The organism is Streptomyces sp. NPDC002911 (assembly GCF_053591835.1).
Window position 1 is genome coordinate 1 of sequence record NZ_JBSFUO010000032.1, and the last position, 56,983, is coordinate 56,983.

At 70.6% G+C, this 56,983-nt stretch carries 52 protein-coding genes and 2 pseudogenes (1 of these 54 cut by a window edge); 38 read left to right on the forward strand and 16 right to left on the reverse strand.

The genetic code is table 11. From position 1 onward, the window contains the following. The 11 genes from ACWD04_RS29425 to pcaB form a co-directional block, all read left to right on the forward strand. Positions 1–270 (forward strand): adenosylhomocysteinase (locus ACWD04_RS29425; RefSeq protein WP_451136780.1); only part of this gene is annotated, 270 nt, incomplete at its 5' end. A gap of 210 nt (positions 271–480) precedes the next feature. Then, on the forward strand, positions 481–1,707 hold the full coding sequence (locus tag ACWD04_RS29430; RefSeq protein WP_451136781.1) for an acyltransferase family protein: 1,227 nt from the start codon (positions 481–483) through the stop codon (positions 1,705–1,707). A gap of 21 nt (positions 1,708–1,728) precedes the next feature. After that, the gene (mvk, locus tag ACWD04_RS29435) at positions 1,729–2,736 is read left to right on the forward strand and encodes a mevalonate kinase (protein WP_451136782.1); all 1,008 of its coding nucleotides are present in this window, start codon (positions 1,729–1,731) and stop codon (positions 2,734–2,736) included. Next, positions 2,726–3,781 carry a diphosphomevalonate decarboxylase gene (gene mvaD, locus ACWD04_RS29440; RefSeq protein ID WP_451136783.1) on the forward strand — a complete coding sequence of 352 codons (1,056 nt, stop codon included), beginning with the start codon at positions 2,726–2,728 and terminating at the stop codon, positions 3,779–3,781. The genes mvk and mvaD overlap by 11 nt, the downstream gene beginning before the upstream one ends. Beyond that, positions 3,778–4,860 carry a phosphomevalonate kinase gene (locus ACWD04_RS29445; protein ID WP_451136784.1) on the forward strand — a complete coding sequence of 361 codons (1,083 nt, stop codon included), beginning with the start codon at positions 3,778–3,780 and terminating at the stop codon, positions 4,858–4,860. Before mvaD ends, ACWD04_RS29445 begins: the two co-directional genes overlap by 4 nt. After that, entirely contained in the window at positions 4,838–5,926 is a 1,089-nt protein-coding gene (fni, locus tag ACWD04_RS29450; protein WP_451136834.1) for a type 2 isopentenyl-diphosphate Delta-isomerase, read from the forward strand. The genes ACWD04_RS29445 and fni overlap by 23 nt, the downstream gene beginning before the upstream one ends. Further along, complete coding sequence (locus ACWD04_RS29455) at positions 5,923–6,984, forward strand: hydroxymethylglutaryl-CoA reductase (protein ID WP_451136785.1); 1,062 nt, start codon at positions 5,923–5,925, stop codon at positions 6,982–6,984. Before fni ends, ACWD04_RS29455 begins: the two co-directional genes overlap by 4 nt. A 3-nt stretch (positions 6,985–6,987) precedes the next feature. Then, entirely contained in the window at positions 6,988–8,163 is a 1,176-nt protein-coding gene (locus ACWD04_RS29460) for a hydroxymethylglutaryl-CoA synthase (protein WP_451136786.1), read from the forward strand. A 6-nt stretch (positions 8,164–8,169) separates the two neighbouring features. Continuing rightward, entirely contained in the window at positions 8,170–9,147 is a 978-nt protein-coding gene (locus tag ACWD04_RS29465) for a 3-oxoacyl-ACP synthase III family protein (RefSeq protein WP_451136787.1), read from the forward strand. A gap of 76 nt (positions 9,148–9,223) precedes the next feature. Further along, the gene (locus ACWD04_RS29470) at positions 9,224–11,182 is read left to right on the forward strand and encodes an FAD/NAD(P)-binding protein (protein WP_451136788.1); all 1,959 of its coding nucleotides are present in this window, start codon (positions 9,224–9,226) and stop codon (positions 11,180–11,182) included. Further along, complete coding sequence (gene pcaB, locus ACWD04_RS29475; protein WP_451136789.1) at positions 11,172–12,605, forward strand: 3-carboxy-cis,cis-muconate cycloisomerase; 1,434 nt, start codon at positions 11,172–11,174, stop codon at positions 12,603–12,605. The genes ACWD04_RS29470 and pcaB overlap by 11 nt, the downstream gene beginning before the upstream one ends. On the opposite strand, the gene ACWD04_RS29480 is transcribed toward pcaB, so the two are convergent. Next, the gene (locus ACWD04_RS29480; protein WP_451136790.1) at positions 12,574–12,756 is read right to left on the reverse strand and encodes a hypothetical protein; all 183 of its coding nucleotides are present in this window, start codon (positions 12,754–12,756) and stop codon (positions 12,574–12,576) included. The genes pcaB and ACWD04_RS29480 overlap by 32 nt on opposite strands. Then, positions 12,753–13,202: a hypothetical protein gene (locus tag ACWD04_RS29485; RefSeq protein ID WP_451136791.1), complete on the reverse strand. Its 450-nt coding sequence runs from the start codon at positions 13,200–13,202 to the stop codon at positions 12,753–12,755. The genes ACWD04_RS29480 and ACWD04_RS29485 overlap by 4 nt, the downstream gene beginning before the upstream one ends. 776 nt (positions 13,203–13,978) lie before the next feature. Between ACWD04_RS29485 and ACWD04_RS29490 the strand changes: the two genes are divergently transcribed. From ACWD04_RS29490 to phzG, 6 genes are all read left to right on the forward strand, one after another. Next, positions 13,979–14,176: a hypothetical protein gene (locus ACWD04_RS29490; RefSeq protein WP_451136792.1), complete on the forward strand. Its 198-nt coding sequence runs from the start codon at positions 13,979–13,981 to the stop codon at positions 14,174–14,176. Next, positions 14,173–14,679, forward strand: coding sequence for a sigma factor-like helix-turn-helix DNA-binding protein (locus tag ACWD04_RS29495; protein WP_451136793.1), 507 nt, complete (start codon positions 14,173–14,175; stop codon positions 14,677–14,679). Before ACWD04_RS29490 ends, ACWD04_RS29495 begins: the two co-directional genes overlap by 4 nt. 526 nt (positions 14,680–15,205) lie before the next feature. Next, on the forward strand, positions 15,206–15,829 hold the full coding sequence (locus ACWD04_RS29500) for an isochorismatase family protein (protein ID WP_451136794.1): 624 nt from the start codon (positions 15,206–15,208) through the stop codon (positions 15,827–15,829). Then, on the forward strand, positions 15,826–17,733 hold the full coding sequence (locus tag ACWD04_RS29505) for an anthranilate synthase family protein (protein ID WP_451136795.1): 1,908 nt from the start codon (positions 15,826–15,828) through the stop codon (positions 17,731–17,733). The genes ACWD04_RS29500 and ACWD04_RS29505 overlap by 4 nt, the downstream gene beginning before the upstream one ends. A 46-nt stretch (positions 17,734–17,779) precedes the next feature. Continuing rightward, positions 17,780–18,619 (forward strand): PhzF family phenazine biosynthesis isomerase, encoded by an 840-nt coding sequence (locus ACWD04_RS29510; protein ID WP_451136796.1) that lies wholly within the window; start codon positions 17,780–17,782, stop codon positions 18,617–18,619. Next, positions 18,612–19,274, forward strand: coding sequence for a phenazine biosynthesis FMN-dependent oxidase PhzG (gene phzG, locus ACWD04_RS29515; RefSeq protein ID WP_451136797.1), 663 nt, complete (start codon positions 18,612–18,614; stop codon positions 19,272–19,274). Before ACWD04_RS29510 ends, phzG begins: the two co-directional genes overlap by 8 nt. Positions 19,275–19,374: 100 nt before the next feature. On the opposite strand, the gene ACWD04_RS29520 is transcribed toward phzG, so the two are convergent. After that, a complete protein-coding gene (locus ACWD04_RS29520; protein ID WP_451136798.1) occupies positions 19,375–20,424 on the reverse strand; it encodes a methyltransferase in 1,050 nt (349 codons plus the stop codon). Positions 20,425–20,640: 216 nt separating this feature from the next. Here ACWD04_RS29520 and ACWD04_RS29525 point away from each other — a divergent pair, with 216 nt between their 5' ends. Further along, on the forward strand, positions 20,641–21,129 hold the full coding sequence (locus ACWD04_RS29525; protein ID WP_451136799.1) for a PhzA/PhzB family protein: 489 nt from the start codon (positions 20,641–20,643) through the stop codon (positions 21,127–21,129). 51 nt (positions 21,130–21,180) lie between these two features. On the opposite strand, the gene ACWD04_RS29530 is transcribed toward ACWD04_RS29525, so the two are convergent. The 5 genes from ACWD04_RS29530 to ACWD04_RS29550 all read right to left on the reverse strand — a co-directional run bounded on the left by ACWD04_RS29530 (position 21,181) and on the right by ACWD04_RS29550 (position 25,981). After that, positions 21,181–21,648 carry a TetR/AcrR family transcriptional regulator gene (locus tag ACWD04_RS29530; protein ID WP_451136800.1) on the reverse strand — a complete coding sequence of 156 codons (468 nt, stop codon included), beginning with the start codon at positions 21,646–21,648 and terminating at the stop codon, positions 21,181–21,183. Positions 21,649–21,672: 24 nt separating this feature from the next. Beyond that, complete coding sequence (locus tag ACWD04_RS29535; protein ID WP_451136801.1) at positions 21,673–22,743, reverse strand: methyltransferase; 1,071 nt, start codon at positions 22,741–22,743, stop codon at positions 21,673–21,675. A gap of 130 nt (positions 22,744–22,873) precedes the next feature. Beyond that, on the reverse strand, positions 22,874–24,352 hold the full coding sequence (locus tag ACWD04_RS29540) for an FAD-dependent monooxygenase (protein ID WP_451136802.1): 1,479 nt from the start codon (positions 24,350–24,352) through the stop codon (positions 22,874–22,876). A gap of 120 nt (positions 24,353–24,472) precedes the next feature. Next, positions 24,473–24,949 (reverse strand): carboxymuconolactone decarboxylase family protein, encoded by a 477-nt coding sequence (locus ACWD04_RS29545; RefSeq protein ID WP_451136803.1) that lies wholly within the window; start codon positions 24,947–24,949, stop codon positions 24,473–24,475. A 117-nt stretch (positions 24,950–25,066) separates the two neighbouring features. Beyond that, a complete protein-coding gene (locus tag ACWD04_RS29550) occupies positions 25,067–25,981 on the reverse strand; it encodes an aromatic prenyltransferase (RefSeq protein WP_451136804.1) in 915 nt (304 codons plus the stop codon). A 306-nt stretch (positions 25,982–26,287) separates the two neighbouring features. On the opposite strand from ACWD04_RS29550, the gene ACWD04_RS29555 reads away from it, so the two are divergent. Continuing rightward, complete coding sequence (locus ACWD04_RS29555) at positions 26,288–26,845, forward strand: carboxymuconolactone decarboxylase family protein (RefSeq protein ID WP_451136805.1); 558 nt, start codon at positions 26,288–26,290, stop codon at positions 26,843–26,845. A 72-nt stretch (positions 26,846–26,917) separates the two neighbouring features. Here the strand turns inward: ACWD04_RS29555 and ACWD04_RS29560 are convergent, their stop codons facing one another. The 4 genes and pseudogenes from ACWD04_RS29560 to ACWD04_RS29575 form a co-directional block, all read right to left on the reverse strand. Further along, on the reverse strand, positions 26,918–27,994 hold the full coding sequence (locus ACWD04_RS29560) for a ScyD/ScyE family protein (RefSeq protein ID WP_451136806.1): 1,077 nt from the start codon (positions 27,992–27,994) through the stop codon (positions 26,918–26,920). Positions 27,995–28,523: 529 nt separating this feature from the next. Beyond that, positions 28,524–28,652, reverse strand: a pseudogene (locus ACWD04_RS29565) (sugar phosphate isomerase/epimerase); the annotation flags it as partial. 307 nt (positions 28,653–28,959) lie between these two features. Beyond that, on the reverse strand, positions 28,960–30,114 hold the full coding sequence (locus tag ACWD04_RS29570) for an inositol-3-phosphate synthase (protein WP_451136807.1): 1,155 nt from the start codon (positions 30,112–30,114) through the stop codon (positions 28,960–28,962). A gap of 118 nt (positions 30,115–30,232) precedes the next feature. Then, a complete protein-coding gene (locus ACWD04_RS29575; protein WP_451136808.1) occupies positions 30,233–31,276 on the reverse strand; it encodes a hypothetical protein in 1,044 nt (347 codons plus the stop codon). A 630-nt stretch (positions 31,277–31,906) separates the two neighbouring features. On the opposite strand from ACWD04_RS29575, the gene ACWD04_RS29580 reads away from it, so the two are divergent. Both ACWD04_RS29580 and ACWD04_RS29585 read left to right on the forward strand, forming a co-directional pair. Then, positions 31,907–32,608, forward strand: coding sequence for a ScbR family autoregulator-binding transcription factor (locus ACWD04_RS29580; RefSeq protein WP_451136809.1), 702 nt, complete (start codon positions 31,907–31,909; stop codon positions 32,606–32,608). Positions 32,609–32,699: 91 nt separating this feature from the next. Further along, positions 32,700–33,467: an SDR family NAD(P)-dependent oxidoreductase gene (locus ACWD04_RS29585; protein ID WP_451136810.1), complete on the forward strand. Its 768-nt coding sequence runs from the start codon at positions 32,700–32,702 to the stop codon at positions 33,465–33,467. Positions 33,468–33,533: 66 nt separating this feature from the next. Here ACWD04_RS29585 and ACWD04_RS29590 read toward each other — a convergent pair whose 3' ends face one another. Beyond that, positions 33,534–34,220: a ScbR family autoregulator-binding transcription factor gene (locus ACWD04_RS29590; protein WP_451136811.1), complete on the reverse strand. Its 687-nt coding sequence runs from the start codon at positions 34,218–34,220 to the stop codon at positions 33,534–33,536. A gap of 191 nt (positions 34,221–34,411) precedes the next feature. Continuing rightward, on the reverse strand, positions 34,412–34,624 hold the full coding sequence (locus tag ACWD04_RS29595; RefSeq protein WP_451136812.1) for a hypothetical protein: 213 nt from the start codon (positions 34,622–34,624) through the stop codon (positions 34,412–34,414). A gap of 164 nt (positions 34,625–34,788) precedes the next feature. Between ACWD04_RS29595 and ACWD04_RS29600 the strand changes: the two genes are divergently transcribed. The 3 genes from ACWD04_RS29600 (at position 34,789) to ACWD04_RS29610 (ending at position 37,170) form a co-directional block, all read left to right on the forward strand. Further along, positions 34,789–35,214, forward strand: a complete 426-nt coding sequence (locus ACWD04_RS29600; RefSeq protein ID WP_451136813.1) for a nuclear transport factor 2 family protein — start codon at positions 34,789–34,791, stop codon at positions 35,212–35,214. Between the two features lie 192 nt (positions 35,215–35,406). Then, positions 35,407–36,111 carry an HAD family hydrolase gene (locus ACWD04_RS29605; protein ID WP_451136814.1) on the forward strand — a complete coding sequence of 235 codons (705 nt, stop codon included), beginning with the start codon at positions 35,407–35,409 and terminating at the stop codon, positions 36,109–36,111. Between the two features lie 237 nt (positions 36,112–36,348). Continuing rightward, positions 36,349–37,170, forward strand: a complete 822-nt coding sequence (locus tag ACWD04_RS29610) for an AfsR/SARP family transcriptional regulator (RefSeq protein ID WP_451136815.1) — start codon at positions 36,349–36,351, stop codon at positions 37,168–37,170. Positions 37,171–38,216: 1,046 nt separating this feature from the next. On the opposite strand, the gene ACWD04_RS29615 is transcribed toward ACWD04_RS29610, so the two are convergent. After that, positions 38,217–39,692 (reverse strand): MFS transporter, encoded by a 1,476-nt coding sequence (locus ACWD04_RS29615; RefSeq protein WP_451136816.1) that lies wholly within the window; start codon positions 39,690–39,692, stop codon positions 38,217–38,219. A gap of 1,061 nt (positions 39,693–40,753) precedes the next feature. On the opposite strand from ACWD04_RS29615, the gene ACWD04_RS29620 reads away from it, so the two are divergent. Together ACWD04_RS29620 and ACWD04_RS29625 are read left to right on the forward strand one after the other, a co-directional pair. Further along, positions 40,754–41,488: a ScbR family autoregulator-binding transcription factor gene (locus tag ACWD04_RS29620; RefSeq protein WP_451136817.1), complete on the forward strand. Its 735-nt coding sequence runs from the start codon at positions 40,754–40,756 to the stop codon at positions 41,486–41,488. A 328-nt stretch (positions 41,489–41,816) separates the two neighbouring features. Further along, on the forward strand, positions 41,817–43,472 hold the full coding sequence (locus tag ACWD04_RS29625; protein WP_451136818.1) for an MDR family MFS transporter: 1,656 nt from the start codon (positions 41,817–41,819) through the stop codon (positions 43,470–43,472). A gap of 146 nt (positions 43,473–43,618) precedes the next feature. Here ACWD04_RS29625 and ACWD04_RS29630 read toward each other — a convergent pair whose 3' ends face one another. Then, positions 43,619–44,266 (reverse strand): ScbR family autoregulator-binding transcription factor, encoded by a 648-nt coding sequence (locus tag ACWD04_RS29630; protein ID WP_451136819.1) that lies wholly within the window; start codon positions 44,264–44,266, stop codon positions 43,619–43,621. 272 nt (positions 44,267–44,538) lie between these two features. On the opposite strand from ACWD04_RS29630, the gene ACWD04_RS29635 reads away from it, so the two are divergent. The 12 genes and pseudogenes from ACWD04_RS29635 to ACWD04_RS29690 form a co-directional block, all read left to right on the forward strand. Further along, positions 44,539–45,270: a response regulator transcription factor gene (locus ACWD04_RS29635; RefSeq protein WP_451136820.1), complete on the forward strand. Its 732-nt coding sequence runs from the start codon at positions 44,539–44,541 to the stop codon at positions 45,268–45,270. Positions 45,271–45,933: 663 nt separating this feature from the next. After that, positions 45,934–46,269: pseudogene (locus ACWD04_RS29640) on the forward strand (hypothetical protein); the annotation flags it as partial. 211 nt (positions 46,270–46,480) lie between these two features. Next, positions 46,481–47,749 carry a beta-ketoacyl-[acyl-carrier-protein] synthase family protein gene (locus tag ACWD04_RS29645; RefSeq protein WP_451136821.1) on the forward strand — a complete coding sequence of 423 codons (1,269 nt, stop codon included), beginning with the start codon at positions 46,481–46,483 and terminating at the stop codon, positions 47,747–47,749. Continuing rightward, positions 47,746–48,963, forward strand: coding sequence for a ketosynthase chain-length factor (locus tag ACWD04_RS29650; protein WP_451136822.1), 1,218 nt, complete (start codon positions 47,746–47,748; stop codon positions 48,961–48,963). Before ACWD04_RS29645 ends, ACWD04_RS29650 begins: the two co-directional genes overlap by 4 nt. Positions 48,964–49,060: 97 nt before the next feature. Then, positions 49,061–49,345 carry an acyl carrier protein gene (locus ACWD04_RS29655; RefSeq protein ID WP_451136823.1) on the forward strand — a complete coding sequence of 95 codons (285 nt, stop codon included), beginning with the start codon at positions 49,061–49,063 and terminating at the stop codon, positions 49,343–49,345. A 99-nt stretch (positions 49,346–49,444) separates the two neighbouring features. Further along, positions 49,445–50,506, forward strand: coding sequence for a 4'-phosphopantetheinyl transferase family protein (locus ACWD04_RS29660; protein WP_451136824.1), 1,062 nt, complete (start codon positions 49,445–49,447; stop codon positions 50,504–50,506). A 120-nt stretch (positions 50,507–50,626) separates the two neighbouring features. Further along, positions 50,627–51,634: a dTDP-glucose 4,6-dehydratase gene (gene rfbB / locus ACWD04_RS29665; protein WP_451136825.1), complete on the forward strand. Its 1,008-nt coding sequence runs from the start codon at positions 50,627–50,629 to the stop codon at positions 51,632–51,634. After that, the gene (gene rfbH, locus ACWD04_RS29670; protein ID WP_451136826.1) at positions 51,631–52,935 is read left to right on the forward strand and encodes a lipopolysaccharide biosynthesis protein RfbH; all 1,305 of its coding nucleotides are present in this window, start codon (positions 51,631–51,633) and stop codon (positions 52,933–52,935) included. The genes rfbB and rfbH overlap by 4 nt, the downstream gene beginning before the upstream one ends. Beyond that, the gene (locus tag ACWD04_RS29675) at positions 52,932–54,377 is read left to right on the forward strand and encodes an NDP-hexose 2,3-dehydratase family protein (RefSeq protein WP_451136827.1); all 1,446 of its coding nucleotides are present in this window, start codon (positions 52,932–52,934) and stop codon (positions 54,375–54,377) included. The genes rfbH and ACWD04_RS29675 overlap by 4 nt, the downstream gene beginning before the upstream one ends. Further along, positions 54,377–55,342 carry a Gfo/Idh/MocA family protein gene (locus ACWD04_RS29680; protein WP_451136828.1) on the forward strand — a complete coding sequence of 322 codons (966 nt, stop codon included), beginning with the start codon at positions 54,377–54,379 and terminating at the stop codon, positions 55,340–55,342. The genes ACWD04_RS29675 and ACWD04_RS29680 overlap by 1 nt, the downstream gene beginning before the upstream one ends. Positions 55,343–55,398: 56 nt before the next feature. Then, positions 55,399–56,328 carry an alpha/beta hydrolase gene (locus ACWD04_RS29685; RefSeq protein ID WP_451136829.1) on the forward strand — a complete coding sequence of 310 codons (930 nt, stop codon included), beginning with the start codon at positions 55,399–55,401 and terminating at the stop codon, positions 56,326–56,328. A gap of 345 nt (positions 56,329–56,673) precedes the next feature. Further along, positions 56,674–56,983 carry the beginning of an AfsR/SARP family transcriptional regulator gene (locus ACWD04_RS29690; protein ID WP_451136830.1) on the forward strand. The gene runs 518 nt beyond the window's last position, so 310 of the gene's 828 nt are visible here — the first part of the coding sequence; its start codon is at positions 56,674–56,676; its stop codon lies off the right edge, out of view.

The window sequence follows — 56,983 nt, forward strand, 5'->3', positions numbered from 1 at the left end:
CTGCTGAACCTCGGCAACGCCACCGGTCACCCCTCGTTCGTCATGTCCAACAGCTTCGCGGACCAGACCCTGGCCCAGATCGAGCTGTTCACGAAGCCCGAGGCGTACCCGACCGATGTCTACGTGCTGCCGAAGCACCTGGACGAGAAGGTCGCCCGGCTCCACCTCGACGCGCTCGGCGTGAAGCTCACGACCCTGCGCCAGGAGCAGGCCGACTACATCGGCGTCCCGGTCGAAGGCCCGTACAAGTCCGACCTCTACCGCTACTGACCGCAGAGTGACCCACGTCACTCCGAAAGCGCTTGGTGTGCGCATGACAATATGTCACTATTCCCGTACGTCACCCCTGCCCGAAATCTGCTCGGGCGTGCGGCACAGCGACGTCAACACAGCCAACTTCCGTTCCGAAGAACGGAAGTTGGCTTTTTTCTGCCTCGGCATCGTCGGCGGGCCGCTTCTCCGATCGAAAGGCAGTGCGCAATGGCAGTCCCACCAGCCCTAGCGGCGACCACCAGCGCCCCCTCGCAGCGCCGACCCACGCTGCCCTCGCTGACCGGCATCCGGTTCCTCGCGGCCCTGCTCGTATTCCTCGCCCACAGCACGATGCTCTTCAACCCCCTTGACCCGAAGGCGCCGTTCACCCTCTTCCACGACCCCAACGTCGCGAAGCCGCTGGCCGGCTTCTTCGACTCCGCCGGGAACATCGGAGTCTCCTTCTTCTTCGTGCTCAGCGGCTTCGTGCTGACCTGGTCCTCGACGCCGGGGGACCGGTTCACCCGGTTCTGGCGGCGCCGCGCGCTGAAGGTCTACCCGAACCACATCGTGACCTGGGCGCTGGCGATGTGGCTGTTCGCCTCCGCCACCCCGCTCCACGCCTGGCTGCCCAACCTGTTCCTGGTCCACACCTTCAGCAACCGGGTCGACACCGTGCAGAGCGTCAACTTCCCCTCCTGGTCGCTCTGTGCGGAAGTCCTCTTCTACGCCCTCTTCCCGCTGTTCATCGCTCTGGTACGGCGGATCGCGGAGAACAGGCTGTGGCTGTGGGCCGGCGGGATGGTCGCCGGCGTGGCGGGCGTGACCGTCCTGACGCGGTACATCCCCGGCGACGCCCGCCTCCCCGGGCTCGAACTGGCCATCAACCAGCAATGGTTCAGCTACGCGTTCCCGCCGCCACGCCTGTTCGAGTTCGTCCTGGGCATGATGCTCGCCCGCATCGTCATCGCGGGCCTGTGGCCGCGCATCGGCCTGCTGCCCTCGGCGGCCCTCTTCGCCGTCGGGTACTACGGCGCGATCGCCGCCCCCGCCCCGTACAGCTTCAGCCTCACCACCATCGTCCCGACCGGCATGATCATCTGCGCCGCGGCCGCCAGGGACGTACAGGGCGAGGGCGGCTGGCTGGCCGGCCGGACCATGGTGTGGCTGGGCAAAGTCTCCTTCGCCTTCTACATGGCCCAGGTTCTGGTGCTCTTCTACGGGCGCCCCGAGCTGCTCGACGGACGCACCTTCACCACCGGCACGGCCCTGATTCTCCTGGCCGGCCTGTTCCTGGCGAACCTGCTGGCCGCCTGGCTGCTGCACAGCCTGGTGGAGGCACCGGTGATGCGCCGCTGGAGCCACAGCAGGAAGCGGCCCGCACCGCCCTCACCGCCCACGCCGCAGAGCGCGCCCCGCAACACGGAGCACGTTCCGACCGGCGAAACCGTATGACCTCCCAGGGAGCTGAACGCGTTGACTCCACCGACCTCGCCAGAGGGCGCACCAGAGAAGTACCGGACGCGTTCCATCGGCACCGGACGCGCCCACGCCAAGGCGATTCTGCTCGGTGAACACGCGGTCGTGTACGGAGCCCCGGCGCTCGCCCTGCCGGTTCCGCAGCTGACGGTCATGGCAAGCGCGGGCTGGTCGCCCCACACCACGGACGACCAGTACGACGTGCTCTTCACGATGACCGGTTCCGCATCGCCGCCACTGGTCACCGAGGCCTCCAGCAGCCTGCAGAGGCTCGTCACCGAGGTCAGGACATTCCTGGGCGTCCTCGAAAGCCCGCACCTCGACGTGATCGTCGACTGCGCGGTCCCACCCGGCCGGGGACTCGGCTCCAGCGCGGCCTGCGCGCGTGCGATCGTCTTCGCCCTCGCCGACCTCTTCGGCCGCGAGATGCCGGAGAGCGCCGCCTACGACCTGGTGCAAAGGGCCGAGAGCGTGGCGCACGGCCGGGCCAGCGGCGTCGACGCCAGGACCGTCGGCGCGAGCGCCCCACTGCTGTTCCAGCACGGTGAGGTCCACGAACTGCCCGTCAACGTGGACGGGTTGTTCATCATCGCTGACAGCGGCGACATGGGCCGGACCAAGGACGCGGTCCAGCTCCTGCGCGCCGCATTCCGGAAACAGGCGGGCGCACAGGAGAAATTCGTGCGCCGCGCCTCGGAACTGACCGACCAGGCCCGGCGGGCCCTCGCCGAGGGCAGGCCCGAGGAACTCGGCAACTGCCTCACGGACAACCACGAACTGCTGCGCACGGCCGGCCTCAGCACCGGCCGGATCGACGCGCTGGTCGACGCGGCACTCGCCGCGGGCAGCCTCGGCGCCAAGATCACCGGAGGCGGTCTGGGGGGCTGCGCGATCGTCCTGACCCGGATGGAACAGGCCCGGGAGGTCACCCGGCGGCTGCACGAAGCCGGCGCCGCGCAGACCTGGGCCCTCCCGCTGAAGGGACCTTCCCACCATGCGAGCTGACCAAGAAGCCGCCCAGGCCCGGGCCCAGGAACGGTACACCGCCCAACGTGCCACGGCCGTCGCATACCCGAACATCGCCCTGATCAAGTACTGGGGCAAGCGCGACGAGCGGCTCGTCCTGCCGCACACCAGCAGCCTCTCCATGACCCTGGACATCTTCCCGACGATCACCCAGGTCCGCCTCGGCACCGAGGCCGGGCACGACACGGTGACGCTCGACGGCCGACCGGTGACGGGCGAAGCGCTGCGGCGTGTCACCGCGTTCCTGGACCTGGTGCGGGAGCGGGCCCGCTCCTCGAGGAGTGCCGTCGTGGACACCGAGAACACCGTCCCCACCGGGGCGGGTCTCGCGTCCTCGGCGAGCGGCTTCGCCGCGCTCACCGTCGCCGCCGCCCGCGCCTACGGACTCGACCTCGACGCCAGGGCGCTGTCGCGGCTTGCCCGGCGCGGCTCCGGATCGGCTTCCCGCTCGCTGTTCGGCGGCTTCGCCCAGTGGCACGCGGGGCCGCCCGACGCACCGGCAGAAGACGCCGACCTCGCCTCCTACGCCGAACCGGTGCCCGTGGACAAACTCGACCCGGCCCTGGTCATAGCCGTCGTCGACGCGGGCCCCAAGGCCGTGTCAAGCCGTGCGGCCATGCGGCGGACCGTCGCCACATCGCCGCTGTACGAGCCGTGGGCCCGCTCCAGCACCGACGACCTGACCGGCATGCGGACGGCGCTGCGGAGCGGCGATCTCGACGCGGTGGGGGAGATCGCCGAGCGCAACGCACTCGGCATGCACGCGACCATGCTCGCGGCGCGCCCGGCGGTCCGCTATCTGGCGCCGGCCACGCTCAGCGTGCTCGACACCGTACTCCGGCTCCGACAGGACGGAACTCCGGCCTACGCGACCATGGACGCCGGACCCAACGTCAAGGTGCTCTGCCACCGGGCGGACGCCGAGCGGGTCGCCGACGCCGTGCGCGGCGCCGCCCCGGGCGCCGCGGTGCACCTCGCAGGGCCGGGCCCCGCCGCCCGTCTCCTCGCCCGGGACGGACGATGACCTCCCGGCGCACGGTGGTGCGCAGCGCGCCGGGCAAACTGTTCGTCGCGGGCGAGTACGCGGTGGTGGAACCCGGCACCCCCGCGATCCTGGTGGCCGTGGACCGGGAGATCACGGTCACCGTGTCCGACGCCGCCACGACCCACGGGGTGATCTCCTGCGACCTCGGCCCGCGGACCAGGCCGGCCCACGTGGTGGCCGCGAAAGCGACCGTGAGCCGTCTGCTGGCCGAACACGGCATGCCCATGCCCACGCTGGACGTCTCCACCCACAGCCAACTGCACGAGAGAGGCCGCAAGTTCGGACTCGGATCGAGCGGCGCGGTCACGGTGGCGACCGTCCGTGCCGTCGCGGCGTTCTGCGGCCTGGAGCTCTCCCACGACCACCTGTTCCGGCTCGCCCTCCTCGCCACCGCCCGGATCGACCCCAAGGGCTCCGGCGGTGATCTCGCCGCCAGCACCTGGGGCGGCTGGATCGCCTACCGGGCGCCCGACCGCGACCTCGTCCTCGACCTGGCCCGCCGCCGCGGCGTCGCCGAAGCACTGCACACACCCTGGCCCGGCTACGACGTACGCCGGCTTCCGCCGCCCCGCGGGCTCGCCCTGGAGGTCGGCTGGACCGGACGGCCCGCCTCCACCACGTCCCTCGTGGCCGCCCTGCACAGGCGGACCTGGCGGGGCAGCGCCGCGCACCGGACGTTCGTCAAGACCTCCACCGACTTCGTACACGCCGCGGCCGCAGCCCTGGAAACCGGCGACCGAACCGGCCTCCTACGCCAGATCCGGCGCGCCCGGCACGAACTCGCACGCCTCGACGAGGACGCCGACCTCGGCATCTTCACGACCGAACTGACGGCGCTGTGCGACGCCGCCGAATCCGTCGGCGGCGCGGCCAAACCCTCAGGGGCAGGGGGCGGCGACTGCGGCATCGCCCTGCTGGACGCCGACGCGTCCCCGGACATCGCCCACGTACGCGAACGGTGGGCCGCGGCGGGGGTGCGGCCCCTGCGGATCCGTCCCGCGAAGGAAAGACACGAGGAGGACCGGCATGACCGGCATGATCGGGCAACGCAAGGATGACCACGTCCGGCTCGCTGCCGAGCAGCAGCGCGCGCACAGCGGACGCAACCAGTTCGACGAGGTGTCGTTCGTCCACCACGCCCTGGCCGGCATCGACCGGCCGGACGTCTCGCTGGCCACGACCTTCGCCGGCATCTCCTGGCAGGTGCCGCTGTACGTCAACGCGATGACCGGCGGCTCCGTCAAGACCGGCATCATCAACCGCGACCTGGCCGTCGCCGCCCGCGAGACCGGGGTACCCCTCGCGTCGGGATCCATGAGCGCCTACTTCAAGGACCCCGCCTGTGCGGACACCTTCAGTGTGCTGCGCACCCACAACCCGGACGGGTTCGTGCTGGCCAACGTCAACGCGAACGCCTCCAGCGAACAGGCGCGGCGCGCCGTCGGCCTGCTGCGGGCCGACGCACTGCAGATCCACGTCAACACCGTGCAGGAAACGGTGATGCCGGAGGGCGACCGGTCCTTCTCCGCCTGGGTCCCGCAGATCCGGAAGATCGCGGCGGCCGTCGACATCCCCGTCATCGTCAAGGAGGTCGGATTCGGCCTGAGCCGCGAGAGCGTCCTGACACTACGGGACCTCGGCGTCTCGGTGGCGGACACCGGCGGCCGGGGCGGCACCGACTTCGCCCGCATCGAGAACGGCCGGCGCGAACTCGCCGACTACGCCTACCTCCACGACTGGGGCCTGTCCACCGCCGCCTGTCTCCTGGACACGCAAGGCGCCGGCCTTCCCGTCCTCGCCTCCGGCGGCGTCCGCCACCCGCTCGACGTCGCCCGCGCCCTGGCGCTCGGCGCCTCGGGCGTCGGCGTGTCCGGAGGATTCCTCCGCACACTCCTGGACGGCGGTGTGTCCGCGCTCATCGAGCAGATCTCGACATGGCTCGACCAGCTGGCGGCGCTGCAGACCATGCTCGGCGCACGCACCCCCGCCGACCTGGCCCACTGCGATCTGACGATCCGCGGCGACCTCCGCTCCTTCTGCACCGACCGGGGCATCGACACGCGGCCGCTCGCCCAGCGGACCCGTGCCGTCGACGCCCACGAGCTGACGGGAAGTACACGATGACTGACGCACACGCGATAGCCGGCGTCCCGATGAAGTGGGTGGGGCCCCTTCGCATTTCGGGGAACGTCGCCACCACCCAGACCCCGGTCCCGCTCGCCACCTACGAGACGCCGCTGTGGCCCTCCGTAGGCCGCGGGGCCAAGGTCTCCATGCTGGCCGAACACGGCATCGTCGCCACCCTCGTCGACGAACGGATGACCCGGTCGGTACTCGTCGAGGCGGTGGACGCCGGGACCGCGTACACCGCCGCGCAAACCATCAAGGCGCGGACCGACGAACTGCGCGACGTGGTACGCGGCTGCAGCCGGTTCGCCGAACTCATCGGCATCCGGCACGAGATCACGGCCAATCTGCTGTTCATCCGGTTCGAGTTCTCCACCGGTGACGCCTCCGGGCACAACATGGCGACGCTCGCCTCCGACGCACTCCTGAAGCACCTTCTGCAGACGGTCCCGGGTATCTCCTACGGCTCGATCTCCGGAAATTACTGCACGGACAAGAAAGCAACGGCGGTCAACGGAATCCTGGGCCGCGGCAAGAACGTGATCACCGAACTGCTCGTGCCCCGCGACGTCGTCGAGAACGTCCTGCACACATCGGCGGCGAAGATCGTCGAGCTGAACCTCCGCAAGAACCTGCTCGGCACCCTGCTGGCCGGCGGAATCCGCTCAGCCAACGCCCACTTCGCGAACATGCTGCTCGGGTTCTACCTCGCGACGGGCCAGGACGCGGCCAACATCGTCGAGGGCTCCCAGGGCATCACCATGGCGGAGGACCGCGGCGGCGACCTCTACTTCTCCTGCACCCTGCCCAACCTGATCGTGGGCACCGTGGGCAACGGAAAGGGCCTCGGCTTCGTCGAGACCAACCTGGCCCGGCTCGGCTGCCGGGCCGAGCGCGCCCCCGGCGAGAACGCCCGCCGCCTCGCGGTCATCGCGGCGGCGACCGTCCTCTGCGGTGAACTCTCGCTCCTCGCCGCCCAGACGAACCCCGGCGAACTCATGCGCGCACACCTCCTGTTGGAACGCGACAACCAGACAGCAAAGGTCGGTGCCTAGAACATGGCCGGTGAATCCGCGATCGGAATACACGATCTGTCGTTCGCGACGACCGAGTTCGTCCTGCCGCACACGGAACTCGCCGCGCACAACGGCACCGAAATCGGCAAATACCACGTGGGCATCGGCCAGCAGTCGATGAGCGTGCCCGCCGCCGACGAGGACATCGTCACCCTGGGCGCAGCCGCCGCCGAACCCCTCATCGCCCGGCACGGCACCGACCGTATCCGTACGGTCCTCTTCGCGACGGAGTCATCGATCGACCAGGCCAAGTCGGCCGGAGTGTACGTCCATTCGCTGCTCGGGCTGCCCTCGGCCACCCGCGTCGTCGAACTCAAGCAGGCATGCTACGGGGCGACGGCCGGCTTGCAGTTCGCCCTCGGTCTCGTCCACCGCGACCCCGAGCAGCAGGTCCTGGTGATCGCGAGCGACATCTCCAAGTACGAGCTCGACAGCCCGGGGGAGGCGACGCAGGGCGCGGCCGCCGTGGCCATGCTCGTCGGCAGAGACCCCGCCCTGGTGCGCATCAAGGGCCCCTCGGGCCTGTTCACCGCCGACGTCATGGACTTCTGGCGGCCCAACTACCGGGAAGCCGCACTGGTCGACGGCCAGGAGTCCATCACCGCGTATCTCCAGGCGGTCGAGGGCACCTGGAAGGACTACACGGAGCAGGGCGGCCACGCCCTGCACGAGTTCAGCGCCTTCTGCTACCACCAGCCGTTCACGAAGATGGCCCACAAGGCACACCGCCACCTGCTCAACACCAGCGGGCACGACACCGACGAGACCGACATCAAGCGGGCCATCGCGCTGACCACGGCCTACAACGCGGTCGTCGGCAACAGCTACACCGCGTCCGTGTACCTCGGCCTCGCCGCGCTGCTCGACCAGGCCGACGACCTCACCGGCAGCTCCATCGGCTTCCTCAGCTACGGCTCCGGCAGCGTCGCCGAGTTCTTCGCCGGACAGGTCATGCCCGGCTACCGGGACCACCTGCGCACCAAGGAGCACCGCGAGGCGATCGAGCGGCGCACACCGCTCGACTACGCCGCCTACCGCGAGCTGCACGGACGGTCCTTCCCGGCCGACGGGGGAGACCACCCCACCCAGGCGCAGACCACCGGGGCCTTCCGGCTCGCGGCCCTGCGCGGACACAAGCGCATCTACGAAAGGCGCTAGAGACACATGGCCGACATCGCGATCCTCGGCACGGGCGCCTATGTACCGGACCGCATCGTCTCCAACGACGAAGTCAGCACGGCCGCGGGCGTCGACGACGCCTGGATCGTCCGCAAGACGGACATCCGGGAACGGCGCTGGGCCGCCCCCGGCCAGGCCACCTCGGACCTGGCCACGGCCGCCGGACGGGCCGCCCTCGCGTCGGCCGGCATCACCGCCGACCAGCTCACCGCGATCGTGGTCGCCACCTCCACACCGGACCGGCCGCAGCCGCCCACCGCAGCGTACGTGCAGCACAACCTCGGCGCGGTGGGAGCGGCGGCGTTCGACATCAACGCCGTGTGCTCCGGAGAAGTCTTCGCACTCGGCGCCGTCGAGGGCATGCTCGCGCGGCGCGGCGGCCACGCGCTGGTCATCGGCGCCGACCTGTACTCCCGCATCCTGAACCCCGCCGACCGCAGAACCGTCGTGCTGTTCGGCGACGGCGCCGGGGCGATGGTCCTGGGCCCAGGCGGTGCGGGAGCACGCGTACGGCACCTCTCACTGCACACCTTCGGCGAACTGACGGACCTGATCCGGGTGCCCGCGGGCGGCAGCCGGCAACCCCTCGACCCGGCCGGAATCGACGCAGGCCAGCAGTACTTCGCCATGGACGGACGCGGGGTGCGCAGCTTCGTCGAGGAACAACTCCCTCCCCTGGTGAAGCAGTTCCTGCACGACGCCGGCACCGCCCCCGGCGACATCCGCCACTTCGTCCCGCACCAGGCCAACGGTGTCCTGCTCAACGCGGTCTTCGCGGACCTGGGCCTGCCGCAGGCATCCCTGCACCTCACCCTCACCCGCTACGGCAACACCGGCGCCGCGTCCATCCCGATCACCCTGGACGCGGCGGCCCGCGCCGGAGCCCTGCGGCCCGGCGACCTCATCCTCCTCGCCGGCTTCGGCGGCGGCATGGCGGCAGGACTCGCCCTGGTCGAGTGGTGAACAGGCCCCTGGGGCCGGCACCCCGAGGCCCTGCCGCTTTCGCCCCGTTGTCCCAGCACCGGCAGAAACGGTAAACATGACAGGCAGACCCCACACGGTGTGCGTGATAGGTGCCGGACCGCGCGGACTCTCCGTGCTCGAGCGCCTGTGCGCCAACGCCCGTGCCCTCCCCGAGGACAGCACCCTCCACATCCACGTGGTCGACCCCTACCCGCCGGGCCCCGGCAAGGTGTGGCGGACCGACCAGTCGCGGCACCTGCTCATGAACACCGTGGCCGGCCAGATCTCCCTGTTCACCGACGCCACCGTCGACCTGCGCGGTCCACTGGAACCAGGGCCGAGCCTGCACCAGTGGGCGGTGGCACTCGCGGCGGGCGAGGTGGACGGCGACCCCCCGGCACACATCCTGCGCGAGGCCCGCGAACTGGGCCCCGACACCTACCCGACGCGCGCGTTCCACGGCCACTACCTGCGGTGGGTCTACCAGCACACCGTCGAAGGCGCACCCCCGAACATCACGGTCACCGCGCACCGCGCCCGCGCCGTGGCCCTCCACGACGACCCCGACACCGCTCACGGCACCCGCCAGCACGTGGAGCTGAGCGACGCGACCCGGCTGACCGGACTCGACGCGGTGATCCTCTGCCAGGGCCACCTCCCCGCGCGACCCGACACCACCGAACGCCAGTTCGCCGCCCGGGCAAGCCGGTCCGGGCTCACACACATCCCCCCGGCCAACCCGGCGGACGTCGACCTCGACGTACTGACCCCGGACACACGAGTGCTGCTGCGCGGACTCGGCCTGAACTTCTCCGACTACACCGCCCAGCTCACCCTCGGACGCGGCGGGACCTTCACCCGGACCGGCGGCCGCCTCGTCTACCACGCCTCCGGCTCCGAGCCCCGGCTCTACGCGGGATCCCGGCGCGGCATCCCCTACCAGGCCCGCGGCGAGAACGAGAAGGGCCCGCACGGCCGCCACGAGCCACTCCTGCTCACCCCCGCGCACATCGCCGCACTGCGCCGCTCCGCGCGCGGCGCCGGTCTCGACTTCAAGGCCGACCTGTGGCCGCTGATCACGCGGGAAGCCGAAACGGTCTACTACACCACGCTGCTCAGGTCCCGCGGGGACACCCACCAGGCCCAGCGGCTGCAGGACGACTACCTGAACGCCGACGGCAGCGAGCGGCAGACCGCCTCCATCCTCGACACGTACGGCATCGGGGACAAGGACCGCCTGGACTGGGACCTGCTGGCCCGGCCCTACCGCAACCGGAAGTTCACCGGCCCGCAGGACTTCACCGGCTGGCTCCTCGACCACCTGCGCCAGGACGTCGCGGAAGCCAGAGCCGGCAACGTCAACGGCCCGCTCAAGGCAGCACTCGACGTCCTGCGGGACCTGCGCAACGAGATCCGCCTGGCCGTCGACCACAGCGGCCTGCACGGTGATTCGTACCGCACCGACCTGGACGGCTGGTACACCCCGCTCAACGCCCACCTGTCCATCGGCCCGCCCGCGCGCCGCGTCGAGGAGCTGATCGCGCTGATCGAGGCCGACGTACTGCGGATCGTCGGGCCGAGCCTGCGGGTGACCGCCGGACACACCGGATACGCCGTCGACTCGCCGCTCGTGCCCGGGTCGGCGGTCACCGCGGACGCGCTCGTCGAGGCCCGGCTGCCCGCCATCACCCTGACCCGCACCAACGACGCACTGCTGCGCCATCTCCTGACCACCGGACAGTGCACCACCTACCGCATCCGCAACCGCTCCCACGGCGCCTACGAGAGCGACGGCATGGCCGTCACCGAGCGGCCCTTCCACCTGATCGACGCCGCCGGGCGCCCGCACCCGAACCGCTTCGCCTTCGGAGTGCCCACCGAGTCGGTGCACTGGGTGACGGCCGCGGGCATCCGCCCGGGCGTGAACTCGGTGACACTCACGGACGCCGACGCCATCGCCCGCGCGGCACTCGCCCGCGCCACGGCGCCCGGACAGGACGCCCCCACAGAACAAGGACTCATCCATGCCCAGTGACCACCACCTTCCGGCCCCGGCACCACCGGACTTCGGGCTGCTCTCGCCGGTCTGGGCGGACACCCCCGTCGTGGCCGCCGTCTCCGATCACGCATGGCTGCAGGCCATGCTGGACGCGGAAGCGGCGCTGAGCCGGGCGCAGGCACGGCTCGGCACGGTGCCCGAGGCGGCCGCGCGGGTGATCACCGAATCCGCGCGGGCCGACCAACTCGACCTGCCTGCCCTGGCCGCGCAGGCACGCCAGTCCGCCAACCCCGTGGTGGCGCTGGTCAGGGAATTCACCGCGCTGGTCGCGCGCACGGACCCGGACGCGGCCGTGTACGTACACCGCGGATCAACCAGCCAGGACATCCTCGACACGGCGACCGTCCTGGTCGCCGACCGGGCCCTGAGCCTGATCCGTACCGACCTGCAAGACGTCACGCACGCCCTGGCCGCACTCGCCGAAACACACCGCGACACCTTGATGGCCGGCCGCACCCTGACCCTGCACGCGCTACCCACGACGTTCGGCCTGAAGGCCGCGGGCTGGCGCGACCTCGTCCTGGACGCGCTCGAGAAGCTGGACCGGCTCAGCACAGACGGACTGCCCGTCCAACTCGGCGGCGCCGCAGGAACCTTGGCCGGATACCTGCAACACGCCGGGGACGCAGACCCGGCCGCCTACGTCGCGGACCTCACGGACGCGTTCGCGGACGAACTGGGCCTGTCCGCTCCGCTGCTGCCCTGGCACGTCCTGCGCACCCCCGTGGTGGACCTGGCCGCGGGGACGGCGTTCACCTGCGGCGCCCTGGGCAAGATCGCGGTCGACGTGCTGTCCCTGACCCGCACCGAGGTCGCGGAGGTACACGAACCGGCCCCCGCCGGCCGCGGCGCGTCCTCGGCGATGCCGCACAAGCGCAATCCCGTCCTGGCCACAGCCATCCGGTCCGCCGCCCTGCAGACGCCACAGCTCGCCGCGACCGTACTGGGCTGCATGCTGAGCGAGGACGAGCGGTCCGCCGGAGCCTGGCACGCGGAATGGGAGACACTGCGCGCCCTGCTGCGACTCACCGGCGGCGCGGCACACCAAGCGGTGGAGCTCACCTCACAACTGACCGTGGACGTGGACCGCATGCGCACCAACACCGAGCTCACCGGCGGCCGGATCGTCTCCGAACGGATCGCCGCCACCCTGGCCCCGCTGCTCGGCAAGGCACAGGCACGGGACCTGCTCAACGAAGCGTCGGCGCGGTCGGCACACACCGGCGAGCCCCTCGCAGAAGTGCTGCGCCAGGACGACCGGACCTCGGCGCTCCTCGCCGGGGCCCGGCTCACCGACCTGTTCGAGGCCCGGGCCTACACGGGGGCCGCCGGTGTGCTGACCGAGCGCGCACTGTCCCGGCAGGCTCTCAGCCCCGGCGCCGTAAGGCGATCTCGGTGAGTTCCTCTATGTCGAACTCCGAGCGCCCCGGCGTGCCGTAGCGCGTCAGCTTCCCCCGGCTCACCCACTTCCGGATGGTGGCCTCCGACACGCCTGCCGCGAGGGCGGCGACACTCGTCGGAATGAGCCGGTGCCGTGGCGGCCTGTTCACGCGGCGCCCTCTCGCTGCCGGTTCATGAGCTGCCGCAGCACGAGCCATTCCCGCATCTCCCAGGAGTGTCCCGAGGAGCAGCTGATGCTGCTCCTCCGTGACGACGCGAAAATCTGTGGCGGAGCGGTGATGTCTCCCGTGCAGTCATCCACGACACACGCCTCCGCGAACACACGGTGACCGGCGTGCTCCGGGTCGAGGACGCGCAGCAGATCGAGGCGCAGCCCCTCGAGCTCATCGGCGAAGTCAGCGGCCGGCGGCTGGGCGGTGAGCCACTGCAGATGACGCGTCAGGAAGCGCGTGAGCTGCGTGACCTGGCGATCCGGCGCGGGAACGGCGAGCCCCTCCACCACGACCTCCGCCCACGATCCGAGGACGGCGACGATGTTGTACCGGGTGTCCAGCACGGACACGTCCAGACGGTCCCGCTTCCGGCTCCCGGACACCTTCGTAGGATTGCTCATCCGCCTCGTCGACGACGACATGTGGTGCAGACACTCCTGATACAGGCCGGGAAGAACACGCAGGTTGCGCTCCAGCTGCCGGACACAGGGGGTGCACAAGGCGGACCCGATGGCAGTGCGGATTTCCTGGACGTGGCTCCGGGGGCATACGTCGAACTCCATTGGATCTCCTTCGCGAGGTGACTCGCCCTGCGATCGGCGTGGATTGCATGCACATGGAAAAGGGGACGCGATGGCGGCGTCCGCTCGGCACTCCTCATGCTTCTCCATGGAGGAATTTGAGCGTTTCATGAGCGATCCTGAGTGTCAATGTTCGGTCTGTGCTGCGAGAGTGATAATCAAGCGGCGTGAAAAGCCCGGTCCATCGCCGCTGAAGAGAGGCCCTAGGCCCATTCAAGGTTTATGGGTGCGCAGCCGGTGTACGCACGGCCGAAAAGTCCTCAACTGCCCCGCTGGAAACCACGCAGCGCGCGAACCGCCCGGCCGACCCGAACCGCCACCTCTCGCCGAACGGGCGCTCCGCACCCGTCACAGCTCCTGTCTCGCCCCGCCGGAGAACCGGTCGAGTCACACTCGCGCGCAGCTCGGACGCCGTTGCCCGGCCGGGAGACCCACGGATAGCGTTCCAGGCCCCCGCAGCCGCCCTGAGAGCGCCGACGACGATACGACCGCACCGGCCGGTGGAGGAGTGCCGCCATGCCGACCCCGCACCCTCGCACGACGAGATCGCCGCCCGGGCACTCACCCAAGATCACGCCATGGCCGGCGCCGCCCCGGACCACCGCACGTCCGGCGAACCGGCGGCCCTCGCACGGCCCGCCCCGAACCCCGGCCTCGCGCCGGGCCGCTCCGGCGCGCGGGAGCCCGCAACCCTCCTCGCCGCCCAGCAGAAGACCGCGTGGACGAGGCCGCCTGAGCCGGGACGCCGCCGCGGTGAGCACGGAGGAACAGGATGACCAGGGGCGAGGACCTCGAGAAACTGCGAGCTCTGCCGGGTGCGAGCGTCCACCGGAACCCGGGCAGCGAGAGCGGACCGCAGAGCGCGGCCCCGGCCGACGCCCTGGCGGCGCTGGAGCAGCTTTCGCCCCTGGAGCGCGCCCTCCTCGTCCTGCGAGACGTCTTCGCGTGCACTCTCCCCCAGATCGCGGCGGCACTGGGCCGCTCGCAGGAGGCGTGCCGCCGACTCGCAGCCACCCTCCCACCGGCCGGCCACGCATGGCCCCGGCGCATCGACGGGGCCGAGAACGTGGCCCGGGCGTTCGCCGCGACCATCCCCCCGCTCATGCGGATCGGCATCACCCTGGAACTGCAGCCGGTCGACGGCCGGCCGGGCGTGATCTTCCGCGACCGATACGGCGAGATCCGGGGCGCACTGGCACTCGACATCGTCGACGGACGGATCCGGACGTTTTGTGTGGTGCCCGGCCCCGAAGAGCCCGGTGAACAACAGGAAAAATAATTCAGCACATCATCTGCCGGGGCGCCGGTCGAATACAACTGGAGCGCCCGCCGTGCACTCAAGAATTCTGTTGCGCAAGCATTCCGGACGGCGCAGTATTGGATCCGGCATCCTGCGGTGCGAGCAAAACCCGCCCGTAACACCCCCCTTTCGTTGATCAAAACGCCCTCCCTTCATGGGCCGTCAGCAGACGACACCGATGAACCGGAGCGTCATGGAGGACGTCAGGCGGGGGATCCGAATCCGCGGGCCACTGCAGCAACCCGAATAAAGCGAACCTCCGCACATACGCAAAGTGGGCGAAGCGCTTGCCACACGCCCCGCGCCCGTCCGGCGCGGGCGGTGCCACCCGGCAACCCGCACCTGAAGGCCACGCCCGAGACGACACCCCACGCGCCACCACCGAGACCGATACCGGCTTCGCGGGCAAGCGCCGCACCTCGCACCGCGACCCCCCGCCTCAACCCGTGGCACGCCAGATCCATGATCTCGTCCCGGACCGCCTGACCCACCAGGAAGTGGAGCCATGACCGGCATCCCAGCCATCAGCCCGTACCCGCTGCCCACCGCGGGCGACGTCCCCGCACCCGTCGTGGACTGGACCGCCGAACCGGACCGTGCGGTCCTTCTCGTCCACGACATGCAGCGGTACTTCCTCGAACCGTTCCCCGACGGCCTGCGCAAGGACCTGGTCCGCAACGCGGCGCTGCTGCGCGAGCGCTGCGCCACCCGCGGCATCCCGGTCGCCTACACCGCCCAGCCCGGCGGCATGACCGACGAACAGCGCGGCCTGCTCAAGGACTTCTGGGGCCCCGGCATGCGCCCCGACCCCCAGGACCGCCAAGTGGTCGACGCACTCGCCCCCGCCGCACACGACCGGCTGCTCACCAAGTGGCGCTACAGCGCGTTCTTCCAAACCGGCCTGCTGCAATGGATGCGCGAACAGGGCCGCGACCAGATCATCCTGTGCGGTGTCTACGCACACGTCGGAGTGCTCGCCACCGCCGTCGAAGCCTTCACGAACGACATCCAGCCCTTCCTCGTCGCCGACGCCACCGCCGACTTCTCCCACACCCACCACCACTCGGCCCTCCGCTACGCCGCCGAACGCTGCGCCCTGGTCACCACGGTCGACGAAGTGTTCGCATGACGTACGGACACAAGACGTCCGGCGACCTGCTGGAGCGGGCGCTGGCGGGGGAACTGGAGGCATTCGCCCTGCTGCACCGGCCCGGCACCACCGGGTCCGGCACCGTGGACGTCCTGGCGGGCCCGGTGTCCCAGCCCGCCACACTGGCCGACATCGCACTGCCCCCAGGACAGGACCCCGGCGCCCGCCACGAGGCCCTGGTCCTCGTGCCCTACCGGCAGCTCGCCGAGCGCGGCTTCGCCTGCGCGGACGACGGGACGCCGCTCGTGACGATGACCGTGACCGACGGACAACAGCTGCCGCTCAGCGAAACCCTGGCCCGCCTCCCCGCTGTGCCGACCCCCCTGGCCGGCGCCGGATTCGACATCGACGACGAAGCGTACGAGGAGGTGGTGCGCCGCGTCGTCAAGGAGATGATCGGCACCGGCGAGGGCGCCAACTTCGTCATCAAGCGCACCTTCACCGCCGACATCACGGACTACGGTCCACACAGCGCCCCGGCCCTGTTCCGCCGCCTCCTGGAACGCGAATCAGGCGTGCACTGGACGTTCCTCATCCACACCGGCACCCGCACCCTGGTCGGCGCCTCGCCCGAGCGCCACATCAGCCTCCAGGACGGCACGGCCGTCATGAACCCCATCAGCGGCACCTACCGCTATCCGGACTCCGGCCCCACCCTCTCGGGCGTCCTCGACTTCCTGGGCGACCGCAAGGAGACCGACGAGCTGTACATGGTGCTCGACGAGGAACTCAAGATGATGGCCCGCATCTGTGCGGACGGCGGCCGGGTCGTGGGCCCCCACCTCAAGGAGATGGCCAGGCTCGCGCACACCGAGTACTTCATCGAGGGACGCACCGACCAAGACGTGCGCGACATCCTGCGCGAGACGATGTTCGCGCCCACCGTCACCGGCAGCCCGCTGCAGAACGCCTGCCGGACCATCCACCAGTACGAGCCGGGCGGCCGCGGCTACTACAGCGGAACCGCCGCGCTCATCGGACGGGACGCCGACGGCCGGCGCGTCATGGACTCCGCGATCCTCATCCGAACCGCGGACATCACCCCCGAAGGGCGCATCGGTATCGGCGTGGGCGCCACCATCGTGCGGCACTCCGATCCGGCCTCCGAGGCGGCGGAGACCCGCACCAAGGCGGCCGGACTCCTCGCGGCCCTCGGCGGCGACGGCACGGAAGGCTTCGCCGGCCACCCGAGCGTGCGGCGGGCACTTCAGCGGCGCAACGACCCCCTCGCCGACTTCTGGCTGGCCCGCACCACGGCCCGCACCCCGGCACCCAACGACCTGGCCGGGCGCAGCATCCTCGTGGTGGACGCCGAGGACACCTTCACCGCGATGATCGACCACCAACTACGCTCCCTGGGACTGCGAGTGACGGTCCGCCGGTACGACCAGGAGTACACCTTCGAGGGTCACGACCTGATCGTGATGGGGCCAGGCCCGGGAGATCCGCAGGAAACCGCCCACCCCAAGATGCGGCACCTGCACACCGCCGTCGACACGCTGCTACGCGAACACCGGCCGTTCATCGCCGTCTGCCTCAGCCACCAGGTCCTGGGCCTCAGGCTCGGCCTGCCGCTGCGCCGCCGGGCGGTGCCCAACCAGGGCGCGCAGAAACGCATCGACCTGTTCGGCACCGCCGAACACGTCGGCTTCTACAACACCTTCTCCCTGGTCAGCGAGGACGACGTGGTCATCGCGGACCAGGTGGGCCCGGTACGGGTGAGCCGGGACCCGGTCACCGGTGAGGTGCACGCGCTGCGCGGCCCCGGCTTCGCCTCCCTCCAGTTCCACGCCGAGTCCGTGCTCACCAGGGGCGGCCCCCGCATCATCGGCACACTCCTGGCCGGCCTGCTCGCGCCCGCCGAAGCCTCCCACGCAGCCTGAACCGCCCGCACCCCTTTGCGATTTCGACGAGTGGGAGAACGAACGGATGCACACCTACGCAGTCGTCGACGCCTTCGCGCGCGAGCCCCTCACCGGGAACCCGGTGGCGGTGTTCTTCGCCGGCGACGACCTGACCTCCGACCAGATGCAGCGCATCGCACGGGAGATGAACCTGTCGGAGACCACGTTCGTGCTCCGGCCCCGGCACGACAACGCCGACGCCCACGTGCGGATCTTCACCCCCGTCAACGAACTCCCCTTTGCAGGGCATCCGTTGCTGGGTACCGCCATCGCCCTGGGCAGCCGCACGTACGCGGACCGGCTGCGGATCGGGACCGCGATGGGCGTGATCCCCTTCGAGCTCGACCGCACCGCCGGGAAGGCCGTCGCGGCGAGCATGCGGCAGCCGGTGCCCGTATGGGAACCCTTCGACCGCGCCGACGAGCTCCTCGAGGCGCTGGGCATCAGCGCGTCGACGCTCCCGGTGGACATCTACCGCAACGGGCCCCGTCACGTCCTGGTCGGTCTGGAGAGCGTCGAGGCACTCTCGAAGCTGGAGCCCGATCACCGCGCCCTGGCCCGCTTCCCCGACATGGCGGCCAACTGCTACGCGGGAGCAGGCACGTCATGGCGCAACCGGATGTTCTCGCCCGCGTACGGAGTCGTGGAGGACGCCGCCACGGGCTCCGCCGCCGGGCCCATCGCCCTCCATCTCGCCCGGCACGGACTCGCCGCGTACGGGCAACGCATCGAGATCACACAGGGCGTCGAGATCGGCCGCCCCTCACCCATGGGCGCCCTCGTGCACGGTGAAGGTGACCGGGTCGACTCCGTCGACGTCTTCGGTCACGGCGTCCTCACCATCGAAGGAATACTCCATGCCTGACCGTCCCGGCCTGCCCCCACGATCCGAGTCGCTCACCGGAGCCGTCGAGGTGGACTTCCCCCAGTTCGTGACGCCCCCGGCCGAACCGATGGGCCTGCTGGCCGCATGGCTGGAGGCCGCCGCCGCTCACGAGGTGCGCGAGCCCCGCGCCCTGGCCCTGGCCACCGCCGACGCTCACGGCCGCACCTCCTCGCGCACCGTCGTCCTCTCCTCGGTGAGCGGCGCCGGGATCACCTTCGCCACCCACGCCGACAGCCAGAAGGGCCGCGAACTGGCCGTGAACCCCTGGGCGTCCGGCGTCCTGTACTGGCGCGAGACCAGCCAGCAGGTCAGCTTCGCGGGCCCCGTGCACCGGCTGTCCGACGCCGATACACAGGCCCTGTGGTTCGCACGGCCTGCCTTCACCCACGCCATGACCACCGTGTCCCGGCAGAGCCGGCCGGTGACCGGCCTCGACCATCTCGCCGAACTACGGTCGAAGGCAAAGGAAGCGGGGCAACAGCAGCGGCCCCTGCCGCGCCCTCCGGCCTACGTCGCCTACCGGCTCGCCCCCGCCACCGTGGAGTTCTGGGCCAACGGCACCGACCGGCTGCACGAGCGGCTGCGCTACGACCGCACCGGCGACGGCTGGGAGTTCAGCCGGCTCCAGCCGTAGGACCACGGCCCGGCAACGACGAAAGACCCCCGTCACCCGCCGGAAGGGAGGCGGATGACGGGGGTCTCTTCCATTCCCGCGGCAGCTCGAGGGCAGGCACTCAGACGGAGGGCACCGCCTCGAGCACGGACGCGTGCGGCGAGGGCTCCAGGACCCGCGTGACCTTCAAGCCCGCCGCCGTGAGCAGCGTCTCGTACTCCGCGCGGGTGCGGCCCCTGCCGTTCAGGACCGTCATCATCAGCATGTCGATGGTCTTGCCCGGATGAGGCTCGTTGCCCGCCGGGATCATGGCGTTGACGGCGAGGAGCCGTCCGTGCGCGGGCATGGCACCGCGGCACGTCCGCAGGATCCGAAGGCACTGCTCGTCCGGCCAGCTGGCCAGCACGTGCTTGAGGAGGTAGACATCGGCGCCGGACGGCACGGAGACGAAGAAGTCCCCCGCCACGGCGCTCCACCGCCCGCTCAGGTCCGCAGTGTCCAGAACGTGCCCGGCCACCACGTTCTCCAGGTCGAACAGGGTGCCCGTCACGTGCGGGTTGCGCCGCAGGACCGCGCGCAGCAGCCCGCCTCGCCCGCCGCCCACGTCGACGACGCTCTTGGCCTCGGTGAAGTCGCAGACCTCGGCGATGTCGTTGCTCAGCGCCTCCGAGAACGCCGCCATGCTGGTGTTGAAGGCCCTGCCGAACTCCGGCTCGCCCGCGACGTAGTCGTAGAAGGGAATGCCGTGCAGGCCCTCGAAGGCGGTGGTGCCCGTACGGACCGCGTCGTGCAGGCGGCCCGCCGACTCCCAGAAGGGCGCCTCACCGCGCACCCGGATGTAGTCACGCAGGGACCGCTCCGCGTACGTACACAGCGGCTCGGCGAGCGGGGTGAGGTGGAAGCGGCCCTCGTCGTCCTCGCGGAAGACGCCCTTGGTGGCGAGGAACCGCAGCAGCCGGTACAGATGCGGGCCATCGGCCTCCACCAGCCCGGCGAGGTCTTCGGCGGTACGCGGGCCGGCCACCAGATGGTCGGCGACGCCGAAGCGCGCGGCGGCGTGCAGAGCCGCCGAGTACACATAGCCCAGAGCGAGTTCGAGCAGTTCGCCCGTCACCTGCGAGGTCCCGGACGGCTGCGGGTCTGCTGTGGCCCGCGGGCGAGCGCCTGCCATCGGTAAGGTCCCCTCTCCCATGCCGTACGAGGTTCAGGCGCACGGAGCGTGCACGAGGCCGGCATGCGCCCCCCAGCGTGCGCCGCGCCCGTCGCGTCCCGCTCGAGTACCGCGTGAGGACGCGCCGGAAGCGGTTCAGCACTGCTCGACCGGGCCCCGAGCGGCAAACCCCATGATTCACCTCGACCGGCCCGAACACGCTGCTGAGGGGAACTCATGGCTGATGACGCATCGCACGGCTTCACCGACGCCGCCGAGCTGCGGCGCAGGAACCGTGCCACCGTCGAGAAATACCTGGCGGACACGAAAGGGCCGGCCAGACTGCACCGGCACGAGCTGTTCGTCGAGCACGGCAGCGGCGGTCTGTGGACCACCGACACCGGGGAGCCCATCGTCATCAGGGGCCGCGACCGCCTCGCCGAGCACGGAGCCTGGTCGCTCGAGATGTTCCCGGACTGGGAGTGGTACAACATCCAGGTCTTCGAGACGCAGGACCCGGACTTCTTCTGGGTCGAGTGCGACGGGCACGGAAAAATCCGTTTCCCGGGCTATCCCGAGGGCCACTACGAAAACCACTTCCTGCACTCCTTCGCGCTCGACGACGGAAGGATCGTGCAGAATCGCGAGTTCATGAACCCGTTCCAGCAGCTGCGGGCCCTCGGCATTCCCGTCCCGACGATCAAGCGCGAGGGAATCCCCACCTGACCGCCGCGAGGCGACGGGCGGCCGGCCCGCCGAGGGCCGGCCGCCAGGACGTCAGCCGAGCAGATAACGCTGGATGGTCGGGGAGAGCAGAGCGATCAGTTCCTCACCCGACGCCGATGCGATCGGCTCCATCTTCAGGACGTAGCGGTACAAAACCACGCCCCAGACCTGCGCCGCCGCCGCGTTGATGTTGATCGCAGGAACGGCGAGCATCTCGGCGACCTGCTCGATGTCCATCGGCCTGTCATCGAGCGCGATGCCCACCTGCGCGAAGAGCTGCGAGTACAGGAAGTCGCGCAACTGCTCAGCGCCCTCCTCGGTGGTGGTCGCCGCGGCGAGGGTGGCGAGCAGCTTCGGCCTCACCTCGGGGTCTTCCCAGCGGGTCAGGGCCGAGCGCAGAAGACTCTCGGCCAACTGCTCGCGCGGCCCGCCGAGCGACGCCGCGCCGGCCTGGGCGAGCACACCCCCCAGCGAGCTCAGGGCGGCCATGCCCTCTCCGGTCTGAGCGACTTGAGACATCTCATTCCCTCCTGATTCCTGTCGTCACGCGACCTTCGTCGCGCAGAGAACGGCTTCCACGGGGAGGGCGTTCTTCGGCATGGCGGCCGGGTCCTCGGCGACCGCCTTGGTGACCTCGAAACCGCACTCCTCTATCCAGCGCCGCCACGTCGACAGCTTCTGCGGCCCGCCCTGGCCCATGGCACAGCCGATGAAGAAGCTGGGGTAGAAGTCGACGGTGTAGTTGTCGGGGTCCTTGATGTCCTCGGGGAACACCGGCACCAGGACGTTGATCGTCCCGCCGGCCTCCAGCGACCGGTGGACGCCCTTGAGGATCCTGAACACGTCACCCCTGTCGAACATGGGCAGGAAGTGCTTGATCAGTACGGTGTCGAACCCCGTGGGCACTTCCTCGAAGACGTCACCGCCGATGAAGGAACAGTGCTCCTCCACACCATGGGCCTTGAAGTTCTCCAGGCATTCCTCCTCCTTCGCCGGCAGGTCGAAGGTGGTGACCTTCAGCCCCGGCGAGGCCTTGTGCCGGAACGTGTGGATCGCGCCGAGGCCCGTGTTGCCGGCGAGATCGAGGACCTGCGCACCGGAGGGGATGTCGACGTGTCCGAAGAACCACGGGTCGATGTGAGCCGTGGCGGTGTTCATCAACCGCGCCCAGGAATCCCGCAGTTCGTCATGCTCCGCCAACGCGTTGTACAGGTCGCCCTCGGAACCGTAGACCTCGCGCAGGCCGACGGTGCTGCCGGTGCGCACGCTCTCGGCCAGATGGAAGAGCTGCCGCAGCGAGACCATCTTGATCATGTCCATATCGGCGAGCACGAGCCGCTGGTCGTGCTCGGAGAGGTCGGCGAGGGCGTCGAGGGTGTAGGCACCGCTGTCCTGGTCGTGGGCGATGAAGCTCTCCTTGACCAGCAGGAGGAGGAGTTGCTCGATGGCGTCGGGCTTGGCGCCGACGGCCTCGCCGAGCTGGGCCGCGGTCAGGCCGGGTGTCTGCCTGAGCTTGTCGACGATGCCGAGCTCGAAGGCGGACAGCAGGGTCATGAACCGTGAGGGGCCCACCATGTATTCGCGGAACCGCGCCAGGGTGGCGGCAGACGTCATTGCGGATATCCCTTTCGAAGTGGGTGCTGCCTCCAGCGCTCCGGGCAGCAGGACACGAACGGTCCGGGCCGGGCGGCACGCGATGCCGCCCGGCCCGGACCGTTCGCCTGCCCGTCGGGGCAGGTACGGATCAGGCAGGATCGGGCGTGCCGAACCAGCGCTGCAGGGCCTCGACGAGTCCGGCGGTGCCGGTGCCCGCCCAGGCGACGTATCCGTCGGGACGGACCAGCAGCGCGGTGGCGCCGTCGAAAGTCTCCGCCGACGGCGGCGTACCGGTGACCGTGGTGACCCGGCCCTTCCAGCCGGCCGCGGCGTCCCGCAGCGCGGGGCTGTCGGCGAGATCGAGCAGCACGCCCTGCGCCGGGTGCAGCAGCTCGGGGGTACGGACCGCGCCACCCGCGGTGTCCAGCGTGCGCGGCGGCAGCCGGCGGCCGACGAGCGGGTGGCCGTCCGCGTCGATGTCGTAGCGGATGTCGATATGACTGACCGCGCCCGCCCACTGCCGCTTGACCTCGTCGAGGGCGATCAGTTCGGCGAACAGGTCACGCAGCGCCTGCGACTCGTCGCCGCCGAAGATGGCCTGCCCCTGGGCGCGGGTGTTCGAAAGCAGGCGTGCACCCACCGGGTGGCGCTCCGCGTGGTACGTGTCCAGCAGGCCCTCGGGCGCCCGGCCCCCGACAGTGGCGGCAAGCTTCCAGCCCAGATTGACCGCGTCCTGCACACCGGCGCTCATGCCCTGACCGCCCACCGGCAGGTGAATGTGCGCGGCGTCCCCGGCCAGCAGCACGCGGCCCTTGCGGTACTCGGCGGCCTGCCGGGTGGCGTCGGTGAAGGAGCTGACCCACTGCGCGGTGCCGCCCGAGATGTCCTCGCCGGTCACCCGCTTCCACGCCGCGGCGACATCGGCGAACTCGACGTCCTCACCGGCACCCAGGAGCGAGGTGTCGTACTCGGACAGGATGATGCGCTCCACCCCGCCGGGCAACTGGAAGACCTGCACCAGACCGCCGGGCAGCCGCTCGCCGTGCGGGCGCGGACGCACCCCGCAGCCGACCACGTCGGCGAGGTGCATGACCTGACCACCGGATGTGCCCGGGAAGCCGATGCCCGCAGCCTTGCGCACCGCACTGCGCGCGCCGTCGGCGCCCACCAGGTACCGGCCGCGCAGCTCCTCCTGCCCGCCACCGGGGATGGCCACAGCGATGGTGACGCCGTCCTCGTCCTGCTCCAGGGAGAGGAACGTACGGCCGCGGCGCAGATCGGCGCCGAGCGCACCGGCCCACTCCTCCAAAACCGCCTCGGTCTGCGACTGCGGAACGCCACGGGCCCCGAAGTTCGCGTCCTCGAGCACGGTGTAGTCGAACGGGATACCGCCGAAGTGCCCGAACGGGCTGGTCTCCAGGCCCGGGAAACGCTCGACGAGACCGCGCTGGTCGAACGACTCCAGGGCACGCGTGGTGAAACCGAGCGCGCGCGACTCACCGCTGGGCTGCTCCAGCGCTTCGGCCACGACGACACTCGCCCCGCCCAGACGAAGTTCCCCGGCCAGCATCAGACCGGTAGGACCGCCTCCGACGACGATGACGTCCGCATCCAGTTTCTTGGCCATGTCCATCCTTTCCTCAGGTCTCTCACGTTCTCGGTGCGGTGCGAAGGACGCAGCACGATGCCCCGGACTCCGAAGTCCGGGGCATCGCGGTGCGGGTGGTGCGGGTGGTGCCGGGCCAGGTCAGCCGTGCTGGCCGGGCGTGTAGTTGCCGCCCGGGATACCGCCGATGACGCCGAGCCGGTTACTGGCGTTGATGAGCGCGATCAGGCAGGTCAGCGCGGCCAGCTGCTCCTCGTCGTAGTGCTTGGAGGCGTTCGCCCACACATCGTCCGGCACACCGCCGGCGCCGTCGGCGATCCGGGTGCCCTGCTCGGCCAGCTCGAGGGCGGCCCGCTCGGCCTCGGTGAAGACGGTGGCCTCGCGCCAGACCGCGACCAGGTTGACCCTCGCCGCGCTCTCCCCGGCGTGCGCAAGGTCCTTGCTGTGGATGTCCGTGCAGAAGCCGCAGCCGTTCACCTGGCTCGCCCGCAGCAGCAGCAGATCGATCGTCGCCTTGGGCAGAAGACCACTGTTGATCACGGCCAGGCTCGCCGTGTTGATGCCCTTCATGGCCTTACCGGCGATCTGGCTACCGAAAAGATTCACCCGTGCAGTCATAATGCTCTCCTCAAAAGGTGGTGTTTACTACCGCTGCACTCTTCCGACGACGCAGCACCGGAAAGTGTGAGGTCGCCGGATGTGATGCCCGTCACAGACGCAATGGCGCGGCTGGGGTCACACCTTTTCCCCGGTGACTTCGTGCAGCAGATTCCGCAGCAGGGGTGAGAGCCGGATGTACGGACCGAGATTCAGGTGCTGCCCTTCCGGGGACCACTTCAGGGCCGCGATGACGAACGGACGGTCGGAATACGCGCACCGCGTGCTCCGCACGAACTTCTCGATCCGCGGGTCGAGCGGAACGGGAAGCACCGACGGATCCCAGTCGCGGACCGGCGCCGGCGCGTAGCAGATCTTCTCGATCCGCGAGGACTCCCAGCCGAGCGTGACATACGTCCTGAACGACCGCTGCGCGAACTTCAGCGCCCGCCCCCGCGGCTGTGCCAGGCCCAGTTCGCGGTTGAGCGACTGGATGTTGTCCTCGGCACGGAAGGCGTCGGGGAGGTGGGCGAAGTACAGATTGACCTTCCTGCTGCGGTAGTTGATCCCGATCATCGCCACGTTGCCCATGTGATGGCGTGCGAACAGCTCCGCGTTGCCGGCCACCGACGCCGGCATGGACGGGACGTCAAGGAGCTGCGCCACGGTGAGCATGTCGTTGGGGAAGTGCGCGTAGACCTTGCTGAAGCCGCTGACGATGCCGCCGTCGATGAAGTACTCGCTGACAGGGACCCGCGCCTTGAGCTCGTCGAGCAGCCCCGCGACGGGGTGGTCCGGCGCTGTGACGAAGCCCTCGGACAGTGCGACCGCATAGGGGTCGGGGCCGCCGGCCGGCACGGTGATGGTGTAGTCGAGGTCGTCGGCGGGGTCTTTGCCGGTCGCCACGCTCAGCACCATCCCGGCGTTCGCGAGGCCCTTCCCGTACGCGGTCAGGACCGGCAGGATCCGCTCGCGCGAGCAAGGCACCTCCAGCAGCCGGGCCGACTCCTCGATGGTCGAATAGACGTCTTCGACCGCGGTCGCTCCAGACATTTGTCCTCCTCCAAGGGCGCATGACGCATCGCGGGCGGGCGCGGGCGGTGCGAGGGAAAAGAGTGACGTTCACACAGGGCGGGCCCGCCGGTCATCGGCGGCGCCGCGAGGCTCAACTCGGCTGCCCGCAGAAGATTCCGGGCAGGGTTGGCGTGCTGGAAGAGTGACATGTGTGCCGTGGCCCCGCCAAGGCCGCCACGAAGTGAGGTGGGTCACTTCGGCCGCGTCGTCGTGCCCGCCTCGACCGGTCCTCGAGAGGCCGCCACGGACAATCGAGCCGATACCGACAGGCAGAGGGAGAAGACCATGGCACTGCGCGTTCCCAAGGCGGAGCTCTCCGAGGAACTCACGGAAAACCTGATCAAGACGTTCGGCGTCGTTCCCGACCCCGTCGCGGTGGCGTGGCACAACCCCAAGGTGGCCGAGTCCACCCTGGAGCTGGGTGGCAGGGCGAACGAATGGGACGCGGTCGACGAGGGCCTCAAGACGTTCGCGCACATGGCCGTCGCGGCCCAGGTCGGCTGCAACTGGTGCCTGGACATCAACTACTTCCAGGCGCTGAACCAGGACCTGGACATGGCCAAGGCGAGCCAGGTGCCGAACTGGCGGGAGGCGGAGGTGTTCGCGCCGCTGGAGCGGGACGTCCTGGAGTACGCCGAGGCGATGACGAGCACGCCGCCGACCGTCAGCGACGAGCTGTCCGCGCGCCTGCTCGACGAGCTCGGCCCGGCCGCACTGGTCGAGCTCACCGCGTTCATCGCCTTCGCCAACCTGGCGACCAGGAACAACAACGCACTCGGGATCCAGTCCCAGGGCTTCTCCGAGGCGTGCGAGATTCCGCTGGCCGCACGTCCCGCGAACTGACCCGTCCAGACAGCGTGCGCCTGCACCACGGATGCGGCGCATCCGTGGTGCAGGCGATGCGGGCGGACAGGGTCAGGAGGCCGGGAACTTCAGGAGTTCACCGCTGTTGGTCAGTGTGTTGTTGGTGACGTACATGTCACCGTTGGCGGCGATGTCCAGCCCTGTGGGCAGGTTCAGCGTGGTGCCGGTGCTGATCGCCGTGAGGGCGCCCGTGGTCTTGTCGATCCGGGTCAGGGCGCCGGTGCCGGGCTGGCTCGTCGTGTCACCGGTGGCGTAGGACAGGGCGACCAGGTCGCCGTCGGGACGCACGGCGAGGTCGATGACGCCCGTCAGACCAGTGGTGAAGACGGTCGGGGCACTGCCCGGTACCCAGCGCCAGATACGGCTGAGGCCCTTGCGGATGCCGCTCATGTCGGCGATGTAGTAGGCGCTGTCCGCACCCTGCACGAGGCCGGTCGGCACCGATTCGGCGTCACCGTTCTTCGGGAAGACGAACTCGGTCGAGACGGCGCCGTCCGGCTTCACCCGCAGCAGGGTGTTGCCGGCGGAGTCGGTGACCAGGAAGTCGTTACCGACCTTCACCGACCGCTGCGGGTTGGCGAGGACCTCGCCGCCGTCGGGGTTCTGACCGCTCTCGTGCGCGGTCAGGTCGCCGAGGATCTGGCCCTTGGCGATGGCGAGCGTGCCGAGCGGCGCGGCGGCCGTGCCGAGCGCCGTACGGGTCGTGGCGGTGCCGCTCAGGCTGTAGGTCACCCGGTAGGTGCCGCTGTTGGCGGACGCGACGTGGTTCACCCCGGCGATCACACTGCTGCCGTCGGCGCGGATGATCATCTTGGAGGGCAGACCGGTGACGACGCGGCCCTTGGTGGATCCCTTCACCCGGTAGACGGAGCCGGTGAAACCGAGGCACTGGGAGCCCGGCGCCGTGCACGCGGTGGCCGGGCCGCTGCCGGACTCCGCGACCAGGACCGCCCCGTCGGACCCGACCGTTACGTCACGAGGATTCTTCAGGCCGGACGCCACGACGGTGGCCGCCTTCGCGTCCGTGGTGGCGGCCTGGCCCTGGCTGGGTATCGCCATCGCCGTGAGGCCGCCCACGACTGCCGTTGCCAGGAAGGCCCCCGCCCAAGACTTGCTTGTTCTGGACATGTCTCTCCTCAACTTGGCACGCCCCCGCAGTCAGGAGCGAACTGAACCGGCATCACCGTAGACGCAGGAATTGGCCGGAATGCAGTGTGCAACATCGGGAATTCCGTAGTTGTGCACCATCTCACCCGGAAGTCGCGAAATCCCCCGCGTATTCGCACCGACAGGAACTCGTGTATCCATGCGCCGAAAGGGAGTTGGCGCATTGCCGGAGAACAGCACATCGGTCGACCGCGGGGGAGCGGACAAGCTTTTATGCGCCCGGTCGGCCGGTCCCCGCAAGGCGCAGCAGCAGGGCCTTCACCTCGGTGGCGGCGAGAATCCCCCCACCCCGCAGGGACGCGAGCAGAGCAGCGCCGGGCCGCCTTCCGGACGCTCGGGCAGCCGTCCGCGGCTGCTCCGCACCGGTGCGGAGCCGAGCGGGACGACGGCCATCCGGTAGCGCATGCCGAGCGGTGACGCCCGGGCCCAAGGCGGCGCCCCGGCCGGCCGGCTACGCGCGCCACCCGGGCGGGACTGGGTCCATCCGGGCCGCGACTGGGTCCAGATGCATGTGGTCGAGGGTCAGGCCGACCCTGTCGTAGCCGAGGTCGGCCTACGGGACGAGGGCGTCGTCGAGCCGCAGATCGGTCAGGCCGTTGGTGCCGTAGCCGAGGCGCAGCTCATGTGGGGCTCACCGTCCGGGTGAGCCGGCGGGCCACCGGTGCGAGCCCGGTGAGCGGCGCGGCGCAGACAGGCGGCCCCGAGCGCGCCGTAAGGGCTGCCCTGGAGCGGCATCATGGCGCGGATGCCGCCGACGACGGCCCGCTGGGTCAGCGGTGGCGACGGGTTGAGCGCGGCGTGCGGGAACGGCCGCGCGGCCGTCGCGGCGCGGCGCCCGCGAGAGCCGGCCCGGGCGAGGGCACGAGGCGCCCCTGACCTCGCAGATCAGGCCCGGCACCCGCCGGCACCCCAGTCGCGGGCGGTGCTCACCGGGCGGCCCCCAGACGCATGGCGAAGCCGAGGAGGGCGTCGTACTGCTCGGCGAGCGCCGAGGAGCCGCCGTCCGGATCCTTGAAGTAGAAGCCGAGCTCCGGCAGGGGCCCGGTGATCCCCGCCTCGTGGGCGCGAGCGGCGAGCCGGGCCAGGTCGAGCACGAGCGGCGCCGCGAGGGCGGAGTCGCAGCCCTGCCAGATGGTCTGCAGAATCATCCGTGACCCGAGGAAGCCCTCGAAGGCGACGTGGTCCCAGGCGGTCTTCCACTCGCCGAGCGCGGGCACGTCGTCGATGTGCACCTCACCCTCGGGCAGCGTCCCGAGGGTGTCCTCCAGGACCCGGTTCTTGCCCGCGTTCTTCGCCGCGGCAGCCGCGGAGTCGGCGAGCGCCGCCCCGTCGCCCCCGCCCAGCAGATTGGTGCCGGACCAGGCCCGTACGTCCAGCGCCCGCTGACGGAACATGGGGGCGAGCACCGCCCGCAGCAGGGTCTGCCCGGTCTTGCCGTCCCGGCCCGCGTACGGCACCCCGGCGGACCGGACCGTGCCGGCGAGGGCCGGGTGGCGTATCCCCGCCGACGGGGTGAAGTTCACGTACGCGCAGCCCGCGCGCAGGGCGGACGCCGCGTACAGCGAACTGGCGGGCAGCCGGGCGGCACCCCCGGCCGGGGCGGGCTCGGTGGAGGCGAGGTTCACCACGACGGTCCGCGCGACCCCGGTGCGCCGGGTGAAGTCCGCGATGTCGGCGGCGAAGGCGGCGATCAGCTCGTCGTCGCCGCGGGGATCGCCGCCCAGGGGGCCGCCGGTGCGTATCTCCCGGTCGGCGGCCGCCAGTTCGCCGCGTACCGCCCGTGCGAGCCCGTACGGCAGGACGCCCTGCTCGGCGAGGGCCTCGGCGTGCTTGGGCAGCGGCCGGTCGACGGTGTCGTGGCCGCCGAAGACGAGGGAGGACAGGGCAGGCAGAGCGGCGGCCGTGAAGGACTCGGTCTCGGTGACCATGCCCGTGGGCGGGCAGAGCCCGGCGGCGAGCGCGGCGCTCCCGGCGACCGTGGTCGTGGCGACGGAGCCGCGGGCCCCGATGAACCACACGCCCGTACCGGCCCCGCCTTCGGGGCCGGTACGGGGACCGCTCGGCTCGGCATGCTCGGACACGGAAGGCCTCCTGAAGTGTGTCGGTGGTGACAGGCGAGGGCGCCCAGGGGGGTGGCAGCACGCGGCCGGGCCGGCCGTCGACGCCGTCCCGCGCTCGTGTACGCCGGCCGGAAGGGCCTTATTCGGCGCGCTGTTGGAGCTGCGCGGCCAGCTCGTTCCAGGCCGCCGCGCAGTTGCGGGCGAGAGCGGCGACCTCGGGAACCCAGTGGCAGGGAAGCCCGCTCCCGAGGGTCTCGATGCCTGCACCGTCGACGGAGTAGTGGTGCAGCCAGCGCAAGGCACGGCGGCCGGCTTCGGTGTGCCGCAGCGAGGGGTCCTCGCTGAGCTTGGCGAGCAGCTTCTGCCGGTCCACCATGCCGCGCGTCACGCGGGCGGGGGCGGGCGGGCGCTGCCGGGCCGGCGCGGCAGCGCCCGGGGTGGTCTCGACGTGCCCGTCGGACCCGGTTGTTGTGCGATAGCGGCCCGGCACGGGGTTCTCGCCGCGTTCGATGCGCTGCCGTACGTCCCGGACCGTCGCAGGGGAGAGCCCCGTGGCCCGGGCGACCTCACGCAGCCCGGCGTCCGGCTGCTCGAAGAAGATCTCGGCGGCGTGCCGGCGGCGCCGGGCGCTGTCGACGGGGCGCACCCGACCGTCCCGGCCGATCCGTGTGCTGGGCTGCGCGGTGTCCGCGGCCGACGACTGCGCGCGGATACGGGCGACGGTCTTGTCGGAAATCCCGGTGGCGGCGGCGACCGCGCTGTCCGACCACTGAGGGTGGGTCAGGACGATGCGGGACGCGGCGGCCGCCCGGTCGGCGCGGGACAGCGGCAGGCCGTGGGCCACGTTGACCCTGACCGACAGGACGAAGGCGTCGGCCGGATCGCAGTCGAGGAGCCGCGCGGTGATCTCGGTCTGCCCGTTGAGCAGGGCCGCGCGGACCCGGTGCGCGCCGTCGATGACGCGCAGGGTGGGCCGGTGCACGGTGATGGGGGGCAGACGGTCCCCGGCCTCGGCAAGCATCCGTACGTGGTCCGGGTCCTCCGCGTCCAGACGGGGAGAGCCCGACAGGACGAGCGATTCGATCGGTACACGGGTGAGTGGCTGCGATTCGATCCAGATGACGGACGGCTCGATCTCGTCGATCTCGACGGCCGTGTACGTCAGCTCTTCGGCCAGAGTCAACGTGCCCCTCCTGACAGCAATCCTCTGTTGGCGCAGATGTGGGACCCCGTCGGCCGTGGGAAGCCACTGACTCAACGGGGCGCAGAGTGTTCGGCGGGACGCTTACGCTCCGTCGCCGGACTCTGACGTGCCGTAGCTCGACGCCGAGAGTACCGTACAGCCGGTTTTTTTGCAAAGTTGTGAGACGCCGTGAAATCGGATGTGAGTGGCTCCCGAGTGGGCCTCGACCGCGCCTCCAGCGCGCCTGGTGGATGGCGTCCGTGGCACCTCAAGCAGCCTTATGGCGCATGTAGTTGACCATACGGACGGGCAGGGTGAGGGGCGGGCCGGGTGGTCGGCGTACCGGCCGGGACGGAGACGTCGGAGGCCTCATCGAGGGGTACTCCGCCACATAGGAGCCCCCGCAGCAAACCGGGTCCCTTGTTTTCAATTGCTCGCATCCGTAGAAGTTTGCGCCTTCATGGAGCCGGCCGTTGTCCACGGTTTCTCTCGCCCGGGCGGGAAGGAGTGGTCGGCAAGGGTCGCGCGCGGTGGTTCGTCTGATTCGATCGCTCCCTCACTCTGGCTTTAAAACCGGCAAGTTGGTTTTATGTGGGGAATGGAAACCCTCGTAAAGCGGGAGAGCCAACAGTGAGCCAACAGGAACGGGCCGCCCGTACCCGGAACGCACTCGTCTGCTCGGCGGCCGAGCTGTTCGAACGGCACGGCTACGAGAAGGCCAGCTTGAACGAGATCAGTTCGGGTGCCGGAGTCAGCCGTGGAGCTCTGCACTTCCACTTCGACACGAAGGCCGACGTGGCCGATGCCGTCGAGAGCGCCGCCCTGCGCGTCCTGCGCCACGCGGTGGGCAGCCCCCCGCCGGGGAACGTGGCCGCTTTGCAGGGCCTGACGGACCTCTCGCACCGCCTGGCCGAGTTGCTGGTCCGGGATGTGGTGGTGCGGGCCGGATTCCTGTTGAGCTGTGAGGCGGGGCAGCGCGCCCGCGTCGACCTCTGCCAGGAGTGGCAGACACACGTGCACGGGTTCGTGGCCCGGGCCGCGGACGAGAAGTCGCTCGCGCCCGGGGTGTCGCAGGAGGCAGTGGTGAACGCCGTGGTGGCCGCGACAGTCGGCCTCGCGGTGCTGAGCCGCAGCGACAGGGAGTGGCTGACCGGCCGGGCGCTCACCGGTTTCTGGAAGCTGCTGCTGCCGTCGGTGGCCGGCCCCCGGGCCGCTGCCGGGACCGAACCGGGCGGGGGCGGCGACCTCAGGGCCGCCGGCATCGGATGTCCTGACCATCCAACTTCCTCACTGCGGCGGGACGTTGTTCGAAGCCGGGATTCGCCCTCGTAGATCGAACATGAACGCTACGCTTCGGGACGCAGCAGCGCCGAGACCGGCACCCGAAGTGGAACACGTCGCCACAGCAAGGAGATTGCGCAGAATGACGCAGGGGCAAGGTTCGCTCGAGGGGAAGGTCGCCCTGATCACCGGGGCCAGCAGCGGTATCGGCGCCGCGGCCGCCCGGGTGTTCGTACGCGAGGGGGCGCGCGTGGTTCTGGTCGCCCGGCGGGAGGACCGCATCGCGGAGCTCTCGGCCGAACTGCGCGCGAACGGCGGGCAGGCCTCGTACTGCGCGGGTGACGTCCAGGTATCCGGCGACGTGGAACGGGCCGTCGCCCATGCGGTGGAGAGGTACGGGCGCCTCGACGTGGCGTTCAACAACGCAGGAACCGGGGGAGACGTGGCCCCCCTGCACCTCCTCGAGGACAAGGCGTACGACCTGGTCATGGACACCAACGTGCGCGGCACGTGGAACTGCCTGCGCCACGAGATCAGAGCGATGAGCCGGAGCGGCGGCTCCATCGTGAACACGAGCAGCGTGGCCGGCCTGGTGGCGAGCTCGGTTCCCGCGCCTTACATCGCGGCCAAGCACGCCGTGATCGGCCTGACCAAGGCAGCCGCCGTCGAGTACGCGGCCACCGGCATCCGCGTCAACGCGATAGCCCCCGGTCTGACCCGGTCGGAGATGGTCGAGGACTGGTTCGCCCGGGTCCCCGGCCAGGAGGCGAAAAGTATGGCGTCCGCGCCGCAGAACCGCATGGCGGCGCCGGCAGAAGTCGCCGAGGCGGCCGCGTGGCTGTGCAGCGACCACGCGTCGTTCGTCACCGGGGCCACCCTGCCCGTGGACGGCGGGCGCACCACCTGGTGACACACGGTCGCGACGGTACGCGGGACCATCCGCGGCCCTCGGACATCCCGGCCCGCCGGTCCGGACCTACGAACCGACGGCGGCGGGCAGCACCGCGTTCTCCGCCTCGGCATTCTCCGCCTCCGCACACTCCATCTGCGCGAAGAGCCGCGCCCCGCGGTCCGGGGCGAGGTCGAGCCGGTTCAGGACGGCGGGCAGGGCGATCGTCGGCATGACGTGCTCGTACAACACGGTGATCCGCGTCTCTATGTCCACCATGCCGGACTCCAGCTGGGAGAAGAGCTGGACGCCGTGAAAGGCGCTGATCATGAATTCCGCAGTCTGCAGCGGCACCACGTGAGAGAGGACCTCGCCCCGCTTCTGGGCCTCGGTCAAAAGCGCCGCCGAGTTCCGGATCAAGGCGGGCCAGGCGCTGCCGTAGTGCTCCCGGCCCAGAGGATCGGACGAGAGTACGGCGCCGGCGCGGATCACCGGGTCGCGGGGCAACTGGTACGCAAGGAGCAATCCCTGGTCCGCCCACTCCTGGACCGTGAGCTCCTGGGGCGGCAGGTTCTGCTCGGACTGCGCCTCGATGACGCCCCGTGCGAGGGCTTCCTTCGAGTCGAAGTGGAAGTACAAAGCGCCCTTGGTCACGCCGGCGACCTTGAGGATGTCCGAGACGGTGGCCGCCGAGTAGCCGTACTCGGCGAATACCTGTGCTGCTGCCGCCAGTACCGAGCGGCGGGTTCGGATTGCACGTACCTGTCGCGCCACGAGACCATCCCTTGTGCCCTGTGCTTGTGCCCGTGTCGGCTGAGCGGCGGACGTGAAAAGAAACCGTCTAGAGGGTACCTTACTTCCCTTCATTGTCACTGGGCGTGTCCACGATCCGCTACGGCGACGGGTCCGGCCCGGCTACGAGCGGCCTGGCGTGACCACACCGAGCAGCAGGGCCGCGCCGGGCGTCACTGTCCGGATCGGACAGCCGGGCCCGTCCGGAAGAGCAGCGGCATGCCGACGAGCGGAAGCGTGCCGCCGGCCACGAGTGTCGGCGCGACGGCCGGCCCACCGCTCACGGCCTGCCGGCGGAGCGGCAGGAAGCGGACGGCGCCGAACACGACGAAGCCGATCAGCCGCCCCAGCGGACAGGCGCGGTCGCACATGAGACCCGGCGGCACGAGCGGTTCGCGGACACGGATCCACTGACGGCGAGGGGCCCGCTCGACGGCGGCCCGACCCCGGCGCGGGCGGTGCGCCGGAACCTGTGCGGGAGCCGCGGCGGATGGCGGAGCCACTACGTGCGGTGGCGACAGGGAACTCGGATCCACGGAACGGAGAGCCGATGTACGCGGAGGTGGCGGCGTTCTACGCCCGCCAGATGCGACGCCTGGACGAGGGCGACGCCGAGGGGTGGGCGGCCACCTTCACCGAGGACGCCGTCTGCCGCCTGTCCACCCGCCCGGATCCGCTACGCGGCCACGCGGGACTGATCGCGGGCGCTCGCGCGGCGACGGCGGCGATCGTAGCCTCCGGGGAGCGACGCCGCCACATGACCGGCATGTTCGAGATCGAGGAGCGCCCGGGCGGCGAACTCCACGTGCGAGCGAACACGGTCGTCTATGCCACCGCCGCGAACGGCGTGTCGAGAGTGCACCAGGTCTGCGCCTGTACGGACGTCCTCGTACGGGGCGCGGGGAACGGGCGCGAGCTCCGGGTCAGCGAACGCCGGATCGACGTCGACGGCACACCTCGGGCCGAGCTCACATGAACATGAGAACAGGGATGGCCGGAAACCAATCAGTCCCCCGTTCGGCGAAAATGCAGCCGCAGCCTGCTGAAAGCCCGCCCCGCGACCGACGGGAAGCATATTCCCGACAAGGGACGGGCCCACATACGACGAGGAGCGCTGATCGCAACTTCCGCCGACACCGTTACGAAGTGGAGTACCGTCTGCGGCGGCATGCTCACCGACTCGATGGGAGACACCTTGTTGCGGCACCTGAGTCTGGTCGCGGTGAACATCGACGGCGTGCTCCTCAACGACAGTTTCAGCCCTGTCATGCGCCGCCTCGTCGAGTCGCGGGGAGGTGCCTACACCGCCGAGTTCGAGCGCGCACTGCTGTCGCAGACCCAGCTCGTCGCCGCCCAGCGGGCGGCGGACGAACTGGGGGGAACTGCCGAGCAGTTGGTGAAGGACTACTTCGCCGAGCGCGAGGACTACCTCCGGGACCACCCGGTGCACACGCTCGACGGAGCGGCCGGGCTGCTGGCCACGCTGCGTTCGCTGGGCGTGCGGACGGTCTGCTACGGAGGGCTCGAGCGCGCGCACTTCGACCGCCATCTCGGCGCGCTCGCCGACTACTTCGACGAGCCGGGCTATGTGTGCACCAACGACTTCCGGCCCGGCATCCGGGAGATCGTCGAGCTCTTCGGGCTCCGCCACGACCAGGCGCTCTTCATCGACGACGTGGCGCGCGTGGCGGAGACCGCACGGGACCTCAAGGTGCCTTTCATCGGACACCCGGTCGACTCCGAACACGACTTCCAGCGGCAGATGATGCAGGAGGCCGGCGCCCGCCACATCGTCGGATCGCTCAAGGAGATCGACGAGGCGCTGCTGCGGACCGTCGACGCGGAGGCGGCCGCAGGGAGCATCTGGGGCTGACACCCTCCGCCGCGCCGGCGAATGACCCCTGAGCTGTGCCTCACTGCGAAAAAGAGCTGGAATATCGGATTCCCTTCCCTTTCTCACGCGACCGGAAAGCACGGAAAAACCCAAGCGCCGTGGAAATCTCCTAGAGCGGTACTGGAGGAAACCGGGAGGATGCGCGATCTTCGCTACTGTTCCCGCGGCGGCGACAGGAGCTGCTGAGGATGAATTGGCGATGCGTAGGGGGTATCCATGGAGATTCAGGTACTGGGTTCACTGAGCGCCGAAGTCAATGGGGGAGTGATCGTCCCGAACGCTGCCAAGCCGCGGCAGATCCTCTCCCTGCTCGCGCTCCACCCGGGACGGGTCGTGCCCGTGCACACGCTGATGGAAGAGCTCTGGGGGCACGAGCCCCCGCCGAGTGCCCGCACCACGCTCCAGACGTACATCCTCCAGCTGCGCCGACGCCTCGGCACCGCCATGGGACCGGACGTCCCCGGAGCCGCCAAGGACGTGCTCGTGACCCGGCACGGCGGGTACCTGCTGCAGATCTCGCCCGAGTCCGTCGACGCCTACCAGTACGAACGGCTGGTCACCGAGGGGCGTTGCGCCTTCGAGGACGGCGACGACGAAAGCTCCTCGCACCACTTCCGGCGCGCCCTCGACCTGTGGCGCGGTCCCGCGCTCGTCGACGTACGCGTCGGGCCGGTCCTGGAGATCGAGGTGCTCCGCCTGGAGGAGAGCCGCCTGGGCACCGTCGAGCGGCGCATCGACGCCGATCTGAGGATCGGCCGGCACTCCGAACTCATCGCGGAGCTCACCCAGTTGACGGCCCAGCACCCGCAGCACGAAGGCCTGCACTCGCAGGCCATGGTCGCCCTGTACCGCTCGGGCCGGCAGGCCGCGGCCCTTGATGTCTATCGCAGGCTGCGCACCCGCCTGATCAACGAGCTGGGCGTCGAACCCTCGCCGCAGGTGCAGCGCCTGCACCAGGCCATCCTGGCCGTCGATCCCAAACTGGACGTCGTCGCCGGAGCGCGACGTTCCACCACCTTCGATCTCTATGCGGCCTGATGCCGCAGGCCACTCCTGCGGCAGCGGTCCGCTCTGTCGCCCGACGCGGCCGTCGACCCGGTCGACAGGATCGCCGGCCTCGGCCTGAGGGCCTGGACAACCGGCGCACCGTGGTGCGTCCGGTCAGGCGACCGGACGCACCCACACTCTGTCCGCGCTCACAGCCGGTCAGCTCGCGGCGCACTTGTCCGAGCGCCACGGCATTCGCGCTGCGAGTTACTTGCTCCCCTGTGTCCGATCCAGGACTACAGGGCCTGGGGGATTAATTGAACCCATCGACAAACGGCCGAGCCGGTTTGTAAATTCCTGGGTCTGGTCCTGAGGTCAGCAGCTGAGCTGCGTCGTCGAGGGGAGACCCCGTCGCCCGGCCAACCGGCAGCCCCGGCCACCGTCCGACCGGCCGGAGAAGGGGAAAACGACGTGCTGAGCGCCAACAGCCGCGCCACGCTGCAGCACGCCAAGGAGTACGCCGAGGGAAGGCGCTGAGCGCGGCGGGCAGGCGCGCCCCCGGCGCTGTCCCATGACCGTATGGCCAGGACGAGAGACCGGGCGCTCGGGCCGACGACGGCCTGACCCGGCTTCCGCCAGGACACTCCGCATGATCCTGGCCCGCTTGACCTCACGTGCGCCCAAGCCGAAAGTGGGCCCAACTGCCGTTCCCGAGCGCGATGTCGAACGACAGCAAGATCTCTCTCGCCCTCGGCGCGCCCGGGCCGGCCGGTGACAAGATCGCTTTCCACGAGACCGACGCGATCTACGAGCAGCTCACCGGGACGCCGGCCCGCCTCGAGCCACAGCCCACCGAAGAACGCACCCCGGCCGGACCTGCTCCCGACCACGTAACCGACGCGGGCCTCTGCCCCCCCGCTCGAGAACGTACAGCTGCCCGGACCGGCGCAGCCCGGGCACCGCACCCGGTCAAGGAGCGGCGCGCCACGCCGTCGCTTGCGAGGAGGAAGCGAACACACCCACCGCGGTGCTCCGCGCGGACGGACCAACTGGACAGCACGCGACGCGCGTTGCGCGCACCTGACCAAGGCGCGTGCTCAGCGGGCAGGCGAACGGCTCGGCTCCGGTGCCGCGGCACCGGATGCGGCAGCCCCGCGCAGTGACCCGGGGCCGGCGAGCGCCGCGAGGGCGGCGATACCGAGGGCGATCGCCGACATGACGAACGTCGTCGTGTAGCCGGACTCGGCCGGGAACAGGGTGCCCGGGACGGTCCGGGAGGACACGATCGACGCGGCGATCTGTGCGCCGAGAGAGCTGCCGATGGTCCGCATGATGGTGTTGATGCCGGTGGCCTCGCCGGTCTGGCGCGGGTCGACGGCGGCCACCACCAGGTTGGCGAGGGAGGCGTAGGCGAGGCCCACGCCGATGCCGAGCACACCGGATCCGACGTACATCGCCCACTCGGCGTCGTGGCCGACCGCGTAGATCGCGAAGCCCACCACACCGATCAGGCAGGCGAGCACCAGCGGCAGCTTGAAGCCGACGGCTGCGCCGATGCGACCGGACAGCGGGCTGGCGGCGAGCATGGTGACGGCCATCGGCAGCATGAAGAGCCCGGACCCGGTGACCGAGGAACCGAATCCGAAACCCACCTCGGGCGGCGTCTGGGCGAGCAGCGGCACCAGCGTGAAAGCGCCGTACATGCCGAACCCGATGATGAGCGCGGCCACATGGGAGGTCGCGACTGCGGGGCGGCGCAGCAGGTCGATGTCGATCAGCGGCTCCTGGACCCGTCGTTCCACGGCCACGAACACCACGCCCAGCACCACGGCGGCAACGAACAGGCCGATGACGGCCGGGGAGCCCCAGCCCCAGGACTTGCCCTGGCTGATGGGGAGCAGCAGGGCGACGATCGCGCCGCTCAGCAGCACCCCGCCGGCCCAGTCGATCCGGCCGGGGGAGCGGTCGGGGGACTCCTTGACGAACACGGCGACCGCGAGGATGCCGAGCACGATCACGGCAAGGCCGAGCCAGAAGACCCAGTGCCAGCTCAGCGTGTCCACGACCGGGCCGGGGAGGATGAGTCCGATGCCGAAGCCGATGCCGAACGTCGAGCTGATCATGCCGATGGCGACGGGCACCCGCTCGCGTGGGAACTGGTCACGAACGATTCCGAAGGCGAGCGGGAAAGCGGCGGACCCGACGCCTTGCACGGCGCGGGCGGCGATCAGCAGGCCCAGCGAGTTCGACACGGCGCAGATGAGCGTGCCCACGGCGAAAGCGGTGAGGCAGGCGATGAGGACACGGCGCTTGCCGAACATGTCACCGACCCGGCCGAGCAGGGCGGTGGCCACGGAAGCCGTGATCAGGAACGAGCTGAGCACCCAGGAGATACCGGTCGTACTCGCGCCGAACTCCCGCTGCAGGTCGGGGAGCACGGGCACGACCATCGTCTGCATCAGCGAGAACGAGAGCACCGCGATCAGCAGCGCGGCGAAGGGGGCCGTGACGCCGGGAGGGGCTGCTCGGGTGCCTGCCGCCGGCAAGGCGTTCGAGGTCTTGGCATCGGTCATGGCTGGTTCCTTCGGAGTACGGACAGAACGGCCCTGTGGTCGGCACCGAGCCCACGACAGGCTGATGGCATGTGGAGTCGGCCCGGCGGCTTTCGCACTCCGCGGCGCTCACCGCACCCGCCGGCCCCCTGCCGCAGTACGAGCTCGCCGACCGCCGCCGGCAGCGCCTTGCCCGCGCGCCCGCGGGGGAGCGGCTCCAGTGCCTCGCGTGCGGCACCGAGCGAGCGCGCCCGGCTGTCCGGACTGCTGCGCCGCGTGCTCGACGCCGACACCACGCGCACAGTCCGTCCCGTCCTGACCCGCGACAGCGAAAAGCCTGCCGACCGTCCCCCGCCCGGCCGCCGCTCCGACACCACGGAACTACCGAGCACTCCGCGCAACCTTGGGTGAAGGGACTCGAGTCCGGCTCGACGATCACTCGAGTCCGCCTCGACGATCACTGGAGCGACCGTCGAGGCGGCTGTCCCTCCTCGGACCGAGCCCGGTCCGTCGTGCCCGAGGCCGTTTCGCTCTTCGCGCGGAGGATGTCGCGGGCATGTTCCGCGGCGCGGGCGATGCACTCGCATCGTGCGACATACCCGTCGCACGGCCATCTGCCCACACCCACCGGTGGGAAGGAACGCTGGGTGACAGACCCCTTTGCCCCCCACTGCGTCCACACGGTCGACCTGACAACGTGGTGGCGCCGGCCTGGGCGATCACCCGGGACCCGTGGCCGGGCGGCGGCCCTCCGGGGCGGGCCCCGAGGGAGGCACTTCCACAATGACAAACCGCATGTACGGTTTGCTAGGGTTGGGTTTACACCACTCAGCCCGGCGTCGACCGGCGGCCCCGCAGCCGGGCGGGCTGTGCGACCTGCTGTTGCCGTGCGCAGACACCGCTGGAGGGGCGGGTGGCTGTCTTCCCGCCCGGCCTTCCCGCCCGAACGACCGAAGGAGCCGCCACGTGATCGAAACGAAAGTCCCCGACCTCCCTTCAGTGCGAGAACCGGGCGGCCGGCCCCACTCGTCCACCATGCAGCCGCCGTCCTCCCTCGTCCCGGTGCTCACTTGAGGCCATACGTGAGCAAACAGGAACGGGCCGCCCGCACCCGCCACGCGCTGATCAGTTCCGCGGCCGAGCTGTTCGAACAGCGCGGATACGTCCAGTCGCGCCTGTCCGAGATCAGCGCGGGCGCAGGGGTCAGCCCCGGGGCGCTGCACTTCCACTTCGAGAACAAGGCGGCCGTGGCCGACGCCGTCGAGAGCGCGGCCTTCCAGTGCTTGCGCCGGACCGCGCGCCGGGCCGACGGGAGCGGGGCGGGCGCCCTGCAGACCCTGACGGACCTTTCGCACGCCTTGGCGTGTCTGCTGCGGTGCGACGTGGTCGTACGCGCCGGCTTCCGGCTCAACTGCGACGCCGCCCGGCGCTCCGGACCGAACATCCACCGGGAGTGGCAGGACTGCGTCCGGCAGTTGCTCTCCCGCGCCGCCGACGAGGGTTCGCTCGCCCCCGGAATCTCGCAGCAGGACCTGACCGTCGCCCTGGTGGCCGCCACCACCGGCCTGGAAGTGCTGAGCAGGCAGGACGACGAGTGGCTCTCGCGTGAGGCTGTCACCGCCCTCTGGCGGTTGTTCCTCCCGCAGATCGCCGCCCCGCATGCGCGACGCACCCTGGAACCGGGCGGCACGGACGCGGTGGCCGGTATGACGGACCCGGCCGACGGGCCCCGGGCGACGCGGTACGGCAACGGGGTCGTTCAAGGCCGGTTTCCCGACCCTGAACAACCCGGTCACGACGGAGATCATACCGTCTGACCCGTATCTCATGTGTGCCGAAAGCGGTCGCTGCGAGGGAGTGGACGACCCGGTCACGACCTGGCGGCGGGGTTGGTGAAGACCGAGCCCGTCCTTCCGCGGCACCGGTACGGCAGGGGGCCCGGGCCCCCTGCCGTACCGGCCGGCCCGGTGCGCTCCCGCCTGTCCGGCCGTCCCATTTGACCTCAAGCTTGGTCGAGGTTGCTCAATGGGCGGCAGGACATCCGCCCGCAGGGCCGGGCGCCGGCACGCCATGACGGCGCCCGGCGCGCTGTCCTGACGGTCCGCCGGCTCCGGGCGGGTCAGGGAGAGAGAGGGCTCAACCACCATGACCGAGGTCACGACGACCCCCCAGGCTCATGAGCATCCGGAGCTGAGCCGGCGAGCCGCCTTCCTGATCGTGACCGGGCTGCTGCTCGCCGTCTTCATGTCGGCGCTCGACAGCATGATCATGGCCACCGCGATGCGCACCGTCGCCGACGAACTGCACGGCATGACGCTGCAGGCATGGGCCACCACCGGCTATCTGATCACCGCGACCGTCTCGCTGCCGCTGCACGGGAAGCTCTCCGACATCTTCGGGCGCAAGCGGCTCTACATGGTCGCCATCGTTCTCTTCCTCCTGGGCTCGGTACTGTGCGCGATGGCGGAGTCCATGTACGAGCTGGCGCTGTACCGAGCAGTGCAGGGGCTGGGTGGCGGCGGCCTCGGTTCGCTCGCCCTCGCCGTACTGGCCGATCTGTTCCCGCCGGAGAGGCGCGCGGTGTACCAGGCGTACCTGGGGACCGTCTTCGGCGTGGCGAGCGTTCTGGGTCCGGTGGCCGGTGGTCTGTTCGCCGGCATGGACAGCTTTCTCGGCATCTCGGGCTGGCGCTGGATCTTCCTGATCAACGTGCCGATCGGCATCGTGACACTCGTCGTCGTCGGCAGACTCTTCAGGCTCCGTCACCGCCGGACCGAGCAGCGGGTGGACTACTGGGGTGCGGCGGCCCTGATCACCGGTCTGGTGCCGCTGCTGCTGATCGCCGAACAGGGCAAGGTCTGGGGCTGGGGGTCGGCGCGCGCGCTGCTCGCGTACGCGGTGGGCGTCCTGGGCCTGCTCACCTTCCTGATGGTGGAGCGGCGCATGGGCGACGAGGCGCTGGTGCCTCCGCGGCTCTTCACGAACAGCGCGTTCTCCCGGGTCAACGTGGTCAACTACATCGGCGGCATCGGGGTCTTCACCTCGCTCACGTTCATGCCGCTGTACCTCCAGGTCGTCCAGGGGCTCGAACCCACCCAGGCGGGCCTGCTGATGCTGCCCCAGTCCCTGGCCACGACCCTGGGCGCCCGGCTGAGCGGGCCCGTCGTGGCCCGGACGCGGCGCTACCGGATGATGCTGGCCGGCGGTCTCGGGCTGCTCGCCGCCGCCTACTTCCTGCTGGCACGGGTCGGCGTGGACACACCCCTGTGGGGCATGGTCGTGCTGGCCGCCATGATGGGGCTGGGCCTCGGAGTCTTCATGCAGACCGTCCTGGTGGCCCTTCAGAACAACGTGCCGCCTCAGGACATGGGGGTGGCCAGCGGCATGTACAGCTTTTCGCGGCAGCTCGGTGCGATCACCGGTACCGCGGTGTTCCTGTCGGTCCTGTTCGGCATCGCCGCGAGCCGGATCGCCGAAGCGTTCCGCGCGGCCCTGTCCACGCCCGCGCTCGACGCCGCCCTCTCCGACCCCGCTGTGCTCTCCGACCCCGATGACCGTCAGGTGCTGGCGGACCTCCGGGCAGGCGGCCCGGGCATCGATCTCGACGACACGTCCGTGCTCGACACCCTCGATCCGAGGATCGCGCGTCCCGTTTTGGAAGGTATGGCCAGTGGGATCAACACCGTCTTCTGGATTTTGGGTGCACTGACCCTGGTCGCCGTCGCGGTGGCGCTGACGCTCCGGGAAGGCGCCCGCGGTCCGGCCGGGGCCCGGCCGGACACCACCGCCGAACAGGGATGAGCCCCCTGGAGGGCGTTGCGGCGCCGGGAGGCCGACCCGGATTCCAAAGGCCGGCCGGCTTGTCCGCCTGCAGAAGTCGCTTCGCCGAGCTCGTTCGAAGGGCCATGCACCCGCGTCCGGTCCGCCCGTTGTTCCGCCCGGTTCGCTCAAGGGGGCGTCCGGTCCTGGGGCGCCGGCGGGATGCCGCCGGCGGGATCCAGCGTCCGCAGCGCCTCGGGGGTGGCGAGGCAGGGCAGCATCAGGCGCCAGAACCCGGTGACGGGAGCGTGACTCGCCCATGCGTGGTCACTGCGGCCGAGCACTTCGAAGCCGGTGGTCCCCGCGACGACCATGGCGGTGGCGTGCCCCTCGCACAGGTCCGGCAGGAGCGTGTCCTCCGCGGCGGCCCGGGCGATGAGCAGAGCGACGTGCCGCTGCCACTCCTCGCGCAGATCGGAGGAGGCGTGCGTGTAGGCGGCCTCGCGGCCGAGCCGGAAGCCCGCCCGCAGGACGGGGTCGAAGAGCAGCATGCGCATGAGGGCGTGCGAACTGCCGGTCAGTGTCTGGAGGGCCGGCGTGCGCCCCGTGTGCGCGTCGGCCGTGATCGTACGCAGCGCGCGCAGGGCGGCATGTTCGACGGCGGCGCCGAGGGCGGCCTTGTTCTCGAAGTGGAAGTGCAGAGCTCCCGGGCTCACCCCGGCTCCCGCGCTGATCATGTTCAGCGTCGCCTCGGCATACCCGCATCGCTCGAACGCCGTGGCTGCCGACGCGATCAGCGCATGACGAGTGCGCACAGCACGTTCCTGTTTGGTCATGCACAGCTCCTTGGTAGTCGTCATGGCATTAAACCGCGCAACTGGTACGTTCCCGCAGGGTGGGGTCACGATTGGCCGACATGCCTGCCGCTGTCCATCCTCGCCGGTCACGGAGGTGGTGAGGCCCAGTGTCCTGCGTGCGTCACGGGGGTCGTGGTGCAGTATCGGAGATTTGATCGTTTAAGCTCCGCTTTAAGATTCTTTGACAAACCGTATGAGCGGTTTGTATTCTTCATGGCTGTTGGTCAAGGCTGGGTTGAGGGGGGAACGGGATGAAGCAGGGTTCGACCGCTGTGCTGGAGCCTCGAATAGCCGCACCGCATCCGCAGGGCAGGCTGGTGACATCCACGACATGGCGCATCCTTCTTGTCGAGAGTGACGTGAGCGAAGCGGAGACCCTCGCCCGGGGACTGCGCCGCCACGGTCACGAGGTGGGCATCGTCGGCACGGGCAGCGAGGCCCTGCGGGCGTTCGCCGACGCCGATCTCATCCTGCTCGATCTGGAACTGCCCGACCTGGACGGGCTGGAGGTCTGCCGGGGCATCCGTGCCGCCGGCGAGACCCCCGTCATCGCGGTGACCGCCCGGGGCACCGAGCTGGACCGGGTCCTGGGCCTCCAGGCCGGCGCGGACGACTACCTGGCGAAGCCCTACGGATTCCGCGAGCTGATGGCCCGGATGGAGGCGGTCATGCGACGGGCGCGTCCCGTGCGGCCGGCCGCCTCCACCATCACCTGCGGCTCCCTGCGGATCGACGCCGGGACGCGTGAGGTGAGCCTGGAGGGCAGGCCCGTCGGCACCACCCGTAAGGAGTTCGACCTGCTGTACCTCCTCGCCTCGCATCCCGACACGGTGATTCCCCGCAAGGTGCTGATGCAACAGGTGTGGGGCGACTCCTGGTCCCGACGGACCGTCGACACACATGTGAGCACCCTGCGGAACAAGATCGGCGCGTGCTGGATCACCACGATCCGCGGAGTCGGATTCCGCTTCGGCCAGGGCTGATCCCGCGCAGCCGTGGCCGAAGGCCCCCCGCCCCACCACACGGGTGGGGCGGGGGGCAGGACAGCGGCACTGTGCCGGGGGAGTGCTTCCGCAGTGGGGGAGGGCCGACGGGGGAGCGCACCGGCGGCGTCCGACGCGGCCCGGCCCCGCGGCCCGTACAGGAGCGCTTCGCCGCTGAACCGACGGCCCTCCCAAGTCCGTACGAAGAGCGCGGCGGTGTTCTCGGCGCCGGCCTCCCCGCCCCTGCGAGACAGGACGACCGGCTGGCCGCCCGGACCGTCCCCCCGTCAAGACCGCGGCCGGCCCCGCGCGCCTGCGGCGGGCCCTCCAGGAGCACGGACGGCCGGCTGCCGAGAGCAGGGGGTCGCCGCCGGACCCCGGCGAGCCGTGTGTACCGGCCGCACGTGTGCCGGGCGCCGTGCCACGTGGCGTCGGGGCATCCGCGAACGGGTCCCCACGGCCGCGAGCAGTCCCGGTTGACATGCTGTTGACATTCTCTTGGCGGAGACCCGACGCACCGGACCAGCGCTTGTGGAACCTGACCGAGTCCTGAAACCCCCGGCATTGTCCGGCCCCCGGCGTTCGAAGAACCTGGAACACAAGATCCGGCGCGGTATCCCCGGAGACCTCCGGAGATACGGGAAAGGGCCCAGTCGTGCGCAAGGTGCTCAGTCACCACCATCCGTACACCGTCCACACCGCTGGACCGAGACCGAGTTCGCCGGAACCCTCAAGCCCTTCGCGCCCGCCCCACGCCGCGCGGCCGAGAAGACCGGGTCCGCCGCCTCCGGCGCCACCGCCTCCTCCGAGCAGGACACGGTCGTCGACATCGCGGTCGAGGAAGTCTACGAAGCCAAGGAAGGCGACCTCGTCGTCCTGGAAGCCATGGAGATCGAACAACGCCTCGACGCCCACCGCTCCGGCACCCTCGAAGGACTCACCGCCCAGGTCGGCAGCTCTGTCCCTTCCGGCGCCCTGATCCGCGAAAGCAAGGACTGACGCCGCGATCGTGCCCGCCCCGGGGCCGCCAGGCCCTCCGAAAAAAGAAGCGGTTGTGGCCGGACGGCGCCCGGAGCGTTCCGACGACCGGCGAAGAGGAAGTGGAGAACATGCACAGCAACATGATCGCGGCACGTACGGACGTCGTGCTGCTGCTACCGGAGGGCCCCGGAGCCGACGGCCGCACCGGCACGAGGGGAGGCCGGCGGTCATGGCTCGCCGGGTAGTGGTCACCGGCGTCGGCGTCCTGGCGCCGGGCGGGATCGGCACCGCGAACTTCTGGCGGTTGCTGAGCGAAGGCCGTACGGCCACGCGCGGCATCACCCTGTTCGACGCGTCCCCGTTCCGCTCCCGGGTGGCCGCCGAGGCCGACTTCGACCCCGCCGCGCACGGACTGACCCCGCAGCAGACGCGGCGCATGGACCGGGCCGCGCAGTTCGCGGTGGTGGCGGCGCGCGAGGCGCTGGCGGACAGCGGTCTGGAGCTCGCCGGGTTCGACCCGTTCCGCACGGGTGTCAGCATCGGCAGCGCCGTCGGAGCAACCACCGGACTCGACAGCGCCTACCGGGCCGCCAGCGACGGCGGCCGCCTCGAACCGGTCGACCACACCCAGGTCCCGGCGCACCTGTACGACCACTTCGTGCCGAGCTCCTTCTCGGCCGAGGTGGCGTGGGCCGTCCACGCCGAAGGACCGGCCACGGTCGTCTCGACCGGCTGCACGGCCGGGATCGACGCGGTCGCCCACGCGGCCGACCTCATCCGGGAAGGCAGCGCCGACGTGATGATCGCCGGTGCGACGGACGCCCCGATCTCGCCGATCACCCTGGCGTCCTTCGACGCCGTCAGGGCGACGAGCACGCTCAACGACGAGCCCGCGAGCGCGGCAAGGCCGTTCGACATCTCCCGCAGCGGCTTCGTGCTCGGAGAGGGCGCCGCGGTGTTCGTGCTGGAGGAGCTGGACGGCGCCCGCCGGCGCGGCGCGCACCTCTACGCGGAGATCGCGGGCTACGCCTCCCGGTGCAGCGCCTTCCACATGACGGGACTGCGCCCCGACGGCCGGGAGATGGCGGAGGCCATCTCGGTGGCCCTGGGCGAGGCCCGGATGAACCCCGGGGACATCGACTACGTCAGCGCGCACGGCTCGGGCACACGGCGCAACGACCGCCACGAGACGGCCGCGTTCAAGCTGAGCCTGGGGGAGGACGCCCACCGCACCCCGATCAGCTCCATCAAATCCATGATCGGGCACTCGCTGGGGTCGATCGGCTCGATCGAGATGGCGGCCTGCGTCCTGGCGATGGAGAACCATGTGGTGCCGCCCACCGCGAACCTGCGCACTCCCGACCCCGAGTGCGACCTCGACTACGTGCCGCGCGAGGCGCGTGAGCACCGCACCGACACCGCACTGACCGTCAGCAGCGGGTTCGGCGGGTTCCAGAGCGCCATGGTGCTGGCCCGGCCCGGAAGGAGTACGGCATGACGTCCAGGACGGTGGTCACCGGCCTCGGTGTGGCCGCGCCCAACGGATTCGGCACCCAGCAGTTCTGGGCGGCGGCCCGGATCGGCAAGAACGCCATCGGCCCCGTCACGCGCTTCGACGCCTCCGGCTACCCGGCGCGTCTGGCAGGCGAGATCCACGGCTTCGAGGCGGAGGAGCACCTGCCGGGCAGGCTTCTCCCGCAGACCGACCGGATGACACAACTCGCCCTGGTCGCCGCCGACCAGGCGTTTCAGGACGCCGGCGTACAGCCGGGCGACCTCCCCGCGTCCGACATGGGTGTCGTCACCGCCGCAGGCCCCGGCGGCTTCGAGTTCGCCCAGAAAGAGCTGCGCAAGCTGTGGAGCCGGGGCGGCACACATGTCAGCGCCTACCAGTCGTTCGCCTGGTTCTACGCCGCCAACAACGGTCAGCTCTCCATCCACAACGGGCTACGCGGCCCCAGCGGCGTGGTCATCGGCGACGCGGCGGGCGGCCTCGACGCCATCGCCCACGCACGGCGCCAGATACGCAAGGGCGGCAAGCTGGTCGTCACCGGCGGTGTCGAGGCGTCGATCTGCTCCCTGGCCTGGGCAGCCCGCCTGTCCACCGGGCTGATGTCGCCCGGTCAGGACCCCGACCGGGCCTACCTCCCGTTCGACAGCGCCGCACAGGGCCACGTACCCGGTGAAGGCGGGGCACTGATGATCGTCGAGGACGAGCGGTCGGCGCGCGCCCGAGGCGCGGGCACACCCTACGGGGTGATCGCGGGCTACGGTTCGACACTCGACCCGAGGCCGGGCAGCGGCCGCGAGCCCGGTCTGCGCCGCGCCGTCCAGCACGCCCTGGCCGACGCCGACTGCGAGCCGGACGAGGTCGACGTCGTCTTCGCCGACGCCGCCGGCACCCAGCGGCTCGACCGCGAGGAGGCCGCGGTGATCACCGCGGTCTTCGGCCCCCGGGGGGTGCCCGTCACGGCGCCCAAGACGATGACCGGGCGGCTGTGCTCAGGCGGGGCCCCGCTGGACGTCGCCGCCGCGTTCCTCGCCATGCACGAGGGCCTGATCCCGCCGACGACCAATGTGGAGCTGTCACCCGAATACGACCTCGACCTGGTCGCCGTCCGGCCGCGTACCGCCTCGGTGCGCACCGTGCTCGTCCTCGCCCGCGGCCATGGCGGCTTCAACTCCGCCATGATCCTGCGTTCCGCCGACTGACGGCCCCGAGCCGGCGCTCGCCGCCGTCCTTCCCCCGGTCGCCCGCGAGCGCTTCTCCTTGTCCCGTGTCCGCGCAAGCCGAGCGGTACGGCCAACCATGAAGGGAACTGTTGTGTCCAAACAGGAATTCACCATCGAAGACCTCAAGCGCATCCTCCTGGAGGGCGCTGGTGCCGACGAGGGCGTCGACCTCGACAGCGACATCCTCGACACCGGCTTCGAGGAACTGGGCTACGAGTCACTGGCGTTGCTGGAGACCGGCGGAAGAATAGAGCGCGAGTACGGCATCACGCTCGACGACGACTTCTTCACCGACAACAGCACCCCGCGCACCCTGATCGCCGCCGTCAACGAGAACCTCCAGGAAGTCGCGACCGCCTGAGCCCGGGACACGCGAGCGTCCCCCGCGCGCCCGCACCGCGCGGGGGCGCTCGCGCCACCACCCCCTCCTTCTGGGTGTACCTCCCGACCCGAGAGAACGATGACCACGAGCCAGCCGCCCCGGACGGCCGATCCGGACACACCCCCCGGCGCGGTGACCGTGCCCGACCGGGACGCCCCGCCCGCCGCCGGCTCCGCCGTCATCGGCGGCACACGGCCAACGGACAGCTGTGCAGGTACGACGGCACCCGACCCGCCGCCCGCCCCGCGCTCCGCGCTGTGCGACCGGGATCCTCTGTGCGCCACGTTCACCCTCGGCGCCGGCCGCGTAGACCTGTGGCTGGTGCGCAGCCCCCCCGCCGAGCACGCCGACGCGCTCGCCCGGGACGAACTGGACGAGAGGGAGCGCCAACGGGCCGAGGCGTTCATCCGCCCGTCCGACGGACTGCTCTACGCGGCCGCGCATGTCGCCCTGCGCCGGCTGGTCGGCCGCTACACGGCCACACCACCGCAGGACGTGCGGTTCCTGCGCGAGCCCTGCCCCGGATGCGGTGAGGCGCACGGCCGGCCGGCCGTGGCCCCCGCACCCCCTCCCCTGCACTTCTCCCTGTCACACAGCGGCGGGGCCGCCCTCGTCGCAGTGGCCGCCACACCCCTCGGGGCCGACATCCAAAAGCTGCCGGGCACCGGGACCGTGGACATCTGCTCCAGGTCGCTGCACCCGGACGAGCAGACCGAACTCGCCCGGGCCGCGGGCGACGAGGAGCGACGACGGCTATTCGGCCGGATCTGGACGCGCAAGGAGGCCTACCTCAAAGGCCTCGGCACCGGACTGAGCCGCTCTCCCGCCGAGGACTACCTGGGCCGCGACACCGGGCGCCACCCGCGGGGCTGGACACTGCTCGACGTACCCTGCGACACCACCCACACGGCCGCGGCCGCCCTACGCGGAGCCGCGCCACGTGCCGCCGACCTCTACCGGGTCCCCCCTACCTGGCTCACGACGCACACGGCCCTGGGCGACCACCCGCCCGCACCCCTCCCGGCGCACCTGCCCCCGCCCACCGACCCGGGGCCTCCTCCCGCTCGCGGGCCTCACGGTCACCCGCCGACGCGTGACGAGGCGGCCGGACAAGGCTCTTCCACGGCCCGACCCGTGTGAGATCGCCTTCCCCTTTCCTTTCCATCGGTCCGCGGACAAGAGATCCGGTGCGGACCCTCACCATGAGGAGATCTCCATGACGCAACTCGTCCTCCGTGGGGCCCCCACCGAGGCGGCCGTATGAGACTGCTGGTCACCGGAGGTGCCGGGTTCATCGGTTCGCACTTCGTCCGTACGCTGCTGGCGGACGGCTACGCGGGCCACGAGCTGACCCACGTCACCGTGCTCGACAAACTGACCTACTCCGGCAACAGGGACAACCTGCCCTCCACCCACCCGCGCCTGGACTTCGTACGGGGCGACATCTGCGACACGCCTCTCGTGCGGGACATCCTGGCCGGGCACGACGCGGTGGTCCACTTCGCCGCCGAGTCGCACGTGGACCGCTCGGTGCGCTCCGCGACGGAATTCGTGCGCACCAACGTCGCAGGCACACAGACCCTCCTGGACGGCTGCCTGGCCACCGGGGTCGACCGGTTCGTCCACGTCTCCACGGACGAGGTGTACGGCTCGATCACCGAGGGCGCGTGGACCGAGGAGTGGCCACTGCGGCCCAACTCCCCCTACGCCGCCTCCAAGGCGTCCTCCGACCTGATCACCCGCGCCTACTGGCGCACGCACGGCCTCAACGCGTCGATCACCCGCTGCTCGAACAACTACGGCCCGTACCAGCACCCCGAGAAGCTGATCCCGCTGTTCGTCACGAACCTGCTCGAAGGCAGACCCGTCCCGCTGTACGGCGACGGCCGCAACATCCGCGAGTGGCTGCACGTCGACGACCACTGCCGGGCCATCGCCCTGGTCCTCGACCAGGGCCGGGCGGGCGAGGTCTACAACGTGGGCGGCGGCGACGAACAGACCAACCGGGACATCACAGACCGGCTGCTCGAGCTGTGCGGCGCCGACCGCTCGATGGTGCGCCAGGTCACCGACCGCAAGGGACACGACCTCCGCTACGCCCTGGACGAGACCAAGATCCGCGAGGAACTCGGTTACGCCCCGCGCATCCCCCTCACACGCGGACTCGCCGACACCGTGGCGTGGTACCGGGACAACCCGGACTGGTGGAAGGCCGTGAAGGACCGCGAAGAGCCCCTCCCACAGAACAAGGAAGGCAACGCGTCATGAACGTCCACAAGGAACTGATCCTCGACGAGACCAAGAAGTTCCACCGGGACGTCCAGGACGAGCGGCCCTTCGTCCCCGGCACGACCGAGATCTGGCCCGCCGGGGCGGTGCTGGACGAGGCCGACCGCACGGCGATCGTCGAGGCCGCCCTGGAGATGCGGATCGCCGCCGGTCCCAGCTCGCGCCTGTTCGAGTCCCGGTTCGCCCGCAAGCTCAAGCACCGCAAGGCACATCTGACGAACTCCGGCTCGTCGGCGAACCTGCTGGCCCTGACCGCATTCACCTCCCACCTGCTGGAGGACCGCCGGCTGAAGCCGGGCGACGAGGTGATCACCGTCGCGGCGGGCTTCCCGACCACCGTCAACCCCATCATCCAGAACGGGCTGGTCCCCGTCTTCGTCGACGTGGAGCTGGGCACCTACAACACCACCGCGGACCGCGTCGCCCAGGCCATCGGGCCCCGCACCCGCGCCATCATGATCGCCCACGCGCTCGGCAACCCGTTCGAGGCCACCGAGATCGCGCAGCTCGCCGAGGAACACGATCTGTACCTGATCGAGGACAACTGCGACGCTGTCGGGTCGACGTACGACGGCAGGCTCACCGGCACTTTCGGCGACCTCACGACCGTCAGCTTCTACCCGGCCCACCACCTGACGATGGGGGAGGGCGGCTGCGTACTGACCTCGAACCTGTCACTGGCGCGGATCGTGGAGTCACTGCGCGACTGGGGCCGTGACTGCTGGTGCGAGCCGGGCGAGACCAACAAGTGCCTCAAGCGGTTCCGATACCAGATGGGCACCCTCCCCGAGGGCTACGACCACAAGTACATCTTCTCCCACGTGGGCTACAACCTGAAGGCCACCGACATCCAGGCCGCACTAGGGCTCACCCAGCTCGACAAGATGGACGAGTTCTGCGCGGCACGCCGCCGCAACTGGCGCCGGCTGCGGGAAGGACTGGAGGGCGTGCCGCACCTGGTGCTTCCCGAGGCCACCCCGCGCAGCGACCCGAGCTGGTTCGGCTTCGCGCTGACGGTGGACCCCCAGGCGCCCTTCACCCGGGCCGCGCTCGTGGACTTCCTGGAGGACCGCAAAATCGGCACGCGACGCCTGTTCGCGGGCAACCTCACCCGCCACCCCGCCTACATGGGCACCGACCACAGGGTGGCGGGCGACCTGACCAACAGCGACATCATCACCGAGCAGACCTTCTGGATCGGCGTCTACCCGGCCCTGACCGACGAGATGCTCGACTACGTCGTCACCTCCGTCAAGGAGTTCGTGGGAGGCAAGGCATGAACCTCCCCACCGTCTCCTCCCGCCCGCCGGGCACCGACGCGCTGCGGCGGCGCGACGACGCGAGACTGCCGCACAGCTTCGCCCGTTCGGCGGCCGCGCGGCAGGGCGCCGCGCTGCGCACCGAGGACGTCCACGACTGGCTCGACGAGCGCCGCCGGGCCAACGGCTTCCAAGTGGACCGGATTCCGTTCGCGGAGCTGGAGGGCTGGTCGTTCGACCCGACGACAGGCAACCTCGCGCACTCCAGCGGGAAGTTCTTCACCGTCGAGGGACTGCGCGTCACCTCCGACGACGGCGACCGCAGCAGCGAGTGGCACCAGCCGATCATCCGTCAGCCGGAGGTCGGCATCCTGGGCATCCTCGTCAAGGAGTTCGACGGGGTGCCCCACTTCCTGATGCAGGCGAAGATGGAGCCCGGCAACCGCAACCTCCTCCAGTTGTCGCCGACCGTGCAGGCCACCCGGAGCAACTACACCAAGGCACACAAGGGCGCCGACGTGCGCTACCTGGAACACTTCGTCGAGGGTCCCGCCCGAGGCCGGGTGCTGACCGATGTGCTCCAGTCCGAGCACGGGTCCTGGTTCTTCCGCAAGAGCAACCGCAACATGCTGGTCGAGGCGGCGGGCGACGTCCCCCCGCACGACGACTTCCGCTGGCTGACCCTCGGCCAGATCGGTGAACTGCTCCGCCAGGACAACGTGGTCAACATGGACGCGCGGACCGTGCTCTCCTGCGCACCGTCCCCCGGCACCGGCACCGGCACCGGCACCGGCACCGACGCCGACACCCTCGCACTGCACTCGGACACCGAGCTGCTGTCCTGGTTCACCTCCCAGCGCTCCGGCCGCCACGTGACGGCCGAACGGGTCCCCCTCTCCGGCATACCGGGCTGGAAGCGCGGTAAGTGGTCCACCGACCACGAGGAGGGGCGCTTCTTCAGAGTCGTGGCGGTGAGCGTGCAGGCAGGCAGCCGCGAGGTCTCCCGCTGGACACAGCCCCTGTTCGAACCGACGGGCCTGGGCGTCACCGCGTTCTTGACCCGCAGGGTCGGCGGGGTCCCGCATGTCCTGGTGCACGCCCGGGCCGAGGGCGGTTTCGCCGACACCGTCGAGCTCGGCCCGACAGTGCAGTACACGCCGTCGAACTACGACCACCTGCCGGCCGCCGACCGGCCCCCCTTCCTCGACCTCGTGCTGAACGCCGACCCGTCGCACATCCGCTACGAGGCCATCCACTCCGAGGAAGGCGGCCGGTTCCTGAACGCCGAGAGCCGGTACCTGTTCGTCGAGGCCGACGAACAGGAAGCACCGCTGGACCCGCCGCCGGGCTACCGGTGGGCCACGCCCAGCCAACTGAGCTCGCTGCTGCGCCACAACCACTACCTCAACGTGCAGGCACGCACCCTGCTGTCCTGCCTGACCACCGGGGCGGTCCACCTCTGATGGAGACCGTACGCATCGGTGTGCTCGGCTGCGCGGCCATCGCGCGCCGCCGCATGCTGCCCGCCATACGGGCCTGCCCCGGCGTGGACCTCGTCGCGGTCGCCAGCCGCGACGGGGCCAAAGCGAAACGGACCGCCGCCGAGTTCGGCTGCCGGGCCGTCACCGGGTACGAGCCGCTCCTGGCCCGCACGGACATCGACGCCGTGTACGTGCCGCTGCCGGCGGCGCTGCACGCGCAGTGGGTGGGGGCGGCCCTGCGCGAGGGCAAACACGTCCTCGCGGAGAAGCCGCTGACCACCGACCCGGAGCACACCCTGGCCCTCGCACTGCTCGCCGGATCGTCAGGTCTCGCGCTGATGGAGAACGTCATGTTCGTCCATCACCCGCAGCACGAGGCGGTGCGGGCCCTGGTCACGGACGGCGCGATCGGGCAACCGCGGGCCTTCCGCGCCGCTTTCACCGTCCCCCGGCTGCCGGACGACGACATCCGCCACGACCCGGCCCTCGGCGGCGGCGCCCTGTTCGACACGGGTGTCTACCCGGTGCGAGCCGCCCTGCACCTGCTGGGCGGCGCCCTGGAGGTCGCCGGCGCGGTGCTCGTACGCGGTGGCCCGGGGAAGGCGGTCGACATCGCGGGAACGGCGCTGCTGCACACCCCCGAAGGGGTGGGCGCCCAGCTGACGTTCGGCCTGGACCACGCCTACCGGTCCGGTTACGAGATCTGCGGCAGCGAGGGCGTCCTCACCGTCGACCGGGCCTTCACCCCACCGGCCGGCGCCCCGCCGCAGATCCGGCTCGAACGGGGCGGTGGAGTCGAGGAGATCCACCTCCCGCCCGACGACCAGGTGCTGCGTACGGTCGCCGCCTTCGCCCAGGCGGTCCGCACCGGTGCCGCACCGGAGCCCGCCGTCCTGTCACAGGCAGCCCTGCTGCACGAGATACGCCGGCGTGCGCCGCTCGGCTGAGAACCGGGGGCGGGCCACCACCCGCCACCGATTCCGTTCCGACCAGGAGAGTTCCCATGGCACCGCTGCCGCCACTTCCCCCCGGCGTCCGCCCGGTCACCCTCGACGCAGCCGGAACACCCCTGTCCGGACTGCTGGCAGTGCCCCGTGGGGTCGCCCACCGCGCGGTGGTCGTCGCCCTGCACGGCAGCGGGATGAGCGCCGGCTACTTCGACAACCGGGCACACCCCGGGCTGTCGCTGCTGACGCTCGGGGCGCAACTGGGCTACACCGTGCTCTCCCTCGACCGGCCCGGGTACGGCGCCTCCGCCCACCACCTGCCCGAAGGCCTGGACCTGGCCGGACAGACGGCGGCCCTCCTCTCGGCGCTGGCCAACTTCGCCGACGGGGCGGGCCGGGGCGCGGGGTTCTTCCTCGTCGCCCACTCCAGCGGCGGCCGGCCGGCCCTGTCCGCCGCCGCGGCCGACACGAACGTCCCCCTGCTCGGAGTGGAGATCTCCGGCCTGGGATGCCGCTTCGCCACCGACAGCAGGGAGCTCCCCGGCAGGGACGGACGCGGCGCCTGGCGCCGCCACTGGGGGGCGTTACGGTTCTACCCGCCGAACGCCCTCCGGCTGAGCGGCGCTCTCGTCACCCCCGTTCCGGTACGGGAGGCACAGGAGATCCTGCTGTGGCCTGACACGTACCCGGAGATCGCCGCCCGGGTGCGGATACCTGTCGGGTTCACGTTCGCCGAACAGGAGCAGTGGTGGCGGCACGACGAGGAAGCGGTGGGCGAGTTGCTCGCCCCGCTGGCAGCGCCGCGTGCGGCGGTCGTCCGGCAGCCTGACGCCGGGCACAACATCTCGCTGGGCTGGGCCGCCCGCACCTACCACCTGCGCACGCTCGCCTTCCTGGAGGAGTGCCTGCTCGCCCGGGACGCCGCGGCCCCCGGGCCGCGGCCGGGCCCGCCGGCGCCGCTCACCGCCGGCACTCTGGTGTCCTGAGGGCCCTCGGTCTCCGGGCCGGTGCCGACCTGCCCGGAGACCCGCAGGGGCGGACGACAACGCCGCCCGGGCGTGGTCCTGACACCGGGAAAAGGCCCCGCGCAAAGCGGAGCGCAATCCTGACGTTAATTGACCTCGGCCTGACATTGGGACGGTTGCGCGGATGTTCGCGATCAGCGGAGACTGAAGGCGATTCCGAGCGGACCGGCCACAGAACATCCCACGCTGTCCACGACGGACATCCCGCGCGACTGCCCTGTAGTCCTGAAATGCCGTCCGGTGCCCTGCACACCTCTACCAAGGACGGAAAGCCGTTGTCCTTACTCGACGAGGAGTCAGATCCCCATGCGTTTCCATCTCATCGGCCCGTTCGAGATCATCACCGATGACGGCAGGTCCTACCGCCCCGGCACCCCGAAGGTCTGTCAGACGCTCGCGCTGCTGCTCACCCGGCCCAACGAGATCGTCACCGCCGAGTGCCTCATCCAGGAACTGTGGGGAGAGCGCCCGCCCCGCAGCGCCGTAACGACCCTGCAGACGTACGTGTACCACGCGCGCCGGATGTTCGTGAACGAGGAACTGGTCCCGCCCGGCCGCTCCATGATCTTCACCAGCCCGCCCGGATACTCGATCCAGGTCGAGGACGACGAGGTCG

Bases quoted from the DNA above. Each gene is read 5' to 3' on its own strand.
- ACWD04_RS29430 (WP_451136781.1), top strand. From the start codon at position 481: ATGGCAGTCCCACCAGCCCTAGCGGCGACCACCAGCGCCCCCTCGCAG.
- mvaD (WP_451136783.1), top strand. From the start codon at position 2,726: ATGCGAGCTGACCAAGAAGCCGCCCAGGCCCGGGCCCAGGAACGGTAC.
- ACWD04_RS29445 (WP_451136784.1), top strand. From the start codon at position 3,778: ATGACCTCCCGGCGCACGGTGGTGCGCAGCGCGCCGGGCAAACTGTTC.
- fni (WP_451136834.1), top strand. From the start codon at position 4,838: ATGATCGGGCAACGCAAGGATGACCACGTCCGGCTCGCTGCCGAGCAG.
- ACWD04_RS29455 (WP_451136785.1), top strand. From the start codon at position 5,923: ATGACTGACGCACACGCGATAGCCGGCGTCCCGATGAAGTGGGTGGGG.
- ACWD04_RS29460 (WP_451136786.1), top strand. From the start codon at position 6,988: ATGGCCGGTGAATCCGCGATCGGAATACACGATCTGTCGTTCGCGACG.
- ACWD04_RS29465 (WP_451136787.1), top strand. From the start codon at position 8,170: ATGGCCGACATCGCGATCCTCGGCACGGGCGCCTATGTACCGGACCGC.
- ACWD04_RS29470 (WP_451136788.1), top strand. From the start codon at position 9,224: ATGACAGGCAGACCCCACACGGTGTGCGTGATAGGTGCCGGACCGCGC.
- pcaB (WP_451136789.1), top strand. From the start codon at position 11,172: ATGCCCAGTGACCACCACCTTCCGGCCCCGGCACCACCGGACTTCGGG.
- ACWD04_RS29490 (WP_451136792.1), top strand. From the start codon at position 13,979: ATGGCCGGCGCCGCCCCGGACCACCGCACGTCCGGCGAACCGGCGGCC.
- ACWD04_RS29495 (WP_451136793.1), top strand. From the start codon at position 14,173: ATGACCAGGGGCGAGGACCTCGAGAAACTGCGAGCTCTGCCGGGTGCG.
- ACWD04_RS29500 (WP_451136794.1), top strand. From the start codon at position 15,206: ATGACCGGCATCCCAGCCATCAGCCCGTACCCGCTGCCCACCGCGGGC.
- ACWD04_RS29505 (WP_451136795.1), top strand. From the start codon at position 15,826: ATGACGTACGGACACAAGACGTCCGGCGACCTGCTGGAGCGGGCGCTG.
- ACWD04_RS29510 (WP_451136796.1), top strand. From the start codon at position 17,780: ATGCACACCTACGCAGTCGTCGACGCCTTCGCGCGCGAGCCCCTCACC.
- phzG (WP_451136797.1), top strand. From the start codon at position 18,612: ATGCCTGACCGTCCCGGCCTGCCCCCACGATCCGAGTCGCTCACCGGA.
- ACWD04_RS29520 (WP_451136798.1), bottom strand. From the start codon at position 20,424: ATGGCAGGCGCTCGCCCGCGGGCCACAGCAGACCCGCAGCCGTCCGGG.
- ACWD04_RS29525 (WP_451136799.1), top strand. From the start codon at position 20,641: ATGGCTGATGACGCATCGCACGGCTTCACCGACGCCGCCGAGCTGCGG.
- ACWD04_RS29530 (WP_451136800.1), bottom strand. From the start codon at position 21,648: ATGTCTCAAGTCGCTCAGACCGGAGAGGGCATGGCCGCCCTGAGCTCG.
- ACWD04_RS29535 (WP_451136801.1), bottom strand. From the start codon at position 22,743: ATGACGTCTGCCGCCACCCTGGCGCGGTTCCGCGAATACATGGTGGGC.
- ACWD04_RS29540 (WP_451136802.1), bottom strand. From the start codon at position 24,352: ATGGCCAAGAAACTGGATGCGGACGTCATCGTCGTCGGAGGCGGTCCT.
- ACWD04_RS29545 (WP_451136803.1), bottom strand. From the start codon at position 24,949: ATGACTGCACGGGTGAATCTTTTCGGTAGCCAGATCGCCGGTAAGGCC.
- ACWD04_RS29550 (WP_451136804.1), bottom strand. From the start codon at position 25,981: ATGTCTGGAGCGACCGCGGTCGAAGACGTCTATTCGACCATCGAGGAG.
- ACWD04_RS29555 (WP_451136805.1), top strand. From the start codon at position 26,288: ATGGCACTGCGCGTTCCCAAGGCGGAGCTCTCCGAGGAACTCACGGAA.
- ACWD04_RS29560 (WP_451136806.1), bottom strand. From the start codon at position 27,994: ATGTCCAGAACAAGCAAGTCTTGGGCGGGGGCCTTCCTGGCAACGGCA.
- ACWD04_RS29585 (WP_451136810.1), top strand. From the start codon at position 32,700: ATGACGCAGGGGCAAGGTTCGCTCGAGGGGAAGGTCGCCCTGATCACC.
- ACWD04_RS29600 (WP_451136813.1), top strand. From the start codon at position 34,789: ATGTACGCGGAGGTGGCGGCGTTCTACGCCCGCCAGATGCGACGCCTG.
- ACWD04_RS29605 (WP_451136814.1), top strand. From the start codon at position 35,407: ATGCTCACCGACTCGATGGGAGACACCTTGTTGCGGCACCTGAGTCTG.
- ACWD04_RS29610 (WP_451136815.1), top strand. From the start codon at position 36,349: ATGGAGATTCAGGTACTGGGTTCACTGAGCGCCGAAGTCAATGGGGGA.
- ACWD04_RS29615 (WP_451136816.1), bottom strand. From the start codon at position 39,692: ATGACCGATGCCAAGACCTCGAACGCCTTGCCGGCGGCAGGCACCCGA.
- ACWD04_RS29625 (WP_451136818.1), top strand. From the start codon at position 41,817: ATGACCGAGGTCACGACGACCCCCCAGGCTCATGAGCATCCGGAGCTG.
- ACWD04_RS29630 (WP_451136819.1), bottom strand. From the start codon at position 44,266: ATGACCAAACAGGAACGTGCTGTGCGCACTCGTCATGCGCTGATCGCG.
- ACWD04_RS29635 (WP_451136820.1), top strand. From the start codon at position 44,539: ATGAAGCAGGGTTCGACCGCTGTGCTGGAGCCTCGAATAGCCGCACCG.
- ACWD04_RS29645 (WP_451136821.1), top strand. From the start codon at position 46,481: ATGGCTCGCCGGGTAGTGGTCACCGGCGTCGGCGTCCTGGCGCCGGGC.
- ACWD04_RS29650 (WP_451136822.1), top strand. From the start codon at position 47,746: ATGACGTCCAGGACGGTGGTCACCGGCCTCGGTGTGGCCGCGCCCAAC.
- ACWD04_RS29655 (WP_451136823.1), top strand. From the start codon at position 49,061: ATGAAGGGAACTGTTGTGTCCAAACAGGAATTCACCATCGAAGACCTC.
- ACWD04_RS29660 (WP_451136824.1), top strand. From the start codon at position 49,445: ATGACCACGAGCCAGCCGCCCCGGACGGCCGATCCGGACACACCCCCC.
- rfbB (WP_451136825.1), top strand. From the start codon at position 50,627: ATGAGACTGCTGGTCACCGGAGGTGCCGGGTTCATCGGTTCGCACTTC.
- rfbH (WP_451136826.1), top strand. From the start codon at position 51,631: ATGAACGTCCACAAGGAACTGATCCTCGACGAGACCAAGAAGTTCCAC.
- ACWD04_RS29675 (WP_451136827.1), top strand. From the start codon at position 52,932: ATGAACCTCCCCACCGTCTCCTCCCGCCCGCCGGGCACCGACGCGCTG.
- ACWD04_RS29680 (WP_451136828.1), top strand. From the start codon at position 54,377: ATGGAGACCGTACGCATCGGTGTGCTCGGCTGCGCGGCCATCGCGCGC.
- ACWD04_RS29685 (WP_451136829.1), top strand. From the start codon at position 55,399: ATGGCACCGCTGCCGCCACTTCCCCCCGGCGTCCGCCCGGTCACCCTC.